Origin of the sequence: Microcella sp. (assembly GCF_051860105.1) — a bacterium.
Taxonomy (GTDB): Bacteria; Actinomycetota; Actinomycetes; order Actinomycetales; family Microbacteriaceae; genus Microcella.
The window spans coordinates 1-55,942 of record NZ_JBHYEO010000016.1 but is presented as its reverse complement, the minus strand read 5'-3'; the positions used below and the strand labels follow the sequence as shown (position 1 = coordinate 55,942).

The 55,942-nt window shown below is 68.0% G+C and carries 55 protein-coding genes, 1 tRNA gene and 3 rRNA genes (1 of these 59 cut by a window edge); 24 read left to right on the top strand and 35 right to left on the bottom strand.

Features of this window, described 5'->3' with window-relative positions:
• The 3 genes in view from ACTIE9_RS09815 to ACTIE9_RS09805 are tightly spaced (at most 47 nt apart) and all read left to right on the top strand, a layout consistent with a single transcriptional unit that may run on beyond the window.
• Positions 1–77, top strand: the 3' portion of a protein-coding gene (locus ACTIE9_RS09815) for a lysylphosphatidylglycerol synthase transmembrane domain-containing protein (protein ID WP_439565392.1). Its footprint begins 877 nt before the window's first position; the window shows 77 of its 954 coding nt (coding positions 878–954); its start codon lies beyond the left edge, outside the window; its stop codon occupies positions 75–77.
• Positions 78–124: 47 nt separating this feature from the next.
• Entirely contained in the window at positions 125–355 is a 231-nt protein-coding gene (vapB, locus tag ACTIE9_RS09810; RefSeq protein WP_439565391.1) for a type II toxin-antitoxin system VapB family antitoxin, read from the top strand.
• Positions 346–756, top strand: a complete 411-nt coding sequence (locus ACTIE9_RS09805; protein WP_439565390.1) for a PIN domain nuclease — start codon at positions 346–348, stop codon at positions 754–756. The genes vapB and ACTIE9_RS09805 overlap by 10 nt, the downstream gene beginning before the upstream one ends.
• Before the next feature lie 53 nt (positions 757–809).
• On the opposite strand, the gene ACTIE9_RS09800 is transcribed toward ACTIE9_RS09805, so the two are convergent.
• Entirely contained in the window at positions 810–2,045 is a 1,236-nt protein-coding gene (locus ACTIE9_RS09800; RefSeq protein ID WP_439565389.1) for an amidohydrolase, read from the bottom strand.
• Between the two features lie 74 nt (positions 2,046–2,119).
• On the opposite strand from ACTIE9_RS09800, the gene ACTIE9_RS09795 reads away from it, so the two are divergent.
• Complete coding sequence (locus tag ACTIE9_RS09795; RefSeq protein ID WP_439565388.1) at positions 2,120–3,103, top strand: FUSC family protein; 984 nt, start codon at positions 2,120–2,122, stop codon at positions 3,101–3,103.
• Positions 3,104–3,116: 13 nt separating this feature from the next.
• Here ACTIE9_RS09795 and ACTIE9_RS09790 read toward each other — a convergent pair whose 3' ends face one another.
• The gene (locus ACTIE9_RS09790) at positions 3,117–3,578 is read right to left on the bottom strand and encodes a DUF5997 family protein (RefSeq protein WP_439565387.1); all 462 of its coding nucleotides are present in this window, start codon (positions 3,576–3,578) and stop codon (positions 3,117–3,119) included.
• Between the two features lie 54 nt (positions 3,579–3,632).
• On the opposite strand from ACTIE9_RS09790, the gene ACTIE9_RS09785 reads away from it, so the two are divergent.
• Positions 3,633–4,199, top strand: a complete 567-nt coding sequence (locus tag ACTIE9_RS09785) for a LysR substrate-binding domain-containing protein (protein ID WP_439565386.1) — start codon at positions 3,633–3,635, stop codon at positions 4,197–4,199.
• 37 nt (positions 4,200–4,236) lie between these two features.
• Here the strand turns inward: ACTIE9_RS09785 and ACTIE9_RS09780 are convergent, their stop codons facing one another.
• Positions 4,237–4,890 carry a hypothetical protein gene (locus tag ACTIE9_RS09780; RefSeq protein WP_439565385.1) on the bottom strand — a complete coding sequence of 218 codons (654 nt, stop codon included), beginning with the start codon at positions 4,888–4,890 and terminating at the stop codon, positions 4,237–4,239.
• Between the two features lie 87 nt (positions 4,891–4,977).
• Here ACTIE9_RS09780 and ACTIE9_RS09775 point away from each other — a divergent pair, with 87 nt between their 5' ends.
• Both ACTIE9_RS09775 and ACTIE9_RS09770 read left to right on the top strand, forming a co-directional pair.
• On the top strand, positions 4,978–5,607 hold the full coding sequence (locus ACTIE9_RS09775) for a TetR/AcrR family transcriptional regulator (protein ID WP_439565384.1): 630 nt from the start codon (positions 4,978–4,980) through the stop codon (positions 5,605–5,607).
• Positions 5,608–5,665: 58 nt separating this feature from the next.
• Positions 5,666–6,349 carry a Type 1 glutamine amidotransferase-like domain-containing protein gene (locus ACTIE9_RS09770; protein WP_439565383.1) on the top strand — a complete coding sequence of 228 codons (684 nt, stop codon included), beginning with the start codon at positions 5,666–5,668 and terminating at the stop codon, positions 6,347–6,349.
• 79 nt (positions 6,350–6,428) lie between these two features.
• Here the strand turns inward: ACTIE9_RS09770 and ACTIE9_RS09765 are convergent, their stop codons facing one another.
• Entirely contained in the window at positions 6,429–7,658 is a 1,230-nt protein-coding gene (locus ACTIE9_RS09765) for a Fic family protein (RefSeq protein ID WP_439565382.1), read from the bottom strand.
• A 120-nt stretch (positions 7,659–7,778) separates the two neighbouring features.
• Positions 7,779–8,279 (bottom strand): 5' nucleotidase, NT5C type, encoded by a 501-nt coding sequence (locus tag ACTIE9_RS09760; protein ID WP_439565381.1) that lies wholly within the window; start codon positions 8,277–8,279, stop codon positions 7,779–7,781.
• 187 nt (positions 8,280–8,466) lie between these two features.
• Between ACTIE9_RS09760 and ACTIE9_RS09755 the strand changes: the two genes are divergently transcribed.
• The gene (locus ACTIE9_RS09755; protein WP_439565380.1) at positions 8,467–8,796 is read left to right on the top strand and encodes a nucleotidyltransferase family protein; all 330 of its coding nucleotides are present in this window, start codon (positions 8,467–8,469) and stop codon (positions 8,794–8,796) included.
• Positions 8,793–9,134 (top strand): HepT-like ribonuclease domain-containing protein, encoded by a 342-nt coding sequence (locus ACTIE9_RS09750; protein WP_439565379.1) that lies wholly within the window; start codon positions 8,793–8,795, stop codon positions 9,132–9,134. Before ACTIE9_RS09755 ends, ACTIE9_RS09750 begins: the two co-directional genes overlap by 4 nt.
• Positions 9,135–9,164: 30 nt before the next feature.
• Here ACTIE9_RS09750 and ACTIE9_RS09745 read toward each other — a convergent pair whose 3' ends face one another.
• The 5 genes from ACTIE9_RS09745 to ACTIE9_RS09725 form a co-directional block, all read right to left on the bottom strand.
• Positions 9,165–9,707 carry a nuclease-related domain-containing protein gene (locus ACTIE9_RS09745; RefSeq protein ID WP_439565408.1) on the bottom strand — a complete coding sequence of 181 codons (543 nt, stop codon included), beginning with the start codon at positions 9,705–9,707 and terminating at the stop codon, positions 9,165–9,167.
• 170 nt (positions 9,708–9,877) lie between these two features.
• Positions 9,878–10,690 (bottom strand): hypothetical protein, encoded by an 813-nt coding sequence (locus ACTIE9_RS09740; protein ID WP_439565378.1) that lies wholly within the window; start codon positions 10,688–10,690, stop codon positions 9,878–9,880.
• A gap of 306 nt (positions 10,691–10,996) precedes the next feature.
• Entirely contained in the window at positions 10,997–14,044 is a 3,048-nt protein-coding gene (locus tag ACTIE9_RS09735) for a type I restriction endonuclease subunit R (protein WP_439565377.1), read from the bottom strand.
• A complete protein-coding gene (locus ACTIE9_RS09730; RefSeq protein WP_439565376.1) occupies positions 14,041–15,168 on the bottom strand; it encodes a restriction endonuclease subunit S in 1,128 nt (375 codons plus the stop codon). The genes ACTIE9_RS09735 and ACTIE9_RS09730 overlap by 4 nt, the downstream gene beginning before the upstream one ends.
• Entirely contained in the window at positions 15,165–16,730 is a 1,566-nt protein-coding gene (locus tag ACTIE9_RS09725; protein WP_439565375.1) for a type I restriction-modification system subunit M, read from the bottom strand. Before ACTIE9_RS09725 ends, ACTIE9_RS09730 begins: the two co-directional genes overlap by 4 nt.
• A gap of 126 nt (positions 16,731–16,856) precedes the next feature.
• Between ACTIE9_RS09725 and ACTIE9_RS09720 the strand changes: the two genes are divergently transcribed.
• The 3 genes from ACTIE9_RS09720 to ACTIE9_RS09710 all read left to right on the top strand — a co-directional run bounded on the left by ACTIE9_RS09720 (position 16,857) and on the right by ACTIE9_RS09710 (position 19,854).
• The gene (locus tag ACTIE9_RS09720; RefSeq protein WP_439565374.1) at positions 16,857–17,906 is read left to right on the top strand and encodes an SIR2 family protein; all 1,050 of its coding nucleotides are present in this window, start codon (positions 16,857–16,859) and stop codon (positions 17,904–17,906) included.
• Positions 17,907–17,979: 73 nt separating this feature from the next.
• A complete protein-coding gene (locus ACTIE9_RS09715) occupies positions 17,980–18,522 on the top strand; it encodes a DUF4760 domain-containing protein (RefSeq protein WP_439565373.1) in 543 nt (180 codons plus the stop codon).
• 756 nt (positions 18,523–19,278) lie between these two features.
• Complete coding sequence (locus ACTIE9_RS09710) at positions 19,279–19,854, top strand: DUF4145 domain-containing protein (RefSeq protein WP_439565372.1); 576 nt, start codon at positions 19,279–19,281, stop codon at positions 19,852–19,854.
• 34 nt (positions 19,855–19,888) lie between these two features.
• Here ACTIE9_RS09710 and ACTIE9_RS09705 read toward each other — a convergent pair whose 3' ends face one another.
• Complete coding sequence (locus tag ACTIE9_RS09705) at positions 19,889–20,623, bottom strand: NYN domain-containing protein (RefSeq protein WP_439565371.1); 735 nt, start codon at positions 20,621–20,623, stop codon at positions 19,889–19,891.
• A 26-nt stretch (positions 20,624–20,649) separates the two neighbouring features.
• A complete protein-coding gene (locus ACTIE9_RS09700; RefSeq protein WP_439565370.1) occupies positions 20,650–20,850 on the bottom strand; it encodes a hypothetical protein in 201 nt (66 codons plus the stop codon).
• A 189-nt stretch (positions 20,851–21,039) separates the two neighbouring features.
• Here ACTIE9_RS09700 and ACTIE9_RS09695 point away from each other — a divergent pair, with 189 nt between their 5' ends.
• Entirely contained in the window at positions 21,040–22,227 is a 1,188-nt protein-coding gene (locus tag ACTIE9_RS09695) for a hypothetical protein (protein ID WP_439565369.1), read from the top strand.
• A 207-nt stretch (positions 22,228–22,434) separates the two neighbouring features.
• Here the strand turns inward: ACTIE9_RS09695 and ACTIE9_RS09690 are convergent.
• A tRNA-Pro gene (locus ACTIE9_RS09690) sits at positions 22,435–22,508 on the bottom strand.
• Between the two features lie 30 nt (positions 22,509–22,538).
• Positions 22,539–24,095 (bottom strand): MFS transporter, encoded by a 1,557-nt coding sequence (locus ACTIE9_RS09685; protein ID WP_439565368.1) that lies wholly within the window; start codon positions 24,093–24,095, stop codon positions 22,539–22,541.
• A 50-nt stretch (positions 24,096–24,145) separates the two neighbouring features.
• On the opposite strand from ACTIE9_RS09685, the gene ACTIE9_RS09680 reads away from it, so the two are divergent.
• The 6 genes from ACTIE9_RS09680 to ACTIE9_RS09655 all read left to right on the top strand — a co-directional run bounded on the left by ACTIE9_RS09680 (position 24,146) and on the right by ACTIE9_RS09655 (position 29,618).
• Positions 24,146–24,487 (top strand): hypothetical protein, encoded by a 342-nt coding sequence (locus tag ACTIE9_RS09680; RefSeq protein ID WP_439565367.1) that lies wholly within the window; start codon positions 24,146–24,148, stop codon positions 24,485–24,487.
• 94 nt (positions 24,488–24,581) lie between these two features.
• Positions 24,582–26,177, top strand: coding sequence for a DUF222 domain-containing protein (locus tag ACTIE9_RS09675; RefSeq protein WP_439565366.1), 1,596 nt, complete (start codon positions 24,582–24,584; stop codon positions 26,175–26,177).
• A gap of 137 nt (positions 26,178–26,314) precedes the next feature.
• Entirely contained in the window at positions 26,315–26,977 is a 663-nt protein-coding gene (gene pcp / locus ACTIE9_RS09670; RefSeq protein ID WP_439565365.1) for a pyroglutamyl-peptidase I, read from the top strand.
• Positions 26,978–27,430, top strand: a complete 453-nt coding sequence (locus tag ACTIE9_RS09665; protein ID WP_439565364.1) for an NUDIX hydrolase — start codon at positions 26,978–26,980, stop codon at positions 27,428–27,430.
• Positions 27,431–27,558: 128 nt separating this feature from the next.
• On the top strand, positions 27,559–29,241 hold the full coding sequence (locus tag ACTIE9_RS09660) for a cation:proton antiporter (RefSeq protein WP_439565363.1): 1,683 nt from the start codon (positions 27,559–27,561) through the stop codon (positions 29,239–29,241).
• Positions 29,242–29,318: 77 nt separating this feature from the next.
• Positions 29,319–29,618 carry a hypothetical protein gene (locus ACTIE9_RS09655; RefSeq protein ID WP_439565362.1) on the top strand — a complete coding sequence of 100 codons (300 nt, stop codon included), beginning with the start codon at positions 29,319–29,321 and terminating at the stop codon, positions 29,616–29,618.
• 70 nt (positions 29,619–29,688) lie between these two features.
• Here ACTIE9_RS09655 and ACTIE9_RS09650 read toward each other — a convergent pair whose 3' ends face one another.
• Complete coding sequence (locus tag ACTIE9_RS09650; protein ID WP_439565361.1) at positions 29,689–30,195, bottom strand: NUDIX domain-containing protein; 507 nt, start codon at positions 30,193–30,195, stop codon at positions 29,689–29,691.
• A 36-nt stretch (positions 30,196–30,231) separates the two neighbouring features.
• Here ACTIE9_RS09650 and ACTIE9_RS09645 point away from each other — a divergent pair, with 36 nt between their 5' ends.
• A complete protein-coding gene (locus tag ACTIE9_RS09645) occupies positions 30,232–30,966 on the top strand; it encodes a YqjF family protein (protein WP_439565407.1) in 735 nt (244 codons plus the stop codon).
• A gap of 220 nt (positions 30,967–31,186) precedes the next feature.
• Here the strand turns inward: ACTIE9_RS09645 and der are convergent, their stop codons facing one another.
• The 7 genes from der to ACTIE9_RS09610 form a co-directional block, all read right to left on the bottom strand.
• Complete coding sequence (gene der / locus ACTIE9_RS09640) at positions 31,187–32,731, bottom strand: ribosome biogenesis GTPase Der (RefSeq protein WP_439565360.1); 1,545 nt, start codon at positions 32,729–32,731, stop codon at positions 31,187–31,189.
• Between the two features lie 60 nt (positions 32,732–32,791).
• Positions 32,792–33,454, bottom strand: a complete 663-nt coding sequence (gene cmk, locus ACTIE9_RS09635) for a (d)CMP kinase (RefSeq protein ID WP_439565359.1) — start codon at positions 33,452–33,454, stop codon at positions 32,792–32,794.
• A gap of 90 nt (positions 33,455–33,544) precedes the next feature.
• Positions 33,545–34,633 (bottom strand): prephenate dehydrogenase, encoded by a 1,089-nt coding sequence (locus ACTIE9_RS09630; protein ID WP_439565358.1) that lies wholly within the window; start codon positions 34,631–34,633, stop codon positions 33,545–33,547.
• The gene (locus ACTIE9_RS09625; RefSeq protein WP_439565357.1) at positions 34,630–35,616 is read right to left on the bottom strand and encodes a pseudouridine synthase; all 987 of its coding nucleotides are present in this window, start codon (positions 35,614–35,616) and stop codon (positions 34,630–34,632) included. The genes ACTIE9_RS09630 and ACTIE9_RS09625 overlap by 4 nt, the downstream gene beginning before the upstream one ends.
• Entirely contained in the window at positions 35,606–36,247 is a 642-nt protein-coding gene (gene scpB, locus ACTIE9_RS09620; protein WP_439565406.1) for an SMC-Scp complex subunit ScpB, read from the bottom strand. The genes ACTIE9_RS09625 and scpB overlap by 11 nt, the downstream gene beginning before the upstream one ends.
• Positions 36,248–36,254: 7 nt before the next feature.
• On the bottom strand, positions 36,255–37,064 hold the full coding sequence (locus tag ACTIE9_RS09615; RefSeq protein WP_439565405.1) for a segregation and condensation protein A: 810 nt from the start codon (positions 37,062–37,064) through the stop codon (positions 36,255–36,257).
• Between the two features lie 49 nt (positions 37,065–37,113).
• Positions 37,114–38,001 carry a ParA family protein gene (locus ACTIE9_RS09610; RefSeq protein ID WP_439565356.1) on the bottom strand — a complete coding sequence of 296 codons (888 nt, stop codon included), beginning with the start codon at positions 37,999–38,001 and terminating at the stop codon, positions 37,114–37,116.
• Positions 38,002–38,102: 101 nt separating this feature from the next.
• Here ACTIE9_RS09610 and ACTIE9_RS09605 point away from each other — a divergent pair, with 101 nt between their 5' ends.
• The gene (locus ACTIE9_RS09605) at positions 38,103–39,260 is read left to right on the top strand and encodes a hypothetical protein (protein WP_439565355.1); all 1,158 of its coding nucleotides are present in this window, start codon (positions 38,103–38,105) and stop codon (positions 39,258–39,260) included.
• Between the two features lie 46 nt (positions 39,261–39,306).
• On the opposite strand, the gene ACTIE9_RS09600 is transcribed toward ACTIE9_RS09605, so the two are convergent.
• Positions 39,307–39,552 (bottom strand): hypothetical protein, encoded by a 246-nt coding sequence (locus ACTIE9_RS09600; protein ID WP_439565354.1) that lies wholly within the window; start codon positions 39,550–39,552, stop codon positions 39,307–39,309.
• Between the two features lie 407 nt (positions 39,553–39,959).
• On the opposite strand from ACTIE9_RS09600, the gene ACTIE9_RS09595 reads away from it, so the two are divergent.
• Positions 39,960–40,439 (top strand): hypothetical protein, encoded by a 480-nt coding sequence (locus tag ACTIE9_RS09595; protein WP_439565353.1) that lies wholly within the window; start codon positions 39,960–39,962, stop codon positions 40,437–40,439.
• A gap of 68 nt (positions 40,440–40,507) precedes the next feature.
• Positions 40,508–41,689, top strand: a complete 1,182-nt coding sequence (locus ACTIE9_RS09590) for a hypothetical protein (protein WP_439565352.1) — start codon at positions 40,508–40,510, stop codon at positions 41,687–41,689.
• Between the two features lie 16 nt (positions 41,690–41,705).
• On the opposite strand, the gene ACTIE9_RS09585 is transcribed toward ACTIE9_RS09590, so the two are convergent.
• Genes ACTIE9_RS09585 through ACTIE9_RS09575 form a run of 3 tightly spaced genes read right to left on the bottom strand, consistent with a single transcriptional unit; the run spans position 41,706 to position 45,133 of the window.
• A complete protein-coding gene (locus tag ACTIE9_RS09585) occupies positions 41,706–42,716 on the bottom strand; it encodes a site-specific tyrosine recombinase XerD (protein ID WP_439565351.1) in 1,011 nt (336 codons plus the stop codon).
• A gap of 60 nt (positions 42,717–42,776) precedes the next feature.
• Complete coding sequence (locus ACTIE9_RS09580) at positions 42,777–43,439, bottom strand: NUDIX domain-containing protein (RefSeq protein WP_439565350.1); 663 nt, start codon at positions 43,437–43,439, stop codon at positions 42,777–42,779.
• Entirely contained in the window at positions 43,436–45,133 is a 1,698-nt protein-coding gene (locus ACTIE9_RS09575; RefSeq protein WP_439565349.1) for a CTP synthase, read from the bottom strand. The genes ACTIE9_RS09580 and ACTIE9_RS09575 overlap by 4 nt, the downstream gene beginning before the upstream one ends.
• Before the next feature lie 74 nt (positions 45,134–45,207).
• On the opposite strand from ACTIE9_RS09575, the gene ACTIE9_RS09570 reads away from it, so the two are divergent.
• Entirely contained in the window at positions 45,208–45,675 is a 468-nt protein-coding gene (locus ACTIE9_RS09570) for a hypothetical protein (RefSeq protein WP_439565348.1), read from the top strand.
• A gap of 35 nt (positions 45,676–45,710) precedes the next feature.
• Here the strand turns inward: ACTIE9_RS09570 and recN are convergent, their stop codons facing one another.
• From recN to ACTIE9_RS09525, 9 genes are all read right to left on the bottom strand, one after another.
• On the bottom strand, positions 45,711–47,408 hold the full coding sequence (gene recN / locus ACTIE9_RS09565) for a DNA repair protein RecN (RefSeq protein ID WP_439565347.1): 1,698 nt from the start codon (positions 47,406–47,408) through the stop codon (positions 45,711–45,713).
• A complete protein-coding gene (locus ACTIE9_RS09560; RefSeq protein ID WP_439565346.1) occupies positions 47,405–48,325 on the bottom strand; it encodes an NAD kinase in 921 nt (306 codons plus the stop codon). Before ACTIE9_RS09560 ends, recN begins: the two co-directional genes overlap by 4 nt.
• Positions 48,322–49,236, bottom strand: a complete 915-nt coding sequence (locus ACTIE9_RS09555; RefSeq protein ID WP_439565345.1) for a TlyA family RNA methyltransferase — start codon at positions 49,234–49,236, stop codon at positions 48,322–48,324. Before ACTIE9_RS09555 ends, ACTIE9_RS09560 begins: the two co-directional genes overlap by 4 nt.
• Entirely contained in the window at positions 49,236–49,403 is a 168-nt protein-coding gene (locus ACTIE9_RS09550) for a hypothetical protein (protein WP_439565344.1), read from the bottom strand. The genes ACTIE9_RS09555 and ACTIE9_RS09550 overlap by 1 nt, the downstream gene beginning before the upstream one ends.
• A gap of 2 nt (positions 49,404–49,405) precedes the next feature.
• Positions 49,406–50,431, bottom strand: coding sequence for an HAD-IIA family hydrolase (locus ACTIE9_RS09545; RefSeq protein WP_439565343.1), 1,026 nt, complete (start codon positions 50,429–50,431; stop codon positions 49,406–49,408).
• Positions 50,421–51,179 (bottom strand): hypothetical protein, encoded by a 759-nt coding sequence (locus ACTIE9_RS09540; RefSeq protein WP_439565342.1) that lies wholly within the window; start codon positions 51,177–51,179, stop codon positions 50,421–50,423. The genes ACTIE9_RS09545 and ACTIE9_RS09540 overlap by 11 nt, the downstream gene beginning before the upstream one ends.
• A gap of 447 nt (positions 51,180–51,626) precedes the next feature.
• Positions 51,627–51,743, bottom strand: a 5S ribosomal RNA gene (rrf, locus tag ACTIE9_RS09535).
• Positions 51,744–51,885: 142 nt separating this feature from the next.
• A 23S ribosomal RNA gene (locus tag ACTIE9_RS09530) occupies positions 51,886–54,999 on the bottom strand.
• Positions 55,000–55,463: 464 nt separating this feature from the next.
• Positions 55,464–55,942 (bottom strand): 16S ribosomal RNA (locus ACTIE9_RS09525); the annotation flags it as partial.

The window sequence follows — 55,942 nt, the reverse complement described above, 5'->3', positions numbered from 1 at the left end:
GGCTCGTCGCCGTGCTGCCGGGGCTGCTCGGGGTGTGGGCGCGGCCGCGCGGCGGTGCGGAACCCTCGACGCCGTAGGCGATATCGCGATATCATCGAGCCACGGATCGACGAGGGAGCAGCCGATGACCGACATCCTCATCCGCGGCATGAGCGACGAGTCGGTCGCGCGCATCGAAGAGCAGGCCTCGAAGCTCGGGCTCTCGCGCAACGAGTACCTGCGGCGCCAGCTCGACGCGCTGGCCGCTGTTCAGCGCGAGACGCCCGCCGAGATCTCCCTCGACGATCTGCGCCGCGCATCCCACGCCGCTCGCGATCTCGACGACCCCGACGTGATGGCCGCCGCGTGGCGGTGACGCCCTGGCTCATCGACAAGTCGGCGTACGTTCGCCTTGCTGAGAGTCCCGACGCTGAGCTCTGGCTCACGCGGATCGCCCGCGGCCTCGTACGCATCACCGGCATCACGCAGCTCGAGATCGGGTACTCGATGCGTTCAGCCGAGCAGTCGCGCCTCGAGTTCGCGTCTCCCCCGCTCTCGCTCATGCCCGTCGAGCACCTCACGCCCGGCATCGAACGCCGCGCGCTCGAGGTGCAGCAGTTGCTCGGTGACCGCGGTCAGCACCGCGCCCCGTCCATTCCCGATCTGCTCATCGCGGCGACCGCCGAACTCACCGGATGCACCGTGCTGGCCGTCAATAAGGACTTCGAGCTGATCGCCGAGATCACCGGTCAAGCAATCGAACGCCTCGCGCTCTGATCACCGCGGTGAATCCCCGCCCACCGGCGACCCGTCCGAACCGGGTCACCGCGTCAGTCGAGAAACCATGCGCGCGCCGCAGCCACCAGCGCTGACACCCCGACCCCGATCGTCGGCTCGATGACGGGCGCGAACTGCGGCGAGTGGTTCGACGGCAGCGAGGCCACCGTCGCGGTGATCTCATCGAGCGACGTGAGACCTGCGAAGTGCGCGGGGTCGGCGCCGCCGAGCAGCCAGTAGACGCACGGCGCCCCCGCCTCGACGGCGAGGATGCCGACGTCTTCGCTGCCGGTCACCACACCCGGGTCGACGACCATGACGGCGGGCATGGCCTCGGCGAATGCGGTGCGCACCCGGTCGGACGCGGCGGCGTCGTTGACGACGGCCGGGAAGGAGTACTCGGTCTCGATGACCGGCTCGCGGTCGGCGCCCGCCGCCTGCGCTTCGCCGCGCACGATGCGCTCGATCGCGGCGAGCACGCGCTGCCGCACGTCGGGGTCGAAGGTGCGGATGCTGAGCCGCAGCTCCGCGGAGTCGGGGATGATGTTCGCCGCCGTGCCGGCGTGCACGGCGCCCACCGTCACCACGGCGGTCTCGGTCGCGGCGATCGCGCGCGACACCACCGTCTGCAGGCGCAGGATCGTCGCGGCGGCGAGCACCACCGGGTCGACGGTGGCCTCCGGGCGCGAGCCGTGGCCGCCGCGGCCGAACAGGGTGATGCGCAGGGCATCCGACGCCGCGAAGGCCGCACCGGTGCGCAGACCGAGCGCGCCCGCCGGCAGCGGGGCGACGTGCTGCCCGATCACCCCGTCGGGCGTGCCGACGCGCGAGAACAGCCCGTCGTCGATCAGCGCGCGGGCGCCCGCGCCCTTCTCCTCGGCGGGCTGGAAGACCGCGAGCACGCGGCCCTGCCAGTCGTCAGCGGCGGCGAGAACCCCGAGCGCGCCGAGAAGCGCCGTGACGTGCATGTCGTGCCCGCAGGCGTGCATGACCGGCACCTCGGCACCGTCAGGGCCGACCGCGGTCACCGCGCTGGCGTAGGGCAGGCCGGTCTCTTCGCGCACGGGCAGAGCATCCATGTCAGCGCGCATCAGCACCGTGGGGCCCGTTCCGCGCTCGAGAACACCCACCACGCCCGTGCCCCCCACGTCCGTCGCCACCACGAAATCGAGGGCGCGCAACCGCTCGGCGACGATCGCCGCGGTGCGGGTCTCGGCGAAGCTCAACTCAGGGTGCGCGTGCAGGTCGCGATACAGCTCTGCCAGGTCGCTCATGGTGTGATGGGTCATCGGCTCGTCCTTCGCACGGGGAGGGGTCTCGATACCTTAACGCGGCCCCCTGACGAGCACGTGGAGAACCAGGCATGACCATCACGGCACCGAGACTCGACCCTCGGCTCAGTCGCACCTCGATCATCTCGGCCCTCGTGCTCGTCGCCTCGGTCTCGGCGATTCTCGGCCTCACCGCCGTCGCCATCGGCCCGAACACCGCGCAGGCGGCGTTCCTCTCGATCATGCTGCTGCTGTCGCCTGTGCGCGCCGCCCAATCGTCGACGCGCGGCGCCGCGGCGCTGCTGGCCGTGCTCGTCGCGATCGGCGGCTTTCTGCTGGGGCCGCTCGGGCTGAACGCGGTGCTCGCCGGGGTCGTTCTCGTGAGCATCGCGCAGGCGTTCTTCCGTCTCGGCGACGTGGCCACGATGACGCGCGCCCCCGTCAACCTGCTCGCCTTCGCCGGGCTCGCGACGACCGGCGCCGAACTGTGGCAGGTGGTGCTGGGCACCGTCGTCGGGGCGGCGTTCACGCTCGTGCTCGCCCGACTGCTGCCGCCGAGCGAGACCCCGCCCACCGTCGGTTCGCTGCGTGACCGGCTCGACGACGGCATCGCGCTCGCGATCGGGGCCGTACTGATTGTCGTGCTCGCCGAGTGGGCCGACTTCCCCTTCGCCGGGTGGGCGCTGCTCTCGCTGTGCATGATCGTGACCGTCGGCGGCGACGCGCGCACAGCCCGCTCCGTCGAGCGCGTCGTCGGCACCATCCTCGGCGCCGTGCTCGCCACCCTCGTCTCGTTCACGCCGGCGCCGTGGCCACTCGTCGTCGCCCTGCTCTGCGGAGTGCTCGCGGTCGCCTACCTCCGACAGGGCACCTACGCGATGTTCGCCATGTTCTTGACGCCGGCCGTGCTGCTCACCAGCACGACCGACCTCACGGCGGTGCAGCTCGGCATCGGCCGCATCGAAGCGGTTCTTGCCGCGGCCGTCATCGCGATGGCGGTGACGACGATCGTGAGGGCGCTGCAGCGACGACGCTCAGCGGCGGCTCGCGACGACGCCCGCGGCGACGGCCTGTAGACGACGACGCCGACTAGACCGTCTCGTCGTCGAACTCGTCGTCGTCAAGGGCAGCGACCTCGGCGCGGGCGGGCCGCTCGCCGATCGCCGTGCCCGGAATGATGCCCGTGCCGGGCGCGTGCTTCTCGCGCTCCGCCACGAGCCAGTCGGGCCGGTCGTCGAGCAGCGCGCGAATCTCGGTCGTCGTCATGTGGTCGCTCACGCCCGCCCGGGCGAGCGCCGAGTTCGACACTCCCAGCCGGCGCGACACCTCGTCGCGCGGGTGCGGGCCCTCCTTGCGCAGGGTCGTCAGCCACGCGGGCGGGCTGTCGGTGAGCGCCTGCAGCTGCGTGCGCGTGATCGGGGTCGCTTGAAACTCCTCCGGCGTCGCCGGCAGGTACAGCCCGAGCTTCTTCGCCGCCGTCGCGGGGCTCAGCAGCTGCTCCTTCTTCGGCTTCGGCTGCTGGCGGCGGTCTTCGCGCGGGGTGTCGGTCATGGTGTCGAGCGTACTGCCGGGCGGCCCGCCGGGCCGCGCCGGTAGCCTGAGCGCATGGCCGCCCCCTACCCCGACCCGCTGCGCGTCGCGTTCGTGCCCGGCGTCACCCCGGGCAAGTGGGAACGCGTCTGGCGCGAGCGCCGGCCTCGCGGCCGCCTCGACCTGATCCCGATGAATCAGGATGCCGCGCTCGCGGCGCTCGCGGAGGGCACCGCCCACATGGCGCTGCTGCGTGACGTGGCGGCCGACGAGACCTGGCACGCCATCCCGCTCTACCGCGAGGCACCGGTCGTCGTCGCCCCGAAAGGGTCGCTCATCGCCGGCCTCGACAGCGTGACCCTCGCCGAGCTGGGCTCGCTCGACGACGTGGTCGTGCTGACCGTCGACCTGCACGGCGGCAGCGGCAGCGATGCCGTCGAGCTCGTTGCCGCGAATGTCGGCGTCGCCGTCATGCCGCAATCGGTCGCCCGCGCGCACTCGCGCAAAGACGTGGTCGCACGACCCGTGACCGACGGGGTCGAGACGAGCATCTCGCTCGTCTGGCCGACGGCGGCCGCGCATCCGATGGTCGACGAGTTCATCGGCATCGTGCGGGGGCGCACGGCGAACAGCTCGCGGTAGCGCCTCACGTTGCGCACGCGGCTCTCTCGCCGATGCGTTAGGTCGCGAGCTCGTCGACCCACGTCGCCCGCAGCCGAAACGCCCGCTCCGTGCTTGCCGCGATGGCCGCGAGGGTCACAATGACGTTCTGCAGCGGCGTGAGGCGGATGGGTGAGGTGAACTGCCCGAGGCCGTCGGCGATCGCCGGGGCAGCGCTGATGACCTCCACGAGCTGCGGCACGGTGACGGCCAGCGCGCCGAGAACGATGAGGGCGCTCACCGCTCCGATCACTCGACTCGCGACGGGGTGGTGCCGATCGAACCGGGCGCGACGACCGTGCGCCGATCGCGGGTGCGGGTCGAGCCGCCGCTCGGTGCCCTGATCGGGCACGAAGTGGCAGCGATTCACCCCGAACGTGCCCGCGCGCACGTCGATGGCCCCTCCCGGCACCCGGAACATCGCCGGCAGCCGTGACCAGGCGGTCTGTCTACCGTTCGTGTAGAGCCGCGCACGCACCTCGCCGTCGGAGCGGTCGCCGAGCGTGCGGATGTCGACCGCGTAGGTGGTGGTGCCGCCCTGGCCGTCGGCCAGCGTCAGCATCATCAGCGTGCGCACGTGGGTGTGCCACCACCGGTAGGGCGGCAGAGCGCTGCCGTCGCCCGGCTTCACCCGGTTCGCGAACACACCCCGCCGCCACGTCGACCCCGCCATGCGTGCTCATCCCCTCGCCTAGTAGTACAGTGTGCTAGTAGCAAGCGAGACTAGCACACTGTACTAGTAATGACAGAGGAGGCCACCGTGCCTGAACGACCGACCCCGGGTTCGACGCGCGAGCGCATCCTGTCGGCGGCCGCCGCGATGCTCGCCGACGACCCCGCCGCGACCCTCAGCGTGCGCGCCGTCGCGCAACGGGCGGGCGTCAGCACGGGCTCGCTGCGCCACTTCTTCCCCACGCAACGAGACCTCATCGACGCGGTCGTGGCCAAGATCGCCGCCATCCAGCCCACCGACGAGCTCGAGAGCGCACTGCACGACACCGCCCGGCCCGCCGTCGATCGCCTCGTCGACCTCCTGCGCGGCACCCTCCGCGACGCACTCGCCGACGACTCGGCCCGCGAGCGACTGCGCTCCGCCCTGGCCGCACCCCGGCCCACCCTCACCGACGAACAGGCCGCGCCTACCCTCGCCCTCGAACGGCTCGGGCTTCGCCGCATCGCCGGCTGGGTGACGACGTTGCACGCCGAGACCGCCAACGAGAGCGACGCGGGCACCCTGCTGGTCGACGCCGACGCGGGTGCGCGGTTTCTCGGCACCGTGCTCACCGGGCTCGTCACCGAGCAGGCACTGCCCGGCGCACTCTCGCGGGCCGCCTTTCATGACAGCACCCTCCGCATCGCCGCCACCGCCGCTCTCTCGACCCGAGAGTGACGGCGCTCGATACGCTGACGTCGCGACGTCGACCATCGCCCACCGCCAGGGAGGCGCCATGAAGCTGCTGCTCACATCGGGCGGTGTCACCAACCCCACGATCCGCCGCGCACTCGACGACATGCTCGGCAAGCCCGTGAGCGAGAGCAGCGCCCTCTGCATTCCGACGGCGATGTACGGGCACCCCTGGGTCGGGCCCGGCGTGAAGGCCTGGGAGTTCATCAGCGGCCGCGCCGAGAACCCGATGGTCGACCTGGGCTGGAAGTCGGTGGGCGTGCTCGAGCTCACCGCCCTGCCCAGCATCGATGAGGAGCGCTGGAAGCCCCTCGTGCTCGAGACCGATGTGCTGCTCGTCGCCGGTGGCGACGCCCTCTACCTCGCCCACTGGGTGCGCGAATCGGGGCTCGACACGCTCTTCCCGCAGCTGGCGAACACCGTGTGGGTGGGCATGAGCGCGGGCAGCATGGTGATGACGCCGCGCATCGGCCGCGAGTTCGTCGGGTGGCGGCCCCGCGGCGGTGGCGACGAGGCTGACGACACCGCGCTGGGAATTGTCGACTTCTCGATCTGCCCCCACCTCGCCCCCGACGGCGAGCCCGGCAACTCCCGCGCCGCGGCCGAGGGGTGGGCGAGCACGCTCGACACCCCGGCCTACGCGATCGACGACCAGACCGCCATCAGCGTCGTCGACGGCGTGGTGCGGGTCGTCAGCGAAGGCGAATGGATGCCCTTCCCGCGCTGAGCGCGACGCTACAGCCCGGGGTCGGGTACGCCGGATGCCCACGTGCGCGATCTCGCCGGTCGGCGGTCATGGAGCGAACTTAGCGGCCGCTGCGGCGGACGCGACTGGCATAGGCGTCGAGCGCCGCGAGTATGTCGCGCTGAGCCCAGGTGCGCCCGCGACTGCGGCCCGACGTCTCAACGAGCACGTCGCGCGCCACGAGCGTGTCGATAGCGCGCTTCGCCGCCACATCGTTGAGGCCAAGAGTTCGCGTCAGATACGCCGTCGTCACGATCGGTTGACCGACGAGAAGCGGCAACACCCGATGCGCGGCGGCATCACTGCGTACTGTCGCGAGCTTCGAGCGGGCATCCGCCAACGCATCGGCCAGAGCGTCGATGAGCTGGGTACCGATGGCCGAAGCGACGAGCGCTGCGCTGGCGAAACGCCGGGCGATCGGCGTTGCGTCGCCGCGTCGAAACGAGGTCAGCGCGGCGAAGTAGCCATCGATGTCGACGAGCAGGCCCGACGACAGCGGGACCGTGCTGCGCGTCACCACCCCCTTCGCTTTGAGCATGGCCTGGGCGAGCGCGCGACCCGTGCGCCCGTTGCCGTCGACGAAGGGATGCAGGGTCTCGAACTGCGCGTGAGCGATCGCGACGTGCAGCAACACCGGCAGGTCGTCTCGCGCCATGAACCGCACGAGATCGTCGAGTGCGGTGGGCAGGTGGTCGTGGTGGGGTGCGACGAACTCGGCAGTGAGAGGCCCGGCCTCGCCCGAGCCGATCCACACCAACTCGTCGCGCCACCGACCCGCGTTCTCGAGCATGCCCGGTTGGTGCTGCAGCAGCGCGTCGTGCATCTGCAGAATTGTCGACGTGTCGAGCTGACCGGCGAGCGCGAGCGCCGCCTCCATCGCGCGCACGTTGCCGACGACGGTGCGACTGTTGGCCGCACTCGGCTCACCCAGTTCAGCCAGGGCAAGCTGCCGCGCTGAACTCGTGAGGTTCTCGATCTGCGAACTCGAGGCGCTTTCTGAACGCAGAAGAATCGCGGCCATCGGGCCGAGAGTCTCGTCGCCGGCACCGAGTCTCCGGTCGGCGTAGGTGTCGAAGTCAATGAGCGCCGCCGTCGCGTCGTCGAGCTCGGCCGCGAGCCCTGCAGGAATGCTCGGCTGCCATTCGGTCAGCGCGATCGGGATGATCGACTCGTACTCCCCCGTCTGACGCTGCACCTCGCGGCGCGAGTAGTAGCCGGTTTCGCGCGGCTGCCACGTGCGTCGCTCGCGCGCGGCGAGCGGCACGCTGAGCACCGCGTGATCTGTCACCATGACACCATGTTACTTACATTTAGTAGGTTAAGTGTAAGCAAGCCCTCATGTTTCTTTCGTTTGTTCGAAACCGCGCGGGCACTCAGCCCCGGTCGTCGCCCCGATCGAACGCGACCACGGTCACGCGCGCGCCTTGAGGTACTCGACGACCTCGGGCCAGGTCGCGTGGGTGCCCTCGGACCCGAAGGCGATGACCTCTCCCCCGTGCTCGTGAAACCGCTGGGCTCCGTTCGCGTGAGGCCGGTCATCCACCAGAAAATCGCCGCGATTCAGGTGCTTGTGGTGCGAGAGGATCAGCCGCTTGTAGAGCGGGCCGGAGTCGTCGGCGCCGAAGTGCTTCTTGATCCACTCGACCTTGTCGTGCCAGGCCGTCGGGTTCGCCCACGGGGCGGTCGAGAGCACGTAGATGTCGAACAGCGGGGCGAGCTCGTGCACGGCCTCGATCGCGCCGGGCATCGGCTGCATGAGGGCGAAGATGCCCGGGATGTCGTCTTTGTGCTCGGCGTGCTTCTCGAGCAGCGCCGGGTCGACGTGCGGGAACGCGCTCGGAAAGTCGACGAGCGTGTTGTCCATGTCGATGTAGACGATCTTCTTGCCGCTGGTCTCGCTGGTCTCCGACATGTCCGGCCTTTCCCGGCCCCTCGCTCTGACGGGCACAGCTTCAGGCTAGGCGCGAGCACCGACAAAGGTGAGGCGATGCCAGTTCGGGCGGGGCGCCCACCGCCGGATAGTCTGACCGTCTTCGACGACATCGCCGTTGACGTCAACTCTTCGAGCCGGTGACAGCCTCCCCCGGTATCCTCGACGCATGTCGATGACCGTCGCGACACCTGAGACGCTCGCCCTCCGCGAGCTTCTCGCCGCGCGCCGACGAGAGTTCGACGCGCTTCTCGCGAAGTACGACGCGACGCAGCCCCGACTGTTTGGCTCAGTCGCCCGCGGCGATGCTGGCCCCAACAGCGACATCGACATCGTGGTGACCATGAACCCCGCCGACGGCAACCTGCTCATGCGAGCCTCCGGCCTGATGGAGGAAACCCGCGCCCTGTTCGGTCGCGATGACATCGACGTCTTCCCCGAACAGCTCCTCAAGCCATCGATCTCAGAGACAGCGCTGGCTGACGCGGTCGCCCTGTGAGTCGCAGCACCGATCAGCGCATCGCCGACATTCTTGAGGCGATCGATCGGTGCCGGCGGTACGTCGACGCACTGTCCAGCGATGACCGTGACCTTGCCGAGATGGCTGAAGACGCGATCGAACGCAACCTGCAGATCATCGGCGAGGCGGCGAAGCACCTCCCCGCAGAACTAACTGACGCACGTCCAGAGATCGCGTGGCCCCAGATCCGCGGCTTCCGCAACATCCTGGTTCACCAGTACTTCGGGGTCGATGTCGCGACGGTTCGCGAGGTGGTCGAGACCTTTCTGCCGCCGCTCGTCACTGCGCTGCACACGGGCAACAACACACAGCCCTGAGGGGACACACCTGCGCCTGACGACTCTGCGTCACGCCCGCGGGAACCACCGAGCAATCTGCTCGGCCACTGCCGCCACGTCGATCGCCGGCTCCACACTCTTCGCAATCATCCCCGCGAGCTTCTTCGGCCACACCACCTGCACCCCGTTGACCGCGAACTCAACAGGAAAGAACCCCCAGCCGGCATCGACGATACACAGCATCCCGAACACCGGCACCTCGCCGACCGCCTCGCGCACGTGCGCCACCTGCTTCAGCACCCCGTCGACGAGCACTGTCTTGTCGCGACCCCGCACCATCAGCAGCTCGACCCGCGGCCGAAGAATGCCGCCCTCCACCCGCTTCTCGGGCGCCCTGCCGACATACCGCTTCGTGTCGATCACCCACACCCCGCCGGGCGTCACCACTAGGGAATCGATGTTGGCCTTCGACCGCGGAATGCGGCGATCATGCATGACCCGGATGCTCTCCGACGCCAACCCGTCGAGCCGAGCCCCCACGGCCGCCTCGCCGGCAGCTCCACTGCTCCAGGCCTTCGTGCTCTGCTTCTCTGCTGCGAGCGCGACGGCCAGGCCACCGAGCTTGCCCCAGCTGGCGCGGGTGCGAGCCTCATCATGGGCTTAGCGGCGCTCGTACTCGCATTGCGCAGAACATCCGGGGATTTGGATGTCGCGTGCCACGAGAGTCACCCGCTTCATTGGAATCGCAGGTGTCTGAAGTGATTCACGCCCGGCGTCTGGACCTAGTAGAGACTCCCAGGGCGACGGGCACCGAGGAGCAACGCCACAGCCACGAAAAGGCATACGCACCCGAGGCCTAGGCCGATCCAGCCCAACACGCGAGCCGGTCTATTCTGAACGATCACCGCAAACCCAGCGCCAATCGCGGCAAGAGCGATCACCACACTGAACCAGGTGTACAGAAGCAAGTAGCCGACGATTCCCAGTACCAAGGATGCGACTGCAAGGCCGCCCCCCTTACCGGTCCCCCTGGCTCCGGAGCTGGGCGCCTTCGCTGGCTTACTGAAGTACTCGTTTTGCAGAGGCGCTTGAGGCGCAATCCCTGTAGACGGCGAGTAGGGAGGCGGGACAGGAATCACGCGGACTGGTTCGACCGTGCTCGGCACTGGAGTCCGATCCACGATTTCTGAAGCCCTAGTGAGTGTTTCCACTCCGGCAATCTTGAGATAGCCAAGCTTAAGCGGCTCCGCGATTGTCAAGACGCACTCGCCGAGGACCGACGCCCAATCGGGGTTGCTGTCAAGCAAAGAGCTCGCGTCCGCGATGAGCGCTCGAGATAGCTTCTCCAGCAGAGTTGCAGGCTCGTCCCGCCCAGGGAGCTGGTGGGCCTTAAAGGTTGATGCGTCTGACGAGTCACCGTGTCTAACAACCCAGTACTCGCCATCTCGATAAATCTCGGCGACGTAAAGACTGTCGTGCGGCGGCATCGCGAGGACTAGCCGATCATCAAACGTCCTAGCAGTCTTCCACCAGCCGAAGTCATGAGAACTCTCTTTGCCCCAGGCCACAAGCTCATCGATTGAGTCAGCACCCAACTGCCACCTCCCTTTCGGAGCCTATTCGCGGAGTTTAGTTCAGATGGAGCCGATCCTCGCGTGCCACCGCTACTTGAGCGCATCGCCTCTAGGCCACAACTCGCGACAAGCTCACTGCACTACTTCATCGAGCACACAGACCGACCAATCAATCGATGCTGACGCTGCCCGCGCCGCTCGAGGTCGTCGCGGTCGCTTGGTACGACGTCGACGCTGCAGCGCGTCGACACCGACTATGGGTGTAGGCCAGAGCAGTGGACCACTCAGAGTCGATCTGGTGACGGCCCCCTCGATGTCGGCGCGCGACTAACCCAACCCGAAGAACCGCTCGAAGAACTCGCCCAGCCGGTCCAGCACTCGCTGCTTCTGCTCACCGTGGAGGCCGTCGGCCGCGAAGCGGGAGACCGGAGGCAGGACCTTCGTGATCGCGACTCCAGTGGCCTGGAGGGCGCCGTCGCGGAAAGCTCGGTCGATGAACTCGCGGGTGGCGTCGGGCTGCAGAGACTCGTCGGCAATGATCTGGGTGAGCTCAGCATCCCGTCGGGCGGCGACGTAGGCCGACCACTCCTCGTCGACGTGTCCGGCGACCGAGACGCGGTCGACGAAGGCCTCGATGAGGTCCTTCTTGTTGCGCAGGCTGGGCGACGCGTCGATCGCGCGGGTGATCTCGGCGCGGATCTCTTTGTCGTCGCCGTCTCCGCGCTCGTCGCGATACTTCTGCACCAGCAGCAGGATGTAGTCGACCGTGATCTCGACCTGCTTGATGAGCTCGATCTCGAAGACGATGTCGTCGTTGATGACCTCTTTGTCTCCCGGGCCAGGCGGGCGCAGTTCGTCGTGGATGCGCAGGTAGATCGACTGCAAGTCTTGACGCTGCCGCTTGGTCAGAATCTCGTTGCCCTCGAAGTCATCGAACGACTTCAAGATGTTCTCGAGGCGCAGGATCGCGCTGAATAAGTTGACGAAGTCTTTCTGCGCCTGCTCCCCCACGACCTGCTGTCCGGGCGGGAAGTCCTTGAGCAACTCCGCCACGCGCTCCGCATACTCCGCGTAGTACTCGCCGTACGGCTTGAGCAGCACCACGCCCTGCGCGTTCTTGTTTCCGAACAGGGCGATCGCGTCGTTGGTCTGCTGCTCGAGGTCTCGGAAGGTGACGATGTTGCCGTACGTCTTCACCGAGTTCAGGATGCGGTTCGTGCGCGAGTAGGCCTGGATGAGCCCGTGAGACCGCAGGTTCTTGTCGACCCACAAGGTGTTGAGCGTCGTCGCGTCGAAGCCGGTGAGAAACATGTTGACGACGATGACGATGTCGATCTCTTGGGCCTTGAGCCGCTTCGAAAGGTCGGTGTAGTAGCCGGCGAAGCCGTCAGACGACGTGCTCCACCTCGTGCCGAACATCTGGTTGTAGTCGGCGATCGCCGCGTCGAGAAACTCCCGCGAGGGCAGGTCGAGGCCCGACGGATCGAATCCCTCTTCGCCGAGAAACCCGGTGTCGCTGAGAGAGTCAGCCTCGGCCTCATTGGCGGCGAACGAGTAGATGATTCCCACCTTCAGGCGCTGAGCATCCGGAATCGTCGACTGCATCGTCTTGAACGCCGAGTAGTAGCGCTTCGCCGCCTCGATCGAGGCCGTGGCGAAAAGCGAGTTGAAGCCGCGCACCCGCTTCTCGCCCAGCGCGTAGTGCTCGCTGCGCCGGGTCTTCTGGTCGAAGTGCTCGAGCACGTACTCCACGACCATGCCGATGCGGGTCGGGTCGAGCAGGGCCTTTTCGGTGTCGATCGCCGAGACCTGCTTGTCGGTGAGACCTTCGGGCAGCGAGATCGTGTTGACGTAGTCGATGCGGAACGGCAGCACGTTCTTGTCGGTGATCGCGTCGACGATCGTGTACGTGTGCAGCTTCTCGCCGAACGCCTGCTCGGTGGTCTTCAACGACGGGTTGCCGCCCGCGCCAGCGTTCTCGGCGAAAATCGGGGTGCCCGTGAACCCGAACAGGTTGTAGCGCTTGAAGGCCTTCGTGATCGAGCTGTGCATGTCGCCGAACTGCGAACGGTGGCACTCGTCGAAGATCAGCACGACGTGGCCGTCGTAGATCGCGTGACCCTTCTGCGACTGCACCAAGCGCGCGAGCTTCTGAATCGTTGTGATGACGATGCGCCGCTCGGGGTCGGCGAGGTGCGACGACAGCTGCGCCGTCGACGACGAGGCGTTCGCGGCGCCCGGCTCGAACCGGTCGTATTCGCGCTGCGTCTGCCAGTCGAGGTCTTTGCGGTCGACGACGAACAGCACCTTGTCGACGCTCGGCAAGCGTGAGGCCAGCTGCGCCGCCTTGAACGACGTCAGGGTCTTGCCCGACCCGGTGGTGTGCCAGACGTAGCCGCCGGCGTCCGTCGTGCCCAGCTTCTTGTAGTTGGTGGCAATCTCGATGCGCTGCAGAATGCGCTCGGTCGCGACAATCTGGTACGGGCGCATCACGAGAAGCTGCCGCTCTGACGTCAGCACGCAATACCGGGTGAGCACAGCCAGCAACGAGTGCTTGGCGAAGAAGGTCTTGGTGAAGCTCACGAGGTCGCGAATGGGCGTGTTCGAGGCATCGGCCCACCACGAGGTGAACTCGAACGAGTTGCTCGACTTCTTCACCCGCTTCTGACCGCGAGCATCTTCCACGTGCTGCCGACGCGTGGTGTTCGAGTAGTACTTCGTCAGCGTTCCGTTGCTGATCACGAACAGCTGCACGTAGTCGAACAGGCCTGAGCCGGCCCAGAAGCTGTGCCGCTGATACCGGTCGATCTGGTTGAACGCCTCGCGAATGTCGACCCCGCGCCGCTTCAGCTCCACGTGCACGAGTGGCAGACCGTTGACCAGAATCGTGACGTCGTAGCGGTTCGCATACGCGCCACCCGCTTCACCGCCCTGCCCGACCTCGTACTGGTTGATCACCTGCAAGCGATTGTTGTGGATGCTCGACTTGTCGATCAGCGCGATGTTCTTGGTGCTGCCGTCATCACGCTTGAAGGCATGCACGTGGTTCTCTTGCACGCGCACTGTCTTCTCGACCGCGCCATCGTTCGCGCCCACCACATACTCATCGCACAGCCGCTGCCACTCGGCATCGCTGAACGTCACCCCGTTGAGCAGCTGCAGTTGCGTGCGCAGGTTCGCGAGCAGGTCGGCCTCAGAGTGGATCGTCACGAACTCATACGCCTGGCCCTGCAGCAGACGGATGAACTCCCGCTCGAGCGCCGCCTCAGACTGATAGGCATCCGCCGTGGAGGGGTCGGGCGTGAACTCCGCCACGACTGTGCTCTCAGCACTGACGACGATCGGCTCGAAGTGCGACGCGGGGGCTTCGCTCACGCGCGAGCCTCCTCGAACGTCAGCAGTTTGTCGCGGTAGTACTCGTACTGCTTGCGGCGGGCGGCGAGCTCGGCCGGCAGGCCGATGCTGAGGTCGTTGACCAGAGCGTCGAACGTATCGAGAGTTTCGCCGATAACGGCTTGCTCCTCCAGTGCAGGAACCTCGATGGGCAAGTTGTTGAGCGTCGAAACGGCTAGCCCCGGCTGGGCACCCTTCGATACGTACTGGTTCAGATTCATGGCCGTCAGTGCGTGGAACAGCCAGGACGTGTTGAGGCTCTCGCGCGGCGTCGCGACCACCGCATGCTCGGTCGCGTAGAAGCGGCCCGCTGCCCGACGAACGTTTCCACTTAGCGCGCCCTGCCGTCCGACTAGAACTCGGTCACCCTCATGGCTCCAATCCGCAACGTAACCACGAATGTTGTTGCCACCAAAGCAGGGGTAGCGATTGGTCTCGTCAGGCATTGAGGCGATGTCGGCAGCAGCGATGAACTTCCCCGCCTTCATTTCGATCAGGTCACCGAGCGGCACGACTCTGTGACTTTCAGAGCCAGAGAAGTAGCTCGAACGAAAGTAGGCGTACTGACGTCGCCGCGCTTCCAGCTCCGCTTCCAGCTCCGCTTCCAGCTCCGCTTCCAGCTCCGTGAAGTGATCCAAGATCCGCACGATCTCCCGCTGAACCTCGAGAGGCGGTACCGGCACGCGGAACCCTGAATACGTTCCAATCCATTGGCGCGAGTGCTCCTGGGGCACATATCGGATCGTCTGCATGGCGTAGTGCAGATAGCGAAGATCAGCTAGTTCCGGGTTCGCTGACGTCAAAAGCTTCATTGCGGACGACTTTGCTTTGAAAGGAAAGTCCACCCACTTGAACGCAGTTGTGAAGTCATCAAAGATCACGACTGGACTTCCGGCACTTGCGGGAAAGACCCCATGGCTCTCGTCAGTGAAGCCGAGGACGAAGGTCTGCCCGGCTGTGAGTACTGGCGTCGAGAACTCCGGGGAATAGTTGGTTGATGAAACCAGAAAAGGCGTTGGCTGACGGTAGGAAACCAAGGCGGCCAACGGCAAGAAGCGGACACCTTCAGGGCATAGTCGCTTGAGCAACTCCGGGAGCGTTGTCATCTCGACTGCTCCAAGGACACAACGATCGCGTCAATCGCGGTGCGGAGTTCAGACTGGCGGGCAACGATGCGTGCAATGTCGATGTTGAGCGCGGTGATGTCGATCTCTTCGCGTGTGTCTTCGGCCTGTACGTACGACGAGACCGAGAGCACGTAGTCGCGCGCGGCGATGTCGGCGTTCGACACGACGGTGGCGAAGTGGTCGACCGGAGCGCGCTCAACGAGGGTGGTGAGGATGTGGTCGCGGTGGGCATCCGTCAGCTTGCTCTTGTTGCCGACGCGGGTGAACTCGGCGGACGCGTCGATGAAAACGACGTCGTTGGTGGTCTTCGACTTCTTGAGCACGAGAATGCAGGTGGCGATCGTGGTGCCGAAGAAGAGGTCGGCGGGCAGCTGGATCACAGCATCCACGTAGTTGTTGTCGACCAGGTACTTGCGGATCTTCGCCTCGGCTCCGCCGCGGTACATGACTCCGGGGAACTCGACAATCGCCGCCGTGCCGTTGACGGCCAGCCAGCTGAGGATGTGCATCGTGAAGGCGAGGTCGGCCTTCGACTTGGGGGCGAGCACGCCGGCGGGGGCGAAACGCGGGTCGTTGATGAGCAGCGGGTTCGCGTCACCCTCCCACTTGATGGAGTAGGGCGGGTTGGAGACGATCGCCTCGAACGGCTCGTCGTCCCAGTGCTCGGGGTGCGTGAGCGTGTCACCGTGCGCGAGGTGGAACTGCTCGTAGGGCACGTCGTGCAAGAACATGTTGATGCGCGCGAGGTTGTAGGTGGTCAGGTTGATCTCTTGACCGAAATAGCCGCCGACCTTGCCAGGGCCTAGCACCTTCTGGAACTTGAGCAGGAGCGAGCCAGAGCCGACGGCCGGGTCGTAGACCTTCTTCAGCTCGGTCTTGCCGATGCTCGCTATCTGGGCGAGTAGCTCGGATACCTCTTGCGGCGTGTAGTACTCGCCGCCTGACTTGCCGGCGTCGGCGGCGTACATCTGCATGAGGTACTCGTAGGCATCGCCGAACGCGTCGATCTCGTGGTTCTCGAAGTCGCCGAGGTTCAGGTCACCGATCGCGTTGAGGAGCTTGACGAGCTTCTGGTTGCGCTGGGCGACGGTGTTGCCGAGCTTGTTGGAGTTGGGGTCTAGCTCTTGGAAGAGGCCTTTGAGGTCGTCTTCGGACTCGGTGCCGACGGCGCTGCCTTCGATGTTCTGGAAGACGCGGCCTAGTGTCTCGTTGAGGTTCTCGTCTGCTGTTGCTTTCGCCCGTACGTTCGTGAAGAGCTCGCTCGGGAGGATGTAGAAGCCCTTCTCCTTGACCGTTTCTCGGCGGCCGTGCTCGGCCTCGGAGTCGTTGAGTTTGGCGTAGTCGAAGGTGTTGTCGCCGGCTGCTCTCTCTTGGCGGTTTAGGTAGGCCGTGAGGTTCTCGGAGATGAAGCGGTAGAAGAGCATGCCGAGCACGTAGCTCTTGAAGTCCCAGCCGTCGACACTGCCTCGGAGGTCGTTGGCTACCCGCCAGATGGCCTTGTGGAGTTCGGCTCGCTGGGCTTCACGGGTCGTTGGGGGCATGGATTCACTGTACTGAGGAGGGCCCACATAGATGGGAACGAACTGACCAGCCGACATCGGCGACGCTACGGTCGTGTGCCAGACTTAACTGACAACTAGTCGACTACGCGAAGGGAGGGTGGCATCTTGGCCAAAGCCTTCAACCGTGAGCAACGGGTCTACTTCCTTGGCGCGGGGTTCTCAAAAGCGTTCGGGTTACCGCTCACCTCGGAACTCCTGCAGTGCCTCGAATCTCTTTCGCGAACAGCCCAGGGCAAATTCCTAAATGGCGACGCGGGCCGGATCGACTTCACTACGCGTCTTGAGGACATCCTGAAGTCCTTTTACCCAGACGGCGCCCAATTGGGCTACAGACCTACCGTTGTGGACTTCTTCTCGTCCCTTTCTACCTATATCGACCTGGAAGGTAGCTTCAACGACTCGTCTTTCCCGGGCCAGAACCCCAAGGCCTTCATGCGATTGCTCAAGCTGGGAATAACTCGAGTCCTCATCGACCGCACTCGCGAGAACTACGACAAGGTTCGTGATTCCACCTTGCTTGACGAGATGGTCAAGCCCGGATCGTTGATTGTGACTTCGAACTGGGACCTGCTCATCGAAGTCGCCGCCAAAGCGAGAGCGATACCCCTGCGGAGGTCTCTTTCAAGCAGTCGGGAGCAGCGCAGCAGAGAGGTGACCCTTCTCAAGCTTCACGGCTCGATCGACTGGCTCCTGGCGGGCGATCGAAAGCGACGCGGCGTAGAAGGCGATTCGGAGTACCGGCCCCTTTCAACACAAACCGCAGGTCTCGATCACTCCGGCACGCTCCCGAGCGAGGACGACGGCATAATGAGAATTCCTTGGGACTTAACCAACGCGTGGCGTCAAATCCGAGCTAGAACCCTCGCGCCCCACATTGTGACCATGGCAACCGGGAAATCCGACGAGCTCGGCCCATTAAAGTCGACCTGGCGAGACGCCTACTCAGCTCTCAGCATGGCGAAAGAGATCGAGGTCGTCGGCTATTCGATACCTCCGGACGACACAGAGATCAGAACACTACTCAGAGCCGGCATCTTCCGAGGACGGGAGGACCCGATTTTGTTTATCCGCAATCCATCTCCCGACGTGCACGATCGGGCACGCAAGTACCTCCTTAGGGACATTCGATCGGATTATTCTTCGGTCTCTGTTTGAGAAATCCCAAAAATGGCCTATATAGCTCCCATGCAATCGCGCGATCAAAATTTGCCAATAAAAGGGTAGGTTCATGTTTACCTTCATCATCGAGAACGCGGAAGAAATCAAGGGGGAGCCTTCCCCTGTATTAATCGACTTGCCATACTTCGGCCTTGTTCCGATAGGCAGCTTTGCAGAAATCATGACTGGGTTGGTTGCACTTGTTGCTCTTTCTTTGAGTATATTCGCCCTAGTAATCAGTGACTTGTCTTCACGACGTCAGGCATTCTTTGCCTTCGAGGAGCGGCTTCACTCATCGGAAGCGACTGCCGGGCGCCGAGAGGTTTACCAGCTCAAAAACATTGACGATGTAAAGGCTCTTCGGAAACTTCCGGACCGATGGGATACCACAAACAACGCGATCAACTTGTTAAATAACCTCGCCCAGTACGCTCGATTCCGAATCGTCAGTCGAAGGCTTGTGATCCGCCAGTGGGGCGATTCAGTGAGCGACGCCTGGCCCCATCTTGAAGTGTTTATTCGCTTTCGCCGCCAAGAGACGGGTCGGCAAAAGCTGTCGAGTCTCGTCTGGTTAGCCAGGAAGAGCGGCGTGAACGTGGCAGAGGACCTCTAGCCAGTTATCTGGTGCGGGGCGTTCCAGTTTGTGTGGTTAGGTTTGGAACCCTCGAGCGCGGGGCTCGCATGAACTGTTGGGCACGGTCCTACGAAGGCGGCGCGTGCTTTGACGTTGGCGAAGAGCTCGCTTTGGAGGGTGTAGAAGCCTTCTCCTGGACTTTCTCTTTCCTACCGTGTCCGGCATCTGAGTCTCGGATTCTGGCGTAGTCAACGTCGGCTTGGCCGGCTGCGAACCCTTGACGGTCCGTGGAAGCCGTGAGGTTCTCGAACATGCGGCGGTAGAAGAGCATGCCGAGCACCTGCCAATGGCCCGAGCGCTCACGATCAAAAGCAGTCCTGGGCTAGGGGTCCAACAATTGAGGCTGACGTCTTGGCGATATGGTCCCAGATCCGGCATCCACAGGCCAGGTGAGTGGCGGTAGCTGGCCAAGGACGCACCGAGCCACTCGGCAGACCGTTTGAACAACCAGTGCGTTCCTTCAACGGGTGCACCTAGGCTTACAAAGTGCCTGTCGACCCTGCGCTCTCTGACCTCGCTAGGCCTATCGAGGAGGGCCAGCCGTGGCCTCGCCCGGCATGCCCAAAGTGCCAGACTGGATACATCGGTTTCTCATCGCCTGCGGAAGACGAAAGTTACGACTCAGTCTCAGCGCGTTCCCATCCTGCGTTCGAGCCAGAGTGGATTTCAGGAACGTTCGTCGTTCGTGGCCAGTGCGAGAACCCCGAATGCAAGCAAGCCGTGCACGGTACGGGTGTGTACAACGTGGGCTACTCCCGAAAGTCCAACCGTGAAGAATTCGAGTACCACGACACCCCTGCCTACTCGTCCTACTACACGGTGACGCACTTGCACCCGCCCGTGCTGATGATGCCGATCCCCTGGTCGGCTCCAGATGAGGTGCGAGAAGGCGTGTTGCGCGCATCGCGGGTGCTTTTCGCTGATCCTGGACTGGCCGCAACTGCCCTAAGGGCTACGGTCGAGCGTTTCTTGACGTCTCAAGGAATCGCTTCCACGCGACCAAGCGGGCAGTTTAGGAACGCTCACGAGCGCATAAACGAGTGGCGAGATGCTGATCCCAAACGACCGCCGGTGGCTGATCTTCTTTTCGCAGTTAAGTGGCTCGGAAACGCTGGAACACACGAAGACTCGGATCTGACCACGATAGAAGTCCTTGATGGCGCCAGAGTGCTCGACGAAGCGTTCCACCGACTGTTCACGGGGCCAGACATCGACGCGCACGCCCAAACCATCAACGCGGCGAAGGGGCCCTGGCGCCAACCTCATGAGAAGACAGGCAGTATTGGCAACGCATCCCAAGACGGCCTCTGACACTGCAGACCATGTCACCTGTTGGAGGCCGGCGCTATTCGGCAGCCTTGCGCTTGTTCTGCACCTTCATGCCGCCGGTGGGAAGCGTCTCGAGCACGAAGAGATCGGTCGCGCTGACGAGGTCAGACAGTTTAGCGTAGCCCCAGTTGCGCGAGTCGAAGTCGGGCTGCTGCTTGCGCACGAGTAGGCCGACAGCCGAGAGGTTCGCCCAACCATCCTCGTCGGAGGCGGTGGCGATGCTCTGCCTGAGACCGACGACAAGCTTGGTGTCGCTGCGCAGTTTCGCCGGGGTGACGCGAGTGCGGGTTGCCGGGGCGTCATCCACTGCCGGCTCTTCCAGCACGTCGAGGTAGATGAAGCGGTCGCACGCGTTTCTGAACGCCTCGGGAGTCTTGCGCTCACCGAAGCCATACACGGCCACGCCCTCTTCGCGAATGCGCGAGGCGAGGCGGGTGAAGTCGCTGGCAGATGAAACGATGCAGAACGCGTCGAAACGGCTCGTGTAAAGCAGGTCCATGGCGTCGATGATGAGCGCACTGTCGGTGGCGTTCTTGCCCACCGTGTTGGCGAACTGCTGAATCGGCTGAATGACGTGCTCGCTCGCCACGGGCTTCCAGCTGCTGAGGGCTGGCTTGGTCCAGTCGCCATAAACGCGCTTGACGGATGCCGTGCCGAAGCGCGCCACCTCCGTCAGCACCGCCCCCATTCTCGAGTGCGACACGTTGTCTGCGTCGACGAGCACGGCAATGAGGTCTCTGGACTGCGCCATGGCACAAGCATGGCAGTATCGGCCGGTTAGTCGAGTTTCTTTCTGATGTGAGCCAACGCTACGTCGAGGAGGCGGAGCAGGTCGGCGCGGGTGGCGTGCAGGAGGTGGTACTCCCCCAGTTGCGCGTCGAGGGTGAGGGTGTCGAGGATGGCGAGGCAAGCATCCGGGCCCTCAGAAAACGCCACGGCGATCGCGCGGTTGAGGTCGACGATGGGCGACGGGGCCACCTGGCTGAGGTGGGCGTAGAGGGTGGCGATGTGGGCGAAGCTAGACGCCCCTGCTGTCGGGGCGTTCGCGTGCTCGGCGGCGATCTGGGCCTGGACCTGGTGCTGGGGTTCTTGCTGAAGCAGTCCGTCAATAGATGTCGTTCGTGTAGTGAATAATCGACAGAAATCGACAACTCAAGGGAGAGTTCCGTGACCGTAGAGGGCATCAAGGCACAGGCTGAAGGCAACCCTGCACCAGTGGTGCCCACCGGAATGCCCGAGGGTTTTCAAGAGCAGGTGTTCAAGGCGATTGCCGTGCAACGGCCTGCCGTGCTCGGCTACATCAAAGAGGTTCGCCGAAAGAACCCCGCCGCCCCACCCACCCAGGTGATGAAGACGATCGAATCGCAGTACGTCGCGACGACAACGATCGCGAGTGCCGCCGTGGGTGCCTCCGCGTCGATTCCCGGGGTGGGCATCCCGGTGGCGATCGCCCTTGGTGTTACTGACCTGCTGTTCTTCTACGAGACCACGGCACTCTTCGCGCTGTGCATGGCGGAGCTGCGCGGGATCCCAGTCAATGAACCCGAGAGGGCGAAGGCCCTCGTTCTCGGTGCTCTTCTGGGCGAAAAGCGCAAGAGCCCCGTCACCGACATCGTGCTCAGCGCCCTGCCCGGTGGGGCTACCCTGGCCAACGCTCGCTCTGCGACCGGCACAGCGGCGTCTAACGCCACACCTCGCTGGGGAGACCTTCTCGCACAGCAGCTGCCCGACTCGGCGTTGGTGCCGGTCACCATGGTGCTCGCGAAGCAGGCCATCGGACAGGGAGCAGTGATGGGGAGCGTGAAGATCAGTTCCAAAGCCATTCCCGTCATCGGTGCCGTCGCCGGCGGCGCGACGAGCTTCTACTTCGGTAGCGGCGTGGTGAAGTCGTGCCGTGGTGGCTTCTCTGAGCCCGCCGCTGAGTGGCCCGACTGGCTCGAGCTGACGGATGACGACGGAGACGGCATTCCTGACCCTTCGCGCGCTGTGCTCGCCATGCGCGCGGCTTCCGACTCTGCGAAGGACTTCGGCGAGGACGTGTGGGGCAAGATCGTCGACTCAACGTCGATCTTCCGGAGCGTTGACCTCGACGGGGACGGGATCCCAGATGAGGCTCGTGCGGTTACTGCCGCCAAAGACGCTGCGGCAGCGACTGGCAAGGCGGCCAAGACTGTCGGCGCCGCGACCGGGACTGCGGCGACGGCGGTGGGAGGTGCGGCGGTGTCTGCGGGCAAGGCCGTCGGTGGGTTCGCGAAGAAAGGCACCGGCGCGATCGCTGGGGTCTTTGGGTCGAAGCGTGGGAGCGAGTCTGCGGTTGACGGCGAGTCGGGTGAGGCTGAGGGCTCGACTTCGTAGCGGGTTGGCTCGGCTCGCGGCGCCGAGCTGTGCTCGTCGCCGGTGCCGCCTGGCAGGTTGGGATTTGTCCCTGGTGCTCCCCCAGACGCGGCGGAGCCGCGACTGGGGCCCCTCGCGCCGGGGGCCCACCTGCTCGCAGGTGCAATGTCGCACAGCTCGCATGAACGCGAAAACCCTCCCGCTTTGCGGGAGGGTTTTCGCGTTCAGTCGGGCTGACAGGATTTGAACCTGCGACCCCTTGACCCCCAGTCAAGTGCGCTACCAAGCTGCGCCACAGCCCGTGGCTGTGCCCGTGGGCACGAAGAGAGAGTCTAGCGCGTTGGGGGCGGGGGCGTGACACCTCCGGGGAGCGTCGGCGGGGCATCCGGAACACGGCGACGGGGGCCGAACGTCGCCGTCAGCAGGGCCGTCACGGCGAGCACGCACGCCGCCGTCAGGAGGGCCGTCGTCACCCCGGAGAGGAAGGACTCTTTGGCGGCGGCGATGATGGGGGTCGCCGCGGCTCCGAAGTCGGCGACGCGGGGGGATTGGGTGAAGGCGATCGAGGATTCGATGGCGGAGGCGATCTCGGGCGGGAGGCCCGCGATCGCATCCTGGATGCCTGATTTGTAGGTGGCCGTGAGGATGCTGCCGAGCACGGCGATGCCGAGAGCGCTGCCGAATTCGCGGGCGGTGTCGTTGACCGCAGAGGCGACGCCCTGCTTCGACGGGGGCAGGGATTGGGTGATCGCCGTCGTCGACGGGGCTCCCGAGAGGGCCATGCCGAGGGCGAAGAGCACGATGCCGGATCCGAAGACGGCGTAGTCGAGCTCGACCTCGAGCTGGGCGAAGACGACGAACGCGGCGGCGATGAGGAGGAGGCCCACGGGAGCCACGCGGCGGTATCCGAAGCGCTCGGCCAGGCGCGGTGAGAAGCGCGCCAAAGGGATGAGGATGAACGGCATCGGCAGCAGGCACGCCGCCGCCCACAGCGGGCTCAGGCCGGCCACGAACTGCAGGTATTGCAGGGCCGCGAAGAAGAAGCCGAACGCGGCGAAGAACTGCACTGCGAGCGACAGGCTGCCCATGCTGAACCCGCGCACGCGGAACAGCCGCGGGTCGAGCAGCGGGGCCGGCGAGCGCCACTCCCACAGCACGAACGCCACGAGGGCGGCCAGCCCGACGGCGAGCACGCCGAGCGCTAGCGGGTCATCCACGCCCCGTTCGGGCAGTTCGATGATGCCGAACACGATGCCGCCGACCGCGAGCAGGCTCAGCCCCGCGCCCAGGCCGTCGAAACGAGGTGGATGCTCGTCTCGCCCCCGCGGAACCACCAGGGCCGTGCCCACGAGCCCGGTGATCGCCAGCACCACGTTGAGCCAGAAGAACGCCGGCCACTCGAACCACTGCAGCAGCACGGCCGCGACGAACACGCCGATCGCGGCTCCCCCGCCGGCGACGCCCACCCACACGCCGACCGCCTTCGGGCGCTCCTCCAGCGGGAAGGTCGTCGTGATGACCGAGAGGGTCGTCGGCATGATCGCCGCCGCGCCGATGCCCATGACGGCGCGCAGGGCGATGAGGGCCTCGGGCGTCTCGACGAAGGCGGCGGCCGCGGCGGCCGTGCCGAAGATCGCGAGGCCCACCATCAGGATTCCCTTGCGGCCCACGCGGTCGCCGATCGCGCCCGAAGCGAGCAGCAGGCCGGCGAAGATGACGGTGTAGGCGTCGACGATCCACGTGAGCTCGGTCTGGCTCGCGCCCGTCGCGCGGGCGAGGCTGGGGAGCGCCACGTTGAGGCCGCTCACCGCCGACACGACCGTCATGAGCGAGATGCTCACCACGAGCAGCACGAGGCGAGCCCGGCGAGGGGTGAGGGTCTCGGTCATGTGCGCGATGCTACGCCCGCCGTGCCGGGGCAGTGGATATCGTGGGGAGCGTGAGTGAGCATCCCCCGACGGAATCGACGCCGGACCGCAGCGGGTCGGCGGGCGCGCGCGGAGCCTGGATGGCCAGCGGCATCACCTTCTTCAGCGTCGGCGTCGTCTTCACGATCACCATGCCCGACAACATCGCGCTCGGCATCACGTTTCTCGGCCTCGGGGTCGTGTTCTTCTCGCTCGCGGGGTCGCAGCGGGCGCCGGGCGATGGGCCGGGGGTGCCTCCGGCTGATCCTGCTGCGGCCGATCCTGCTGCTGCCGCGCCGCCTGCTGCGCCCGACGTCGCGTCGCCGCCTTCTTCGCCCGCCGTCGCGTCGCCGCCGGAGCCACCGCGCGCCTGATTCCCTCCTGTGGATGCTCCGCCCCCGATGTCGGTAGTCGAATGTATGTTCGAACCATCGAGATCGAGCCGAGCGACGGGAGGGGTGGAGCAAGATGACGACAGCCGTGCTGACGACGATCGCGGCGCCACCCGCCGTGGTGGTTGCTGCTGACGCGGCCGCGCCGGACGTCTCGGCTGCCGTGTCGACTGCCGTCTCGACGGCGCTGTCCGCGGCGGTGGATGCTCTCACGCGCGTCCCCCGCGAGCTCGACCTCTACCGTTCCCTGGGCGACGACGCGTTGCTCGAGCTCACGCGCGTCGCGGCTGACGAGGTGCGCCTCGCGCAACTGCACGTGTCGCTGCTGGCGGGCGAGATCGCGCGGCGATCGGCTCCCGAGCTGGGGTCGGAAGGGCTCGCGCAGCGCACCGGCCACCGCACGCCCGACGAGCTCGTGCGCGTCACGACCGGCACGCGCGTTGCCGATGCTCGCACCGCAGTGCGGGTCGGCACGGCGATGGCTGCGACAGGTGCCTCGGGTGCAGGGCCAGGAGTCGATGCTGCTCTCGACCACGACCTGCCCGGCGCGGCGGAGTCGGGTTCGGGTGCGCCCGGCTCGGCGCTCGGGGTGGCCGTGCTCGAGGGCCGTGTGAGCGTGGCCGTCGCCGATGCGGTGCGCCTCGGGCTCGGCGCACCCTCCCCCGCCCTCACCGCCGAGATGCTCGACGCCGCGGCCGAGCAACTACTGCCGCGCGTCGCCGAGCTCGACGCCGACCGCGCCGCGCGCGAAGCGCGGGCGATGCGCGACGACCTCGACGCTCTCGGCCTCCCGGAGCGGGAGGAGGCACGGCGATCGCAGCGCTCGTTCCGGCTCGGGCGTCGTGCCGACGGCATGGGCTACGCGCACTGGGTGCTCGACCCCGAGACCTTCGCCATCGTCAGCGACGTCTATGACCGCGTCACCTCGCCGAAGCGCACGGTGCCGAGCTTCGACGACGATGCGTCGCCCGCCGACGCCGCTCCCACCGCTCGTGCGGGATCGGACTCGAGACCGGGATGGGGCGTGGGCGTGGGCTCTGACACGCTCGACGACACCGACGACCGCACGCCCGAGCAGCGAGCGAGCGACACGATCGCCGAGCTGCTGCGGCAAGGGGTCGCGGCCGACACCTCGCAGCTGCTCGGCGACGCGCCCATCGGCGTGCGCATCATCGTCGCGGCGCACGCGCTCGACGCCCGCCAGGGCCGCGGGTTCCTCGAGGGCCAGCCCGACGCCGTCTCCATCGCCACGGTCGAGCGCCTCGCGTGCAGCACCGGCACGGTCACACTCACCGTCGACGGCCACCCCGACAACGCCGGCCAGCCCCTCAACCTCGGGCGCGAACGGCGCCTGTTCAGCCGCGCGCAGCGCATCGCGCTCGCCGCCCGCGACGGCGGATGCCGCTGGCCCGGCTGCGAACGGCCACCCTCCTGGTGCGAAGCCCACCACATCGAGCACTGGCAGCGCGACGGCGGGCGCACCGACGTCGCCGACGGAATCCTGCTCTGCCGACATCACCACCTGCTCGCGCACAACAACGGCTGGGAGATCCGCCGCGACGGCCCGCGCTACCTGCTCGTGCCGCCCGACCAGGGGCGCGGCTCTGCGATCGAGCGCGTACGCGAGATGCCGACGCGCAGTCGGGCGCTGCTCGACGCCCTGCGCGCCTGAGAACCTGCGTGCCTGCGTGCCTGCGTGCCTGGGGGCCTGCGTGACCGCGTGACCGCGTAAGCGAGTCTGCCGCTCGTGAACACACGGCGCGCGGGCTCGATGCCCGACACCCCGAGCGGGCGTGACAGGCTGGACACATGACGCCGTCGACTCCTCCCACCGTGCTCGTCACCGGGTTCGAAGCCTTCGCCGACGCTCCCGTCAACCCGAGCGGCGACGTGGTGCGCCGACTGGCCGAGCTCGGGCATCCCGACTGCCGGCTCGTCGGCGAGGTGCTGCCCGTCTCGTTCGCGCGCGCCGCACCCCTGCTCGCCGCCGCCATCGACGCCCACCAGCCCGACATCGTCATCGCCCTCGGACTCGCCGAGACGCGCCACGCCATCACCCCCGAACGCATCGCCATCAACCTCGCCGACGCCCGCATCCCCGACAACGACGGCGCCCAGCCGCGCGACGCCGAGATCGAGCACGGCGGCCCGACCGCACGCGTCACCGGCCTGCCCGTCAAGGCGATCGCCCATGCGCTCGATGCCGCCGGCATCCCCAGCGACGTCTCCCTCACCGCGGGCAGCTACGTCTGCAACCACGTCTTCTACGAGCTCATGGGCCTCGCCGCCACACGGCCGGGCATGCGGGCCGGATTCATCCACGTGCCCGCGACCCCCCAGCTCGGCGGCAGCCCGCAGTTCACGCTCGACGAGCTCGAGCGCGGCATCCGCATCGCCATCACGACCACCCTGGCGACACACGGCGACGCACGGCACCGCGACGCCGACCTGCCGGGCGGGAGCACCCACTAGATGGGCGAGACGCCTCAGCCCCGTGAGGGCGCTGGCGCGGCCCCGGAGTCTGCAGAGTCGTCGGTGATCCGCGTGGCGGCCGCGCTCATCGTCGACGGCGACGGGCGGCTGCTGCTCGTGCGCAAAGCCGGCACGAGCGTGTTCATGCAACCCGGCGGCAAGTACGAGCCCGGCGAGACGGGGGCGCAAACCCTCGCGCGGGAGCTGAACGAAGAGCTCGGCCTCGAGATCGCCCCGGATGCCCTCGACCCGCTCGGCACCTTCCTCGCCCCCGCCGCCAACGAGGCGGGCATGCTCGTCGAAGCGGAAGTGTTTCGAGCGGCGATCGGGCCGAGCGCCGTGCTCACCGTGGGCGCCGAGATCGCCGAACTGCGGTGGCTGCATCCCGCTGAGTTCGGCAGCGTGCCGGTCGCGCCGCTCGTGACCGAGCGCATGCTCGACCTGCTGGGCTGACGCACCGCGGCCCGCACACCCCGCCCCGGTGCACCGGCATCGCCTGGCATCGCCTGGCATCGCCCGGCATCGCCCGGCATCGCCCGGTATCGCCCGGCATCGCTGCCCGCTCGCGATACCGTGGGGCCATGGCGCTCGAGCTCGACACCTTCGGCATCACGGGGCTCATCCTCGTGCTTGCCGCGGCCGTCGCGTTCCTCGCCCACCGCGCCCGCCAGCCGCTGATCATCGCGTTCATCGTGGTCGGCATCATCGTCGGGCCGAGCGCGCTCGACTGGGTGCACGAGGCCGAAGCGCTCGAGCTCTTCGCCGAGATCGGCATCGCCATCCTGCTGTTCCTCGTCGGCCTCAAGCTCGACGTGACGCTCGTGCGGTCGGTCGGCACCGTGGCTCTCGCGACCGGACTCGGCCAGATCGCCGTCACCGCGGTCGTCGGCTTCGGCATCGCCCTGCTGTTCGGGCTCGACCTCGTCGCCGCGGCCGTCGTCGGCGTCGCGATCACGTTCTCGTCGACCATCATCGTCGTCAAGCTGCTGAGCGATCAGCGGCAGCTCGACGAGCTGCACGGTCGCGTCGCCCTCGGTCTGCTCATCGTGCAAGACGTCGTCGTCATCGTCGTCATGATCGTGCTCACGAGCCTCGGCTCGGGTGCCGCCGACGGCGCAACGCTCGACGTCGGTGCGGAAGCCCTGCGCATCCTGCTCGGCGGGGGTGGTCTGCTCGTCGGCATCGGCATCGCGATGCGGTGGGTGCTGCCCTGGCTGCTCGACCGCGTCGCAACCAGCCAAGAGCTGCTCATCGTGTGGAGCGTCGCGTGGGCGATCGGCATCGCCGCCCTCACCGACGTGCTCGGGTTCTCGATCGAGGTCGGCGCCTTCCTCGCCGGCTTCGCCCTCGCCTCCACGCGCTACCGCGAGCAGGTGCACGCCTCGCTCAGCGGGCTGCGCGACTTCCTCCTGCTGTTCTTCTTCATCGTGCTCGGCGCCGAGCTCGACTTCGGCGCCATCGGCGCGCAAGTGCCACTCGCCATCGCGCTGTCGATCTTCGTGCTCGTCGGCAGCCCGATCATCATGATCGGCATCATGAGCCTCATGGGCTACCCCGCCCGCGTCGGGTTCCTCGCCGGGCTCGCCATCGCCCAGATCAGCGAGTTCAGCCTCATCCTCATCGCCCTCACGCGCGACATCGGGCTCGTCGACGACGAGATCGTCGGGCTCATCACCCTTGTCGCCCTCATCACGATCGCTGGCTCGAGCTACCTCATCCCGCACTCCGAGGCGATCGCGACCCGGCTCGAGCCGCTGCTCGATCGCGTGCAACGACGCGTGACGCGCATCGAAGCTCCCTCCACCGCGCACCGCTACGACGCGATCGTGTTCGGGCACGGACGCTTCGGCAGCCAGCTCATCCGCGAGCTCGTCGGCGAAGGATGCTGGGTTCTGCTCGTCGAGTGGGATCCGTTCGCTGAGGTGCGCCTGCAGGATGCTCAGCTCGAGACCCACGTCGACGTCGTGTTCGGCGATGCCCGCAGCCCGGAGTTTCCGGAAACCCTGCCCCTGCACGGCGTGCGCTTCATCATCTCGACGGTGCCCGATGTCGACACCAACCTCGTGCTCGCCGGCGCGCTGCGCCGAGCGGGAGCGACGTGCCCCATCGCCGTCACCGTGCACACCGACGGGCAAGCGCACCTCTACCGGCAGGCGCTCATCGACGGCACCGTCTCGACCGTGCTGCACCCGTTCCGCGATGCGGCCGATGACGCGCTCGAAGCGCTCAAGCGGCTCGAGACGGCCGAGCCCGACACCCCCTGAACCGCCGCCTGATGCGAGGATCGGTCGACATGTGGTTCGATGGCGCCATGAACCAGGGGGCTCGAAACACCGCGCGAGTGACCGTCGCTGCGAACACTGACCGCATTCTCCTCATCGTCGGCACGATCGCGATCGTCGTCGGCATCGCTCTGCTGCCCGAGGCTGACCTCGTCGCTGCGTCGGCGGTGCTCATCTCCGTCGGAGTCGCGGCGGTCGTCGTCGGCCTCGTGCTGCGCCGCCGCCGCCCGCCCGAGAAGCACCGCCCGCTCGATGCCCACCCGGGCGTCGACAACCCCGCGATCATCGTGCACCACGACTACGGCGATCTCGGTGCCGGTGCCGGTGGTGACGGCGGTGGCGGCGGAGGCGGCGACTAGCAGGGCGGCTGGCGAGCGCTCAAGCAGCTAGCGAGCGTTCGCGGCCGCTAACGAGCGCTCGGGCGGCTGGCTAGCGCTCGGGAAGCTGCGCCCGGAGGGCGGGCCAGCTCGCGGCGAATCCGGGGTGCAGGGGCAGAGCATCCACCTCGTCGATCGCAACCCAGCGCAGGGCGACGCTCTCGGCATCGGCGACGATCGGGGCGAAGAGCCGCACGACCCGCACCGCGACCGTCGTGTACGACCAGTAGCCGAGGTCGAAGAGGCTCTCGAACAGCGGCTCGACGGCGTCGGCCGGAACCCCGGCCTCCTCCCCCGCCTCGCGCACGGCCGCGTCGACGGCCGACTCGCCCAGTTTGCGGGCTCCGCCGGGAAGCCCCCACGTGCCGCCGTGGTGCGACCACACGGCACGATGCTGCAGCAGGATGCCCGCCTCGGGGTGCCACGCCAGCAGGCCGGCCGCGCCGAAGCGCCCCCAGTAGCGCTGCCCGTTGTCACCCTCGACCCAGGCGTCGCCGGGGTCGCGCGCGGCGCCCGTCGGCAGGGGCGGCGGCGTGCTCGAGAGCGGATCGTGCGTCATCGTGGGTTCAGGCTAAGCGAGGATGATGGGAACGTGATGATGAGCGCGGTCGCCCCGCCCCTGCCGGGCCGTGCCGTCATCCGGCAGCGCTGGAGCGACTTCGTCTTCGTGCACTGGCGCGTCGCCCCCGCGGTCGTCGCGCCCTTCCTGCCGGCCGCCACGCGCCCCGACGTCGATGAGAACGGCGATGCGTGGGTGGGGCTGATCCCCTTCGTACTGAGCGAGCACGCGTTTCTGCCGCTGCCGCCGGTGCCGGGGCTCGGCACGTTCATCGAGATCAACGTGCGCACCTACTCGATCGACGACGCGGGCAATCGCGGGGTCGTGTTCCGCTCGCTCGACGCCGAGCAGCTGCCCTCGGTGCTCGCCGCTCGCGCGCTCTTCGGGCTGCCATATCAATGGATGCACGCGGGAATGCGGCACGTCGACGACACCCTCGAGTACCGCGGGCGACGCCGCACGGGCGCGCGCCCGACGACGCGCATTCATGCCCGGCCCGGCACGACCCCCGTGGATACCGCGCTCAGCCGCTTCCTCACCGCGCGCTGGGGATTCCACGAACGCCACCTCGGCCGCACCATCTACGCGCGCAACTCGCACGAGCCGTGGCCGCTCGTCGACGCCGAGCTGCTGCACCTCGACGACCAGCTGCTCGCGGCCGCCGGGTTTCCCGACCTCGCCGCGCGCGAACCCGACTCGGTGCTCGCGACCCCGCTCGGGCATCCCGGCGTGATCACCGAGTTCGCGGCGGCGCGCAGGGTCGCGGGGTAGGTCTCACCGGTCGCTTGTCGGCGCGCCGGTGTCTCGACGAGGTCACTGACCCGGCCCAGCGGCCGGGCACCCTTCGCAGACTCCCGAATCGAAGGACTATCGCGAGTAGGGTCGCCGAAAAGTCCTTGGATTCGGGAGTCGGGTCGGAGAGTGACCCGCGATCCGGGACGGAGCGCCGCGAGTTCGCCGCGAGGGCCAGAAATGGCCCTCGCGGCAGCGCTTAGCGCTGCCTCTTTTCGCGAACCCGCATATTGACCTGGATGGGGGTGCCCTCGAAGCCCCAGACCTCGCGCAGACGCCGCGTGATGAAGCGGCGGTACTGCGGGTCGAGGAATCCGGTGGTGAAGAGCACGAACGTCGGCGGACGCGTCGACGCCTGCGTCGCGAACAGGATGCGCGGCTGCTTGCCACCCCGAACGGGGTGCGGATGCGCGGCCGTCAGCTCGGCCACGAACGCGTTGAGCTTGCCGGTCGCGATGCGCGTATCCCACGACTCGAGCGCGACCTCGAGAGCCGGCACGAGCTTCTCGAGGTGACGACCGGTGCGCGCCGAGATGTTGACGCGCGGCGCCCACGCCACGTGGTGCAGGTCTTGCTCGATCTCGCGCTCGAGGTAGCGACGGCGCTCGTCGTCGAGCAGATCCCACTTGTTGAAGGCGAGCACGAGCGCGCGACCCGACTCGAGCACGAGGTCGATGATGCGCACGTCCTGCTCGCTGAGGGGCTCGGTCACGTCGATGAGCACGACGGCGACTTCCGCCTTCTCGAGCGCCGCGGCCGTGCGCAGCGACGCGTAGAAGTCGGCACCCTGCTGCAGGTGCACCCGACGACGGATTCCGGCCGTGTCGACGAAGCGCCACACTTTGCCGCCGAGCTCGATCTGCTCGTCGATGGGGTCGCGCGTGGTGCCCGCCATCTCGTTGACGACGACCCGCTCCTCGCGAGCGGCCTTGTTGAGCAGGCTTGACTTGCCGACGTTCGGGCGACCGAGCAGCGCCACGCGGCGGGGGCCGCCGAACTCCTGCTTGGCGACAGACGAGACCTCGGGCAGCACCGTCAGGATGTGGTCGAGCAGGTCGGCGACGCCCCGGCCGTGGAGGGCCGAGACGGGCCACGGCTGACCGAGGCCGAGACCCCATAGCGCGGCGGCCTCGGGCTCCTGGCTCGCGTCATCCACCTTGTTGCCGGCGAGGATGACGGGCTTCTTCGAGCGGCGCAGCATCTTGACGACGAACTCGTCGGTCGCGGTCGGGCCGGTCATGGCGTCGACGACGAAGAGCACCGCATCCGCCAGATCGACGGCGACCTCGGCCTGCGCGGCGACGGAGGCGTTGATGCCCGAGGCGTCGGGCTCCCAGCCTCCGGTGTCGACGAGCGTGAACTTCCGGTCGTTCCACTCGGCCTTGTAGGTGACGCGGTCGCGGGTGACGCCGGGGGTGTCTTCCACGACGGCCTCGCGGCGGCCGATGATGCGGTTGACGAGCGCGCTCTTGCCGACGTTCGGCCGGCCGACGATCGCGAGCACGGGCAGGGCGGGCATCGTGATGATGCCGTCTTCGCCCAGCTCGGCGCCCTCGAGCAGCTCGAGGTCGTCGTCGTCGAGGTCGTAGGCGGCGAGGCCCGCGATGAGGGCGTCGGCGCGCTTGTCGGCGAGGTCGTCGTCGAGTTCGGCGAGCCGCGCGGCGACGGCTTCGGCCGCCTCGGCGTTCGCGAACTCGGCGTCGTCGTCGCCAGAAAGCTCAGGGTTGACAGGGTTCTCGGTCATGGGATCCTCCCACTTGTTCCGCCGCCCGCGGGCGGCGTGTGTTTCGCCCGGGAGACCTGGTCAGTCCCCCGCGCGCACGATGTCGATGAGCGCCTGCACCGTGTGCTCGAAGTCGAGATCGGTGGAGTCGAGAGTGGTGACGCCGTCAGCGGCGTTCATGAAGTCGACCACACGGGAATCTTGGGCATCCCGCGAGGCCAGCTGCTGCGCGGTCGCCTCGGCCGACACAGCGCTCAACTCTGCCGACCTTCTCGCCATTCTAGCCTCTGGCGAGGCGGTCAGCAGAACCCGCACCGCAGCATCCGGCGCGACGACCGTCGTGATGTCGCGCCCTTCGACGATCACACCCGGTTCCGCCGCCTCGGCGATGAGGCGCCGGAACAGCGCCGTGAGCCCCGCGCGCACTTCGGGCACCCGCGCGACCGCACTGACCACGGCCGTCACGCGCGGCTCGCGGATGTCGGGCGTGATGTCTTCTCCTCCGACGCGCACGAAGTAGCGATCGGGCTGCATGCCGATGGCGTAGTCGAACCCGGCGACCCGCTCGGCGACTTCGGCGGCGTCATCGACGTCGACGCCTTCGTCGAGGCAGTGCCAGGCGAGCGCGCGATACGCGGCGCCCGTGTCGAGGTAGGCGAAGCCGAGCCGACGGGCCGCCTCGCGGCTCACGCTCGACTTGCCGCTGCCGGCGGGGCCGTCGACGGCCACGACGATGTCGCTCATAGGGGTCCTTCCGGGGTGTGGGATCAGGTCAGGGGTGGGGGCGGGTTCGGGCGGGTCGGCGGCAGCGGGCGGCGCGCCGGGGGTGGATGCTCAGCTCGCGCCCGCGATGCGCCAGCCGCGCGCCGAGAGCTCGTCGATGAGTCGCTGCTCGACGTCGGGCAGCACCGAGACCTCGGCGAAGCCGATGGGGGCGCCCGGCGAGTGCTCGAGCCGCAGGTCTTCCATGTTGATGTCGAGCTCGCCGATCTCGGTGAGCAGTCGTGCGAGCTGGCCGGGGGTGTCGTCGATCATGACGACGAGCTGCGCGAAGCGGCGGTCGTCGCCGTGCTTGCCCGGAATACGGGCGACTCCGGCGTTGCCCGCCGCGATGAGCTCGGCGAGGGCGCGGCGCGAGCCGGGCGCCTCGGGGTCGGCGAGGGCGGCGAGGAGGGCATCCACGTCGTCGCGCACGCCGCGCAGGATCTCGGCGACGGGCGCGGCGTTCGCCGAGAGGATCTGCACCCACAGCCCGGGGTCGCTCGACGCGATGCGCGTGACGTCGCGCACGCCCTGCCCGGCGAGGCCGACGGCGCCGTTCGAGGCCGTGCGCAGCCGCGCGGCCATGGCGCTCGCGACGAGTTGCGGAACATGGCTGACCATCGCGACCGAGCGGTCGTGCTCGTCGACGCTCATCTCGATCGGCACGGCGCCGACGTCGAGGATGAGGTCTTCGATCGCACCCGCGCGGCGGTAGCTGATGCCGTCGTGCCCGGCGAGCACCCACGGCCGGCCGAGGAAGAGGTCGGCGCGTGCCGAGATCGGCCCGCCGCGCTCGCGCCCCGCCAGGGGGTGCGTGCCGAGGTAGCGGCTCACGTCGGCGCCGAGCGCGCGCAGCTCGGTGAGCACGCTGCCTTTCACGCTCGCGCCATCGGTGACGAGGGCCTCGGGATGCTCGGTGAGCGCCCGCGCGACGGTCGCGGCCGTGACATCCGGCGGCACCGCGACTACGACGAGGCCGGGTCGGTCGTCGGCGCGCGGAGCGCGGCCCGCCCCGTAGTCCACCGCGAGCCGCACGGCCGTCGGCGACTGGTCGGCGAGTGTCACGTCGACGCCCTTCTCGCTCAGGGCGAGGCCGATGCTCGTGCCGAGCAGCCCGGCGCCGATGATGTGCACCTGCTCCTGCAGGCGGCGGTCGCTCATGACCGGCTCCGTGGGGTGCGGGGGCTGCGGGCGGGGGCTGCGGGGGCGGGCTCGTCAGCGGCCCCGGATGCCGGGGCGGGGCCGGCCTGCTCGTGCTGCCGGGCGATCGTGAGCAGGGCGCCGCGTTCGGCATCCGTGAGCTCACGGGTCTGGCCCGAGGCGAGCGTGCCGAGGTGAAGCGGCCCGAACTGCCGGCGCACGAGCTCGACGACCGGGTGCCCGACGGCCGCCATCATGCGCCGCACGATGCGGTTGCGGCCCGAGTGCAATGTGAGCTCGACCATCGAGTGGCCCTGGCTCGGCGCGCCGAGCACGCGTGCGGCGTCGACGGCGATGGGGCCGTCGTCGAGCTCGATGCCCTCCTTGAGCTTCCGCAGTGTCTGCGCCTGCACCACCCCGGTGACCTTGGCGACGTAGGTCTTCTCGACGCCGTAGCGCGGGTGCGCGAGCACGTTGGCGAGCGGGCCGTCGTTGGTGAGCAGGAGGAGCCCGCTCGTCTCGCCGTCGAGTCGACCGACGTTGAACAGGCGTTCGTCGTAGTCGCGCGTGAACTCGCGCAGGTCGCGGCGACCGTTCTCGTCGGCCATCGAGCTGACGACACCCGTCGGCTTGTTGAGCATGATGTAGCGCTTGGTCGTGTCGAGCTGGATGGCGACGCCGTCGACCGCGACGAGATCGGTCGCGGGCTCGACGCGCGAGCCGAGCTCGGTCACGACCTCGCCGTTGACCGTCACGCGGCCGGCGACGATGAGGTTCTCGCAGACGCGTCGGCTGGCGACGCCCGCGGCGGCGAGCACCTTCTGCAGGCGCTCGCTCGTCGCGCTGTCGCCCGAGCGCTGGTTGCTCGACGCGTCGCCCCCCGACCACTCGATGACGACGTCGGGCACGAGATCGCGGTCGGCCCGGGTATCGCGCGCTGCGGGTCGATCGCGACCCGCCCGCGAGTCAGGCCTGCGCTTGTCGGAGCCGCGCTTATCGGACATCGTCGAACCCTTCGCTGCCGTCGTCGAGCAACGGCGAGATCTTCGGCAACTCGTCGAGCGAGTTGATGCCCAGCTGCACGAGCAGCAGGTCGGTGGTCTCGTAGTGAATCGCGCCGGTCTCGCTGTCGGTGAACGCCTCAGTGATGAGCCCGCGGCCGAGCAGCGTGCGCACGACCGAGTCGACGTTGACCGCACGAATCGACGCGATCGCGCCCCGGCTGATCGGCTGCTTGTAGGCGATGACCGCGAGCGTCTCGAGCGCCGCCTGCGACAGCTTCGAGGGGTTCTGCGTGTGCACGAAGTCGCGCACGACGTCGTCGAGCTCGCTGCGCACGTAGATGCGCCACCCGCCCCCGACCTCGCGCAGCTCGAATCCGCGCCGCGGGCCGCCGGCGGCGCCGTTCCCGTCGTAATCGGCCACGAGCTCGGCGATCGCCGCGCGCACCTCCTTGACGGGGCGCCCGACCGCGCTCGCGAGCCCGACGACGCTCTGCGGCTCGTCGACGACCATGAAGATCGCTTCGAGCGCGCGGGCCACGTCGACCCCGTTCGGGATGCCCCGCGCGGGTGCCTCGTCACTGGCCACCTCCCCCACGCCAGGCTGGGCATCCGTCAGCTGCTCGTCGGTCATCGCGCTCTCACTGGCCATAGTCGTTCCCCAGGTTCACGAGGTTCTCGTCCGTCCAGTTCTCGGCCGTCCAGCGCACGGTCAACTCGCCGAGCGGCTCGAGCTGCTCGAAGCCCACGGCCGCATGCCGGTAGAGCTCGAGCAGCGCGAGGAAGCGCGCGACGATGACACCCTTGGCGTCGGCACCAGCGATGAGTTGGCGGAAGGTCACGGTTTCTTCCCGCCGCAGCAGGGCGACGACGTGCGCGGCCTGCTCGCGGATCGAGACGAGCGGCGCGTGCAGGTGGTCGAGCCCCACGACGGGGATCTCTTTCGGCGTGAGCGCGAGCAGCGCGAGGGCCGCGAAGTCGTCGAGGCTCAGCGTCCACTTCAGTTCAGGGGTCGTCTCGCGATATTGGTCTTCGAGCCGCACCGAGCGCACGTGGCGCTCGCCCTCCTCCGCCATGCTGCGCGCGAACCAGGCCGAGACCTCCTTGAAGGCGCGGTACTGCAGCAGTCGTGCGAAGAGCAGGTCGCGGGCCTCGAGCAGCGCCACGTCTTCCGCATCGACGAGCTCGCCCTGCGGCAGCAGGCTCGCGATCTTCAGATCGAGCAGCGTCACCGCCACGACGAGGAACTCGCTCGCCTGATCGAGCGCGTCGACCGTGCCGTCGCTCTCCATCGCCCGCAGGTAGGCGAGGAACTCGTCGGTCACGACCGAGAGGCTCACCTCGGTGATGTCGAGCTCGCGCTTGGTGATGAGGCTCAGCAGCAGGTCGAACGGGCCGTCGAAGTCGTCGAGGGTGACGCGGAAACCGGCGGCAGGAGCATCCGGATCGATCGTCGTCGCCCCTGCAGCGCCCGCCGCCCCCGCCGAACCGGCCGCCGGCTCAGGCGACCTGGCCACGCGCGATCAGCTCTCGGGCCAGCTGGCGATAGGCGGCCGCCGCCGGGTGGTCGGGCGCGAAGCTCGTGATGGGCGCTCCGGCGACCGAGGCGTCGGGGAACTTCACGGTGCGGCCGATGACCGTCTCGAGCACCTTCTCGCCGAAGACCTCGACGACGCGCTCGAGCACCTCGCGGCTGTGGAGGGTGCGAGCGTCGTACATCGTGGCGAGGATGCCGTCGAGCTGCACGGCGGGGTTCAGGCGGTCGCGCACCTTGTCGATCGTCTCGACGAGAAGAGCGACGCCCCGCAGGGCGAAGTACTCGCACTCGAGCGGAATGAGCACGCCGTGCGCCGCGGTGAGCGCATTGACCGTCAGCAGACCGAGACTCGGCTGGCAGTCGATGAGGATGACGTCGTAGTCGTCGACGATCGGCTTGAGAACGCGCGCGAGGATGTGCTCGCGGGCGACCTCGTTGACGAGATGCACCTCGGCCGCGCTGAGGTCGATGTTGGCGGGGATGAGGTGCAGGTTCTTCGTCGCGGTCGCCTGAACGGCCTTGCGCGGGTCGGTCTCGCGCCCGAGCAGCAGGTCGTACACGGTCGGCACGTCGTGGCTCTGCATGCCGAGGCCGGCCGAGAGCGCGCCCTGCGGGTCGAAGTCGATGACGAGCACCTTGCGGCCATAGTCGGCGAGCGCCGCCCCCAGGCTGATCGTCGTCGTCGTCTTGCCGACGCCGCCCTTCTGGTTGCACAGGGCGATGATGCGGGCCGGGCCGTGGCTGCTCAGCTTCTTCGGCTCGGGGAAATCGCGCAGCGGCCGACCGGTCGGGCCAGGCATGAGCTCGTCGAAGCCCGCGAGCTCCGCTCCGCTGTCGTTGTCGCCGCTCATAACGGTTCAGTCTAGTGACCGGGCGGGCCGACGCCGGGGCGCCTCGCGGGGGGCCGTGATCGTCGAGGCACCGCGCGGGCGCCCGTGCTTGACTGTCGCGCATGAGCGACGATCTCTCCACGGCCTCCGAGCGGCAGCTCGAGGTGTGGGCGTTCGGCCGGCAGGGCGTCGTCACCGACCGCGAGCTCGCCGAGGCGGCGCTGCGCGAGATCGCGCGGCGGGCGGAGGCGGCGCGAGCCGAGGCGGCTCGGGCCGAGGCAGCGCGGACCGACGCGGCAGGCGCAGAGGCACCGCGTCACGGCGCGGCACTGACCGGCGCGAGGGGAAGCGACGCGAGCGGTGATGCGGGCGGTCGCGAGGGCGAGAGCGAGCATCCGGAGCCGTCGGCGAGCGACCGTCAGCAGCACCGGATGCGACTCACCGGCCTGGTCGGGGTCGTCGCGGCGGTGCTCGGTCTCGGTGCCGTCGGCGTCGCGCTCACGACCCCTGATCCCGACCCGCTCGCGATCTTCGAACGGGCCGAGACCGCCACCGACCAGGAGTGGACGGCCCGGCTCGCGCAGGGCTTCTCCGATGCCATCACCCTCGGCCCCCGCACGATCGACCTGGGAGACGGCATCATCGGGGTCGCGTTCCGCACGGCCGCTGTCGCCGATGGCCGCAGCACCGAGTACGACCCCTACTGCCTCGTGACCACCGACACCTCGAACGCCAGCGGGGCGACTCCCTACGGCGGTGCGTGCACGCTGCCCGAGCGCTTCGCGACCGATGGCCTCACCCTGCCGGTGCGCCCGTCGACGACCGGTTCCGGCTTCGACACGGCCCTGTGGGGCCCGATCGGCGCACCCCGGCTCGAGGTCGACCGTGATCTCGCCCGCATCGGCACTCTGATGAGCGTGATCGATTGGATGGTCTACCCCTCGTTCCCCGAGCCCGGGGTCGACCCGCTCGCCTTCGTGGACGATCCCGACCGGCTGCTGCTCGGACCGACCCCGCTCCCGCTCGCACGCTCCGAGGCCTCCACGCTCGACATCGCCACCTCGGCATACCTGCTGCGCGGCGAGACCGACGACGCGGGCCCCGTGCTGTGCGCCCACACCGCCGTGCCCGACGAAGGGGAGACGACGACCTGCGCCTCGCTGTCGACCGTGCAGCGTCAGGGGCTCGACTACACGATCACCGCCGACGGACGATCGTGGATCGTGAGCATCGGCGCCGACGGCCCGCAGCGCACCGACACCCTGCGCCCCGCGGACTGAGACGCAGAACGGCCCGAGACTCAGCACGACGGCGGCGAACCGGGGTTTACTGGTTCTCGTGTCGACGACGCCCGACGAGCACGACGCGCCGCCCCCGCGGGGCGACGCGATCGACCATGTCATGGCGAACCTGTTCGACAGCGAACTCGAACGGCTTGCGTTCGGACGGGTCGAGACTGCCGCCGATCAGGCGCGGGCCGCGGAAGCCGTGCGCGAGCTCGCGCGGCGCGAGGCCGACATCGCGCGGCGCAGCGGCGAGATGCCGACGCCGAGCCCCGAGGTCGCGCCGCACGATCGAGCGCGTGGTGCGGATGCTCGGCCCCGCCCCGACCGGCCGACCGGGCCGCGCTGGGCTCGCGCTCTCGCGATCGGCGCCGTGGGCATCCTCGCGGCCGCGATCGTGACGACCAGCCTGCCGACGCCGCCGCCCGCGACGGGAGGACCCTCGCCGCTCGACGTGTTCGAGCGGCAGCCGAGCGCGGCGGAGCTCGCACTGCGCACCCAGCTCGAGCGCGAGGGTCTGCGCCCGAGCGTCGTACCGCGCGTCATCGCCGAGCTCGACGGAGCCCGCATCGTCGCCTATCGCGTCGTCGTCACGGCACCGAGCGAGCGCCCGCGCAACGAGGTGTGCCTCATCGCCGTCGCCGACCGCGCCCTCGGGGCGCCGAGCTGCGACGGGAGAGCGTCGAGCGGTCGGGGATGCAGACGAGCCTCGCCGGCCGTTCGGGTCGCTACGTCGTGCAGTGGGGCTCGGCCGACGCCCCGACGGTGTCGGTCGTCGCGGCCGACGCGTCGTCGGTCGCCCCACCGCGATCGATCGCGGCCGAATCGTTCTTCACGGATGCTCTGCGCGACGACGACCTCGCCTACGCCGAGCTGCTGCGGGCCCTGCACCCCGACGACCGACTGCTCGTGCGGGTGCTGTCGAGCACTCCCGACTGGGACGCCGTGGGCGCCCTCATCGCCTCCCCCGCGACCGGGCTCTGGTCGTATTGCGTGCATCTCTTCGCGCGCGCCGACGACGCGCGCGCCCAGCTCGGCGCGAGTGTGACGTGCGCGGGCCGTGAGCCCTTCGAGCGCGACGGGCTCGTCGCCCAGGCGCGCACCGCCGCGTCGACGCTCGTGCTCGAGTGGCGGCCTGACGACACGGTGCAGATCGACACGGCACTCGTCGAGTAGGTGCGGAGCCACACGGCGCGCGTCGAGCACCGTCAGCCCGCGGGGCCGGACGTGGTTGACTGACCCGCATGAGCGAGGATCTCTCGGCCGTCGACGATGCGCAGCTGGCGCGCTGGGCGTACGGGCGTCCGGGATCCGCGGCTGAAGGCGAGCGCGCACGTCTCGCGGCCGCGGAGCTCGAGCGGCGCGCGGCTCAGCGCGCGGGTGAGCTCGCGACGCCTCCCCCGTCGGCCGGCGCGACCGTCGCCCCGACGCCGGCACGAGCGCCCGCGGATCGGGGACATCCGACGGCCGCGCGCGCACCCGAGATCGACGACGTGCCCCCTCCCGACGATGAGGTGCCCGATCCCGGAGCACGCGCCCGCGCGCGTCGCCGCATCCTCGTCGCCGCGGGCGTCATCGCCGCACTCGTCGTCGCGGCCGGCATCGCGATCCCGCCCCTGCTCGACCCGGCACCCCCGCCGCGCAGTTCGCTCGACGTCTTCGACCGCGAGTTCTCGGACGAAGAGCGCGAGTACCTGACCCTGCTGCAGCGCGAGGGCCAGCGGGTCAACGTCGGGCCGCGGGTCATCGGAACGATCGAGTACGGCACCGTGCTGGCCTACCGCTCGATCCGCAACGATCCCGGACAGCCCGAGCGCGATCAGGTGTGCGTCGCCGTCGCCGAGTACGATCGCGCCGCGCAGTCACCGCAGATCAACGACTGGCAGTGCGTCGATCGCAGCGACTTCGAGACCGAAGGAGCATCGGTCACCCTCTTCGGGCTCGGCGGGCAGTACGACGTCGACTGGGGGCCGCGCGGTCGAGCGCAGGTTGAGGTCATCATGACCGAAGCCCAACGACGGGTGATGGATCCGGGCCTTGAGAGCTCCTTCCTCGACTTCCCCGAGCGCGAGCTCGACCGGGCCTACGTCGACGAGCAGCTCCTGCTCGAGCAGACCGGCCTCGTCGTCGAGCAGCTGCGCACCGTCTTCCCGCTCGGGGAACTGCTGGGTGACCCGACCACGGAGCAGCCCAGCACCATCCTGCCCGACGCCGAATGGGTCGCGATCTACACCGGCGCTCCCGTCGATTCGGACGAGCGCGTCGCGTGCCTCGCCGTCGTCGCAGCGGGCGTGCAGCGCGAGAGCCGCTGCCTGTCGCTCGTCGATAACGGCGGCCGCGGATTCCTGCTCGAGATCGAGCGCGAGGGGCAGACCATCCTCGTCTCGTGGGCGGCGACGGGCGAGATCTCCGCGCAGGGCGGCTGAGCGGCGACGGCGCGGGCTACAGCGCGCGCGGGTGGGCGGTCGCCCAGGCCTCGCGCACGGCATCCGCCGTGACGAGCGTGTAGAGCTGGGTCGTCGCGACGCTCGCGTGCCCCAGCAGCTCTTGCACGACGCGCACGTCGGCACCGCCCTCGAGCAGGTGCGTCGCGAACGAGTGCCGCAGCGTGTGCGGGGAGAGGTCGGCGGTGAGGGATGCCCGGTGGGCAGCATCCCGGATCACCAGCCACACACTCTGCCGCGACAACCGCGCGCCGCGCGCGCCGAGGAACAGCGCGGGCGTCGACGCCCCCCGCGGCGCCAGCAGCGGTCGCGCGCGCACGAGGTAGGCCTCGAGCGCCTCGCGCGCGTAGCGGCCGAGCGGCACGATGCGCTGCTTGCGGCCCTTGCCGACCAGTCGAACGGCGTCTCCGACGGCGATACCCCCGCCCGCGGCGGATCCGTCGCCGATGATGTCGCCGCTCATGACATCGTCCACGTCGAGGTCGACCGCCTCGCTCACCCGCGCACCGGTCGCGTAGAGCAGCTCGAGCAGCGCCCGGTCGCGCAGCGCGATCGGGTCGTCGCCGCCGCAGGCCTCGAGCAGCCGCTCGACCTCGTCGATCGTGATCGCCTTCGGCAGTCGCTTCGGCTGCTTCGGCGGGCGCTGCTCGGCGGCGACATCGCGGGCGACGAGACCCTCTTCGACGAGGAAGCGGTGCCAGCCGCGCACGCTCGACAGCATGCGCGCGGCGCTCGAGGCGCTCACGCCCGCGGGGCGCTCCCCCTCGACGGGCTGCCCGGGATCGCGCACGGCGACGACGAACGCCGCCACATCGTCCTCCGCGATCGCCCGCACCTCCTCGACGCCGCGCGCGGCGAGGTGCGCGCTATAGCGCGCCAGGTCACGACGGTATGCGGCGACGGTGTTGACCGAGCGCCCGCGTTCGAGCGCGATGTGCCGCAGGTACCGCTCGACCTCGCGCTCGAGCGCCGTGGGCGTTCGCTCGTTCGGACGCGCGACTGTGGACACCGGCGTGTCGCGGCTCGGCGCCGGCGTGTCCCGCCCGGCACCCGCACGAACGACCACTGCTCAGCCCCGCGAGCGGCGGGCGTGCTCGGCGAGCACTGCGGCCTGGAAGATGCCGTTGTGCACGCGGCCGGCGAGGACCGCATCCACCGCCTCGTCGAGCGCGACCCAGCGCAGCACGATGTCGGCCTCCTCCGAGTCGCGCGCGAAGACCTCGGGTGCGCCCGAGAGCCCCGTCGCACGGAAGACGTGGATCACCTCGTCCGACCCGCCCGGCGAGGTGTGCATCGTGATGAGGGGCTCCCAGTCGGCGGCCACGAGGTCGGCCTCTTCCGCCAATTCTCGCCGCGCGGCCTCGAGCGGCGGCTCGCCCTCGACGTCGAGCAGGCCCGCGGGCAGCTCCCAGTTGCGCATCTGGATGGGGTGCCGGTACTGCTGGATGCTCAGCACACGATCGTCGTCATCGACGGCCAGCACGGCGACCGCGCCGGGGTGCTCGAGGAACTCCCGCGTGAGCGTGCCGTCGCCGTAGGCGAAGCGCTCGCGCCGGATATCCCACACCACGCCCGCGAACGCGACATCGCTCTGCAGCACCTCGACGCCGAACGCCTCGTCGCGCAGCGACGGCCCGACGACGTCGTCGCGCAGCGCCCGCCCCGTGGCGGGGTCGGCGTGCTGGCCGGCGCTCGGGTCTGCGCCGTCGGGCCCCGCGGGCGCCTCGGTCACTCGGCCGAGCCCGCCTCGTCGTCGAACAGCTTCGAGGCGCGCTGGCGCTCGATCGCCGCGTCCACGAGCCCGCGGAACAGCGGGTGCGCGTTCGTCGGCCGCGAGCGCAGCTCGGGGTGCGCCTGCGTGGCGACGTAGAACGGGTGCACGTCGCGCGGCAGCTCGACGTACTCGACGAGCGTGCCGTCGGGGCTCGTGCCCGAGAAGACGAGGCCTGCGGCGGCGATCTGCTCGCGGTAGGCGTTGTTGACCTCGTAGCGGTGGCGGTGCCGCTCGTGCGAGACGGGCGCGCCGTAGAGCTCTTCGACGATCGAGCCGGGCGCGAGCGCGGCCTCGTACAGCCCGAGGCGCATCGTGCCGCCGAGGTCTCCCCCGGCGATGATGTCAACCTGCTCGGCCATCGTCGCGATGACGGGGAACTCGGTCTCGGGGTCGAATTCGGTGCTGGATGCTCCGGGCAGGCCCGCGACATCGCGCGCGTACTCGATGACCATGCACTGCAGCCCGAGGCACAGGCCGAGCACGGGGATGCGGTTCTCGCGCGCGAAGCGGAGGGCGCCGAGCTTGCCTTCGATGCCGCGCACGCCGAAGCCGCCCGGCACGCAGATGCCGTCGAGGTCGGCGAGGTTCTTCGCCGCACCCTCGGGGGTCTCGCACTCGTCACTCGCGATCCAGCGGATGAGCACCTTCGCCTGGTGGGCGAACCCGCCCGCGCGCAGGGCCTCGGTCACGCTCAGGTAGGCGTCGGGCAGGTCGATGTACTTGCCGACGAGGCCGATCGTGACCTCGCGCTTGGGCTCATGCACCGCGGTGAGCAGGTCCTTCCAGCGATCCCACTGCACCTCGCCGGCGTGCAGGTCGAGCTGGTCCATGATGTAGCTGTCGAGGCCCTGGCTGTGCAGCATCGAGGGGATGTCGTAGATCGAGGGAACATCCACCGCATTGACGACGGCGGCCTCGTCGACGTCGCACATGAGCGCGATCTTGCGCCGGTTGGCGCTCGAGACGGGTCGGTCGCTGCGCAGCACGAGCGCGTCGGGCTGGATGCCGATCGACCGCAGGGCCGCGACGGAGTGCTGGGTCGGCTTGGTCTTCTGCTCGCCGCTCGCGCCCATGAAGGGCACAAGGCTCACGTGGACGAAGAACACGTTGCGACGGCTCAGCTCGTGACGCACCTGGCGCGCCGCCTCGATGAACGGCTGCGACTCGATGTCGCCGACCGTGCCGCCGATCTCGGTGATGATGACGTCAGGTTGCGGGTCGTCTTGCGCCTGCAGGCGCATGCGGCGCTTGATCTCGTCGGTGATGTGCGGAATCACCTGCACCGTGTCGCCGAGGTACTCGCCGCGGCGCTCGCGCGCGATGACCTGCGAGTAGATCTGCCCGGTCGTGACATTGGCGGCCTGGCTGAGGTTGATGTCGAGGAAGCGCTCGTAGTGCCCGATGTCGAGGTCGGTCTCGGCGCCGTCGTCGGTCACGAAGACTTCGCCGTGCTGGAACGGGTTCATCGTTCCGGGATCGACGTTGAGATAGGGGTCGAGCTTCTGCATGACGACGCGCAACCCCCGCGCGGTCAGCAGGTTGCCGAGGCTCGCGGCGGTGAGGCCCTTGCCCAGAGAGGAGACGACACCCCCGGTCACGAAGATGTGCTTGGTGATCCGTCCGGTTGAACCCGAGTCTGAAGTGTCCGCCACGGGGTTCCATGCTATCCGACGCGGGGCCCGCTCCGGCTCGACGCGCGGTGCGCCCTGAGCGTACAGTGGCGGCCATGACCGAGATCGACCGCACGCGCTCCCCGCGACGATGGACGGGGGCCGTCGCCGTCGCGCTCGCCGCGGCTCTCACCGTCTCCGGATGCTCCGGCTCGTCGTCGATCGCCGTCGAGACGGTGCGCGGCCTGCCGTCGGGCGTCACCCTCTCCGACGATGAGCAGCGCGGAGAGCAGCCCGTTGCCATCTGGACGGACGATCGCGCCACGATCACGGTCGTCACCTGGGGGTCGTCGAGCTGCCCGCCCGTCCCCACGGCGCTCGCGGTCGAGTCGGCGGCGCTACTGCAGCTGCAGTTCGCGCCTCCGGTCGATGAGGTCTGCACGGCCGACTACGCGCCCACGAGCCATGTGCTCACGACCCCCGACGGGGTGAGCTTCGGTGCGACGCGGCTCGAGATGACGTTCGAGGCTCAGAACGCCGCCGAGACGGTCGTCGTGACCGTTCCGATCCGCGACCCCGAGTAGCCCGCGCTCGCGGCGCCTCGCCGGGGTGCCGCCTCTCAGCCGACGAGCTCGCGCGCCGTCTCGATGAGCTCGCGCGCGTGGGTGAGCCCCGACTCGCTGTCGGGCAGTCCGCTCAGCAGGCGCGCCATCTCGGCGATGCGCTCGTCACCGTGCAGCTGCTGCACGCTCGACGCCGTCACGGCCCCGTCGCTGTCTTTCACGACGCGCAGGTGGTTGGTCGCGAAGGCCGCGACCTGCGCGAGGTGCGTGACGACGATGACCTGGGCGGTCTGCGCGAGGCGCGCGAGACGTCGCCCGATCTCGATGGCGCTCGCGCCGCCGACGCCGGCATCCACCTCGTCGAAGATGAAGGTCGGCACGGGGTCGGTCGCCGCGATGACGACCTCAAGCGCAAGCATGACCCGCGAGAGCTCGCCGCCGGAGGCACCGCGGCCGAGCGGGCGCGGCTCGGCGCCGGGGTGCGGCTGCAGCAGAATGGCGACGATGTCGCGGCCGCTCGCCGTGTACTCGTCGCGCTGGGTCACCTCGACGGTGATGCGCGCCGAGCCCATCGCGAGCGCGGCGAGCTCGCCCGTCACGCGCTCTGACAGACGGATGCCCGCCACGCGCCGCAGATCGCTCAGCCGATCGGCGAGCATCATGACGCGGGCGCGATCGGCGTCGACCTCGGCGCGCAGCGACTCGATGCGGTCGGTGTCGTGGTCGAGCTCCATGAGCCGGCCGCTGCCCGCGTCGAGGTAGTCGATGACCTCGTCGAGCGAGGGGCCGTACTTGCGCATGAGCACGGCGAGCTCGGCCCGCCGCTCGTGCACGGTCTCGAGCTCGCGCCCGCCGTCGCTGTCGAGCGAGGCGAGGTACGACGAGAGCTGCGTGGCGAGCTCGCCCACGACGAAACCCGCGTTGGCGATGGCCTCGGCGATGGGCACGAGCTCGGGATCGTGCCCCGACACGCGGTCGATCGTGCGTCGGGCGCTGTCGAGCAGCGAGAGGGCATCCCGCGCCTCATCGAGGTTCTCGCTCGAGATGAGCTCGTGCGCCTGGGCGGCGGCGAGTCGCAGGTCTTCGATGTTGGTGAGGCGGTCGGCACGCTCGGCGAGCTCGACGTCCTCGCCCCGACGCGGCGCGGCCGTCTCGATCTCGGTCATCGCGAGGCGCAGGTCGTCTGCCTCGCGGGCGCGGCGGTCGCGCTCGGCGACGAGCACATCGAGCTCGGCCTGCGCGTCGTTCCAGCGCCGGAAGACCTCCTGGTAGTCGCCGAGCACAGCCGACAGCTCGGGGCCGGCGAAGCGGTCGAGGGCCTCGCGCTGCGCCGTGGCCGACTTGAGGCGGATCTGGTCGCTCTGCCCGTGCACGACGACGAGCTGCTGCCCGATCTCATTGAGCACGCCCACGGGCGTCGAGCGCCCGCCGACGACTGCGCGCGAGCGGCCCTCCTGCGAGATCGACCGGCTGAGAATCAGCGCGCCGCCGTCGAGGTCTCCCCCGGCGTCACGCACGCGTTCGGCCACCGGGCCGTGCTCATCGACGTGCCAGTGGCCCTCGACGAGCGCCTGGCCCGAGCCCGAGCGGATGGCTCCGGTGTCGGCGCGATCGCCGAGCAGCAGGCCGAGCGCCGTGACGACCATGGTCTTGCCCGCGCCCGTCTCGCCCGTGAGCGCGGTGAAGCCGGGCCCGAGCGGCAGGCGCGCCTCGCCGATGACCCCGAGATGGCGGATGGAGATCTCCTCGATCACGCGCCGCGGCCCTCCTCGTCGATGGGGCCCCGCCAGCCGTGCACCGGCAGGGCGAACTTGTTGACCAGTCGGTCGGTGAACGGGCCGGGGTGCAATCGAGCGAGGCGCACGGGGGTCGACGATCGACGCGCCACGACGCGGGCTCCGCGCGGCAGATCGACGGCACGGCGGCCGTCGCACCACAGCACGCCGACACCCTGCGTGCGGTCGAGCACCTCGACGGCGACCGAGCTGTTCGGGCCGACCACGAGGGGCCGGGCGAAGAGGGCGTGCGCGCTGAGGGGAACGAGCAGCAGCGCGTCGAGGCTCGGCCACACGATCGGGCCGCCTGCCGAGAAGGCGTAGGCGGTCGAGCCGGTCGGCGTCGACATCACGACGCCGTCGCAGCCGAAGCTCGAGAGCGGCCGGCCGTCGACCTCGATGACGACCTCGAGCATGCGCTCACGGCTCGCCTTCTCGACCGTCGCCTCGTTGAGCGCCCACGTCTCGTAGATGACCTCGGCGCCGAGCTTGACCCGCACGGCGAGCGTCATCCGCTCCTCCACGAGATAGTCGCGCTCGAGCGCCCGCGCGACGGCCGAGGCCAGGTCGTCGCGCTCGCTCTCGGCGAGAAAGCCCACGTGCCCGAGGTTGATGCCCAGCAGGGGCGCTGACCCGCCGCGCGCGAGCTCGGCCGCGCGCAGGATCGTGCCGTCGCCCCCGAGCACGATGACCAGCTCGAGCTCGCCGACCTCGACGTCGCGCCCGAGCACGAGCAGCTGGCCCTCGCCCGTCGCGGCCGCGAGGTCGTCGCGCGACTCGTCATCGACCACGGGATGCACGCCCGCGGCCCGCAGCAGCCGCACGACGTCGACGGCGGCGCTCAGCGACTCGGGCCGCCCCGTGTGGGCGACGACGAGGATGCGGCGGTCGGTCACGGTGACCCCTTCTCAGGGTTGTCTGTCGGGCGCGGGGGCGAGGGTGCCGGCGCGAGCGCCAGCTCGGCGGCCCGCTGCCTCCATTCTGTCGGATGCACCCCGACACCCGGCCGGAAGACGACGAGATACTCATGGTTGCCGCCCGTGCCGACGATCGGGGAGGAGAGCAGATCGCTCGCGTGCAGCCCGACATCGCCCGCCGCCCACAGCACCGCCATGATCGCGTCCTCGCGCACGGCGGCATCGCGCACAATGCCCTCGCGGATGCCCTGCCGCCCCGCCTCGAACTGCGGCTTGATCAGCAGCACGACCGGCACCCCGGTGCCGACCGTGGCGACGATCGCCGGCAGCACGAGCGTGAGGGAGATGAAGCTCAGGTCGGCCACGACGAGCTCGGGGCGCTCGGCGACCCCGCTCACGGCGGCCAGGCGCTCCGCCGTCAGCGCTCGCGCGTTCTCGCCCTCGACGACCACAACCCGGTGGTCGGCGCGCAGCTCGGGCGCCAGTTGTCCGTGCCCGACGTCGAGCGCGATCACCTGCCGCGCGCCGCGCTCGAGCAGCACCTGGGTGAAGCCGCCCGTCGAGGCGCCGAGATCGAGCGCGAGCATCCCCCGCACATCGATGGCGCTGGCATCGAGCGCGGCCACGAGCTTGAGCGCCGCGCGGCTGACGTAGCGGTCGTCGCCGTCGACCTCGATCGCGGCGGTCTCCGCGACGGGATGCGCGGGCTTGACGATCGCGCGCCCGTCGACGCTGACGCGACCGGCCTCGATGGCCGCGCGCGCCGCGGTGCGCGAGCGCACGAGTCCGCGCTCGACGAGCTCGAGGTCGAGGCGGCGCAGCGCCGCGGCCTCCGCGCGCTCGGCCCGCGCGGGCCGCGCGGCGTCGTCCGGCTCGGGCGCGTGCGCCATCAGGCCGTGCGTGCGGTATCGCCGTCGGTCGCCTCGAGCTGCTGGCGCAGCTCGTCATGCAGCTGGCGGTAGGCCGCGGCGCGGCTCTCGAGCGGGCGCTCGTCGATCAGCGCGAGGCGTGAGAGCAGCGCCTCGTCGGGCTGGGTCGCGAACTCGCCCTCGGTCATGGTCACGACGATACCGCCAGAGCCATGAGCTGCTCGTCGACGTCGAGGCCGTAGATCTGCAGCCCGGAGGCGTAGATCGCCGCCGCACCGGCGCGCAGCAGGTCGAGCGGTTCGGAGCCCGCGCGCGCGACCCGCACGACATGCTTCTTCATCCGCACGACCGCGCGACCGACCTCGACGGTGCGCACGCCATCGGCATCCACCTCGCTCGTGATCGTCGGGTACGGCGTGAACAGCTCGCGCAGATCGCCCAGGATGTAGTCGGGCTGCATGGTCGGCGGCGCCGCGAGCACCTGCTTGGCCCGGTCGATCCCGGTGAGCACGAGGGCGGTCGCGAGCCCCGCGCGCTTGCCGCCCATGATGTCGGTGTCGAGCCGGTCGCCGACGACGAGAGGATTCTCGGCGCCGAAGCGCTCGCGCGCGACGTCGAAGATCGCCGTCTCGGGCTTGCCGGCGAAGACGGGCAGACGCCCCACGGCCAGGTGCACAGCCGAGACGAGCGTGCCGTTGCCGGGTGCGATGCCGCGGGCGACGGGGATCGTCCAGTCGGTGTTCGTCGCGACCCACGGGATTCCCGTGTGCAGCGCGAACGACGCCTCGGCCAGGTGCTCCCACCCGACGTGCGGCGCGAACCCCTGGATGACCGCTGCGGGGTGGTCGTCGGCCGACCGGGTGACGCGGAAGCCGGCGGCCTCCACCTCGCTCACGAGCCCCTCGCCGCCGACCACGAGGATCAGCGCGCCGGGGTCAACGAGCGTGGCCAGGATGCGCACGGCGGCCTGGGGGCTCGTCACGACGTCGGCGGCCTCGACCGCGAGGCCGAACTCGCGGAGGTGCTCGGCGACCGACTCGTCCGTGCGCGAGGCGTTGTTGGTGATGTATCCGACCCGCACCGACCGCGCCGCCCGCGTGATGCTCTCCACTGCGTGCGCGACCGCCCCGGGGCCCGTGTACACCACGCCGTCGAGGTCGAGCAGCAGCGCATCCCGACCGGTCAGCGGGGTCGGCCGCTGCGCCCTACCGAGCACTGTCGCCCTCGCCGAGTCCGCTCGACGCGCCAGCCGAACGCTCGGCGCCGCCGCCGTCCTCCGTCGACGCCCCGTCATGCGGCGAGGCCCCGTCATCCTCGACCTCGATGATCTCGATCGTCTCGTCCCCGTCGTCGAGGCCGGACGCCGCGAGCGCCTCCGCCGCGAGGTCGGCCCGGCGGGCCCACTCGTCGGCCTCCTCGGTGCGCCCGAGCTCGTCGAGCACGATCGCGTAGGTGTCGAACAGCGCGGGGCTGTAGCTGAAGGCGGTCGAGGCGTCGAGCTGCGGAATCTCGAGCTCGGTCAGAGCGGCCTCGGTCTGGCCGAGGTCGAGACGCGCCCCCGACATGGCGATCGCGAGCTCCACGCGGGTCGCGACGCTCAGGGTGCGCCGGTCGACCGACCGACCGAGCTCGAGCGCCTTCTCCGGCCTCCCGAGCCCGCGCTCGCAGTCGACCATGAGCGGCAGCTGCTCGTTCGAGCCCGAGATGCGACGGTAGGTGCGCAGCTCTCGCAGTGCGAGCGCGTAGTCGCCCACTGCATAGGCGGTGATCGCCAGGGTCTCGCGCGCTAGCGCGATGCGACCCGCTCGCCGCGCAGCGGCCTGGGCGTGACGGTGGGCCAGCGCAGGGTCCTCCTCGATGAGCATGCCGGCCATGACGAGGTGCTGCGCGACGCGATCAGCGTTCTCCTTCGCCAGCGTCTTGAGCTCGTTGCGGGCGATGCGGTCGAGCTCCTTGCCGGTCACCGCCTCGGGGATGACCGGATCGTCGTGCCGGGGCCGATCGTTGTCGCCCTCGGGCCGGTTCGGACGCTCGGGGCGCCCGCTGCCCGCCGGACGAGGACCGCGGTACCCCCCGCCGTCCCGTCGCTGCGCTCCTGCCGCTGCGTCTCGGCGCGGCGCGCCATCCCGCTTCGGCGCAGCGTCTCGGCGCGGCGCACCGTCTCGGCGCGGCGCACCATCCCGCTTCGGCGCGCCATCCCGCGTCGGCGCAGCGTCTCGGCGCGGCGCACCATCGCGCTTCGGCGCACCATCCCGCTTCGCGGAATCGCTGCGGGGGGCGCGGTCGTCGCGCGACGGACGGTCAGGCCGTTCGGCCATGGGTGACTCCTCGAGCTCGATCTGACGTGCCTGCAAGCATGGTGCCTTAACGCGAAATGGCCACCCATTACTGGGTGGCCATCTCACAAAGAAGTCCGGCGGTGTCCTACTCTCCCACGAGGTCGCCCTCGCAGTACCATCGGCGCAGAAGGTCTTAGCTTCCGGGTTCGGAATGTAACCGGGCGTTTCCCCTTCGCTATGGCCGCCGAAACACTATTGATTTATCAATCGTTTACGGACAGACATGCCAAGCACTGCTCTCACAGTGTTGAGTCTGTGCGTAGTTCTCGACCGTAAATCGAGAACCACAAAGTGGACGCGAGCAACACAAATCTCATTCCTCAGAAGAGGTGTTGTCAAGTTATCGGCTTATTAGTACAGGTCAGCTGCAAGGGTCTTTAGTCCCCTCTTCCACATCCTGCCTATCAACCCAGTAATCTGGCTGGGAGCCTCTCGCCCGAAGGCATGGAAGTCTCATCTTGAGGCCGGCTTCCCGCTTAGATGCTTTCAGCGGTTATCCATCCCGAACGTAGCTAATCAGCGGTGCTCCTGGCGGAACAACTGACACACCAGAGGTTCGTCCAACCCGGTCCTCTCGTACTAGGGTCAGATCCTCTCAAACTTCCTACGCGCGCAGCGGATAGGGACCGAACTGTCTCACGACGTTCTAAACCCAGCTCGCGTACCGCTTTAATGGGCGAACAGCCCAACCCTTGGGACCTACTCCAGCCCCAGGATGCGACGAGCCGACATCGAGGTGCCAAACCATGCCGTCGATATGGACTCTTGGGCAAGATCAGCCTGTTATCCCCGAGGTACCTTTTATCCGTTGAGCGACAGCGCTTCCACAAGCCACTGCCGGATCACTAGTCCCGACTTTCGTCCCTGCTCGACCTGTCAGTCTCACAGTCAAGCTCCCTTGTGCACTTACACTCGACACCTGATTGCCAACCAGGTTGAGGGAACCTTTGGGCGCCTCCGTTACTTTTTGGGAGGCAACCGCCCCAGTTAAACTACCCACCAGGCACTGTCCCTGAACCGGATTACGGTCCGAAGTTAGATATCCAGAGTGACCAGAGTGGTATTTCAACAACGACTCCACCGACACTAGCGTGCCAGCTTCACAGTCTCCCACCTATCCTACACAAGCCACACCGAACACCAATACCAAGCTGTAGTAAAGGTCACGGGGTCTTTCCGTCCTGCTGCGCGTAACGAGCATCTTTACTCGTAGTGCAATTTCGCCGAGTTCGCGGTTGAGACAGCTGGGAAGTCGTTACGCCATTCGTGCAGGTCGGAACTTACCCGACAAGGAATTTCGCTACCTTAGGATGGTTATAGTTACCACCGCCGTTTACTGGGGCTTAAATTCGCAGCTTCGCTTGCGCTAACCGCTCCTCTTAACCTTCCAGCACCGGGCAGGCGTCAGTCCGTATACATCGTCTTGCGACTTAGCACGGACCTGTGTTTTTAGTAAACAGTCGCTTCCCACTGGTCTCTGCGGCCTTCAACGCTCCGGGAGTAAATCCCTTCACGAATCCGGCCCCCCTTCTCCCGAAGTTACGGGGGCATTTTGCCGAGTTCCTTAACCACGATTCTCTCGATCTCCTTGGTATTCTCTACCTGACCACCTGAGTCGGTTTGGGGTACGGGTGACTAAAACCTCGCGTCGATGCTTTTCTCGGCAGCATAGGATCACTGATTTCCCCCGTGAGGGGTACGCATCGGATCTCAGGCTATGTGAGAGACGGATTTGCCTATCTCTCGCCCTACGTCCTTACACCGGGACTACCATCGCCCGGCTCAGCTACCTTCCTGCGTCACACCTGTTAATACGCTAGCCGCACCAGCATAGGGTCGAGTGCTAGCCCCGGAGCTCCTCCCCGAAGGGATCGGTCACCGGTATTCGGACTCTTAGCATTACTGGATTGACTTGGGCGGTTTTTCGTCAGTACGGGAATATCAACCCGTTGTCCATCGACTACGCCTGTCGGCCTCGCCTTAGGTCCCGACTTACCCAGGGCGGATTAACCTGGCCCTGGAACCCTTGGTCTTTCGGAGGACGGGTTTCTCACCCGTCTTTCGCTACTCATGCCTGCATTCTCACTCGTGTGGCCTCCACGGCTGGTTCACACCGCCGCTTCGCTGGCCACACGACGCTCTCCTACCGATCCGCACGGCTGGACCACGAAGGCCTACCAAATATGCGAATCCTACGACTTCGGTGGTGTGCTTGAGCCCCGTTACATTGTCGGCGCGGAATCACTTGACCAGTGAGCTATTACGCACTCTTTCAAGGGTGGCTGCTTCTAAGCCAACCTCCTGGTTGTCTGTGCAACTCCACATCCTTTCCCACTTAGCACACGCTTAGGGACCTTAGTCGGTAGTCTGGGTTGTTTCCCTCTCGACGATGAAGCTTATCCCCCACCGTCTCACTGCTGCGCTCTCACTTACCGGCATTCGGAGTTTGGCTGACGTCAGTAACCTTTTGGGGCCCATCGGCCATCCAGTAGCTCTACCTCCGGCAAGAAACACGCAACGCTGCACCTAAATGCATTTCGGAGAGAACCAGCTATCACGAAGTTTGATTGGCCTTTCACCCCTATCCACAGCTCATCCCCTCAGTTTTCAACCTAAGTGGGTTCGGTCCTCCACGACGTCTTACCGTCGCTTCAACCTGGCCATGGATAGATCACTTCGCTTCGGGTCTAGGACATGCGACTGAATCGCCCTATTCAGACTCGCTTTCGCTACGGCTACCCCTCTCGGGTTAACCTCGCCACATATCGCTAACTCGCAGGCTCATTCTTCAAAAGGCACGCCGTCACAGCTACTAGGGCTGCTCCGACGGTTTGTAAGCAAACGGTTTCAGGTACTATTTCACTCCCCTCCCGGGGTACTTTTCACCTTTCCCTCACGGTACTTGTCCGCTATCGGTCATCTGGGAGTATTTAGGCTTATCAGGTGGTCCTGACAGATTCACACGGGATTTCTCGGGCCCCGTGCTACTTGGGATACTCTCCGGGCCATTACGACATTTCGACTACGGGGTTGGCACCCTCTGTGACTGGCCTTTCAAGACCATTCGTCTATATCGCGCTGTAACCCTTGCAGGTCGGCAGACCTACTGGTGAGTCCCGCAACCCCGAACATGCAACGCCTGCCGGCTATCACACATGCTCGGTTTAGCCTCTTCCGGTTTCGCTCGCCACTACTAACGGAATCACGGTTGTTTTCTCTTCCTGTGGGTACTGAGATGTTTCACTTCCCCACGTTCCCTCTACCCGCCCTATATATTCAGGCGGGAGTCACTAGGTCGCACAAGTGCGCCCAGCGGGGTTTCCCCATTCGGAAATCCTCGGCTCAAAGCTCGCTTATCAGCTCCCCGAGGCTTATCGCAGATTGCTACGTCCTTCTTCGGCTCCAGATGCCAAGGCATCCACCGTTTGCTCTTAGAAACTTGACTACATGAGTTTGAATCGATCGTGCGCCTGCAGCTCGAAAGCTGCCGACGCGTGACCAATGATCTATGTCTCTTTCGAGACTTTTGATCGTAGATCCGAGGTCTTGCGACCTCAGTTCTAAGATGCTCGCGTCCACTGTGTAGTTCTCAACATACGGTCGGTACCGCTCCTGTCGACGGCCTCCGCACTGTTTCCAGGGCGACGGCGCTTTCTAGTCGATCAGACCGCGGTCCGAGGAATCGTTTCCCGAGTCTTGCGACTCGAGGCCCGGTCCCTCAGGACCCAACAGCGTGCATGTGGCCGACTCCTGTCGACAGCGCTTCCATCCCCGAAGGGAGTACTGAGCTGCCGGCTCTCGCCGACCACCAAAGTCAATGTTCCACCCATGAGCTACCAGCTGAGAACAGTCGTCTCAGATCTGGCTTCTGGCTGCACTCGCCGGAGCGAGGCAGCAGATGCTCCTTAGAAAGGAGGTGATCCAGCCGCACCTTCCGGTACGGCTACCTTGTTACGACTTAGTCCTAATCACCGATCCCACCTTCGACAGCTCCCTCCTTGCGGTTGGGCCACTGGCTTCGGGTGTTACCGACTTTCATGACTTGACGGGCGGTGTGTACAAGGCCCGGGAACGTATTCACCGTGGCGTTGCTGATCCACGATTACTAGCGACTCCAACTTCATGAGGTCGAGTTGCAGACCTCAATCCGAACTGAGACCGGCTTTTTGGGATTCGCTCCACCTTACGGTATTGCAGCCCTTTGTACCGGCCATTGTAGCATGCGTGAAGCCCAAGACATAAGGGGCATGATGATTTGACGTCATCCCCACCTTCCTCCGAGTTGACCCCGGCAGTCTCCCATGAGTTCCCACCATTACGTGCTGGCAACATAGGACGAGGGTTGCGCTCGTTGCGGGACTTAACCCAACATCTCACGACACGAGCTG

What these genes read in the sequence shown, in the direction of transcription:
- vapB (WP_439565391.1), top strand. Translation starts at nt 125, where the DNA reads ATGACCGACATCCTCATCCGCGGCATGAGCGACGAGTCGGTCGCGCGC.
- ACTIE9_RS09800 (WP_439565389.1), bottom strand. Translation starts at nt 2,045, where the DNA reads ATGACCCATCACACCATGAGCGACCTGGCAGAGCTGTATCGCGACCTG.
- ACTIE9_RS09795 (WP_439565388.1), top strand. Translation starts at nt 2,120, where the DNA reads ATGACCATCACGGCACCGAGACTCGACCCTCGGCTCAGTCGCACCTCG.
- ACTIE9_RS09790 (WP_439565387.1), bottom strand. Translation starts at nt 3,578, where the DNA reads ATGACCGACACCCCGCGCGAAGACCGCCGCCAGCAGCCGAAGCCGAAG.
- ACTIE9_RS09785 (WP_439565386.1), top strand. Translation starts at nt 3,633, where the DNA reads ATGGCCGCCCCCTACCCCGACCCGCTGCGCGTCGCGTTCGTGCCCGGC.
- ACTIE9_RS09780 (WP_439565385.1), bottom strand. Translation starts at nt 4,890, where the DNA reads ATGGCGGGGTCGACGTGGCGGCGGGGTGTGTTCGCGAACCGGGTGAAG.
- ACTIE9_RS09770 (WP_439565383.1), top strand. Translation starts at nt 5,666, where the DNA reads ATGAAGCTGCTGCTCACATCGGGCGGTGTCACCAACCCCACGATCCGC.
- ACTIE9_RS09765 (WP_439565382.1), bottom strand. Translation starts at nt 7,658, where the DNA reads ATGGTGACAGATCACGCGGTGCTCAGCGTGCCGCTCGCCGCGCGCGAG.
- ACTIE9_RS09760 (WP_439565381.1), bottom strand. Translation starts at nt 8,279, where the DNA reads ATGTCGGAGACCAGCGAGACCAGCGGCAAGAAGATCGTCTACATCGAC.
- ACTIE9_RS09755 (WP_439565380.1), top strand. Translation starts at nt 8,467, where the DNA reads ATGTCGATGACCGTCGCGACACCTGAGACGCTCGCCCTCCGCGAGCTT.
- ACTIE9_RS09730 (WP_439565376.1), bottom strand. Translation starts at nt 15,168, where the DNA reads ATGACAACGCTCCCGGAGTTGCTCAAGCGACTATGCCCTGAAGGTGTC.
- ACTIE9_RS09725 (WP_439565375.1), bottom strand. Translation starts at nt 16,730, where the DNA reads ATGCCCCCAACGACCCGTGAAGCCCAGCGAGCCGAACTCCACAAGGCC.
- ACTIE9_RS09715 (WP_439565373.1), top strand. Translation starts at nt 17,980, where the DNA reads ATGTTTACCTTCATCATCGAGAACGCGGAAGAAATCAAGGGGGAGCCT.
- ACTIE9_RS09705 (WP_439565371.1), bottom strand. Translation starts at nt 20,623, where the DNA reads ATGGCGCAGTCCAGAGACCTCATTGCCGTGCTCGTCGACGCAGACAAC.
- ACTIE9_RS09685 (WP_439565368.1), bottom strand. Translation starts at nt 24,095, where the DNA reads ATGACCGAGACCCTCACCCCTCGCCGGGCTCGCCTCGTGCTGCTCGTG.
- ACTIE9_RS09675 (WP_439565366.1), top strand. Translation starts at nt 24,582, where the DNA reads ATGACGACAGCCGTGCTGACGACGATCGCGGCGCCACCCGCCGTGGTG.
- pcp (WP_439565365.1), top strand. Translation starts at nt 26,315, where the DNA reads ATGACGCCGTCGACTCCTCCCACCGTGCTCGTCACCGGGTTCGAAGCC.
- ACTIE9_RS09665 (WP_439565364.1), top strand. Translation starts at nt 26,978, where the DNA reads ATGGGCGAGACGCCTCAGCCCCGTGAGGGCGCTGGCGCGGCCCCGGAG.
- ACTIE9_RS09660 (WP_439565363.1), top strand. Translation starts at nt 27,559, where the DNA reads ATGGCGCTCGAGCTCGACACCTTCGGCATCACGGGGCTCATCCTCGTG.
- ACTIE9_RS09650 (WP_439565361.1), bottom strand. Translation starts at nt 30,195, where the DNA reads ATGACGCACGATCCGCTCTCGAGCACGCCGCCGCCCCTGCCGACGGGC.
- ACTIE9_RS09645 (WP_439565407.1), top strand. Translation starts at nt 30,232, where the DNA reads ATGATGAGCGCGGTCGCCCCGCCCCTGCCGGGCCGTGCCGTCATCCGG.
- der (WP_439565360.1), bottom strand. Translation starts at nt 32,731, where the DNA reads ATGACCGAGAACCCTGTCAACCCTGAGCTTTCTGGCGACGACGACGCC.
- cmk (WP_439565359.1), bottom strand. Translation starts at nt 33,454, where the DNA reads ATGAGCGACATCGTCGTGGCCGTCGACGGCCCCGCCGGCAGCGGCAAG.
- ACTIE9_RS09630 (WP_439565358.1), bottom strand. Translation starts at nt 34,633, where the DNA reads ATGAGCGACCGCCGCCTGCAGGAGCAGGTGCACATCATCGGCGCCGGG.
- ACTIE9_RS09625 (WP_439565357.1), bottom strand. Translation starts at nt 35,616, where the DNA reads ATGTCCGATAAGCGCGGCTCCGACAAGCGCAGGCCTGACTCGCGGGCG.
- scpB (WP_439565406.1), bottom strand. Translation starts at nt 36,247, where the DNA reads ATGACCGACGAGCAGCTGACGGATGCCCAGCCTGGCGTGGGGGAGGTG.
- ACTIE9_RS09610 (WP_439565356.1), bottom strand. Translation starts at nt 38,001, where the DNA reads ATGAGCGGCGACAACGACAGCGGAGCGGAGCTCGCGGGCTTCGACGAG.
- ACTIE9_RS09605 (WP_439565355.1), top strand. Translation starts at nt 38,103, where the DNA reads ATGAGCGACGATCTCTCCACGGCCTCCGAGCGGCAGCTCGAGGTGTGG.
- ACTIE9_RS09595 (WP_439565353.1), top strand. Translation starts at nt 39,960, where the DNA reads ATGCAGACGAGCCTCGCCGGCCGTTCGGGTCGCTACGTCGTGCAGTGG.
- ACTIE9_RS09590 (WP_439565352.1), top strand. Translation starts at nt 40,508, where the DNA reads ATGAGCGAGGATCTCTCGGCCGTCGACGATGCGCAGCTGGCGCGCTGG.
- ACTIE9_RS09570 (WP_439565348.1), top strand. Translation starts at nt 45,208, where the DNA reads ATGACCGAGATCGACCGCACGCGCTCCCCGCGACGATGGACGGGGGCC.
- ACTIE9_RS09555 (WP_439565345.1), bottom strand. Translation starts at nt 49,236, where the DNA reads ATGGCGCACGCGCCCGAGCCGGACGACGCCGCGCGGCCCGCGCGGGCC.
- ACTIE9_RS09550 (WP_439565344.1), bottom strand. Translation starts at nt 49,403, where the DNA reads ATGACCGAGGGCGAGTTCGCGACCCAGCCCGACGAGGCGCTGCTCTCA.